General features: G+C 45.7%; 50 protein-coding genes and 5 pseudogenes (2 of these 55 running past the window's edge). 48 read left to right on the top strand and 7 right to left on the bottom strand.

What is annotated here, in order from left to right; all coding sequences use genetic code 11:
* Both CEQ48_RS13560 and CEQ48_RS13555 read left to right on the top strand, forming a co-directional pair.
* On the top strand, window positions 1-1315 hold the 3' portion of the coding sequence (locus tag CEQ48_RS13560) for a TnsB C-terminal domain-containing protein (RefSeq protein ID WP_232477851.1). 599 nt of this gene lie to the left of the window's left edge; only the last 1315 of its 1914 coding nucleotides appear in the window; the start codon falls outside the window, past its left edge; it ends in the stop codon at window positions 1313-1315.
* Window positions 1312-2298 (top strand): TniB family NTP-binding protein, encoded by a 987-nt coding sequence (locus CEQ48_RS13555; protein WP_089071611.1) that lies wholly within the window; start codon window positions 1312-1314, stop codon window positions 2296-2298. The genes CEQ48_RS13560 and CEQ48_RS13555 overlap by 4 nt, the downstream gene beginning before the upstream one ends.
* Window positions 2299-2301: 3 nt before the next feature.
* On the opposite strand, the gene CEQ48_RS13550 is transcribed toward CEQ48_RS13555, so the two are convergent.
* Window positions 2302-2610, bottom strand: coding sequence for a helix-turn-helix domain-containing protein (locus CEQ48_RS13550; RefSeq protein WP_089071610.1), 309 nt, complete (start codon window positions 2608-2610; stop codon window positions 2302-2304).
* 101 nt (window positions 2611-2711) lie between these two features.
* Between CEQ48_RS13550 and CEQ48_RS13545 the strand changes: the two genes are divergently transcribed.
* From CEQ48_RS13545 to cas6f, 13 genes are all read left to right on the top strand, one after another.
* Window positions 2712-3239, top strand: coding sequence for a VspR family transcription factor (locus tag CEQ48_RS13545; protein WP_001080690.1), 528 nt, complete (start codon window positions 2712-2714; stop codon window positions 3237-3239).
* Window positions 3240-3737: 498 nt separating this feature from the next.
* Window positions 3738-6194 (top strand): EcoAI/FtnUII family type I restriction enzme subunit R, encoded by a 2457-nt coding sequence (gene hsdR / locus CEQ48_RS13540; RefSeq protein ID WP_089071609.1) that lies wholly within the window; start codon window positions 3738-3740, stop codon window positions 6192-6194.
* A 77-nt stretch (window positions 6195-6271) separates the two neighbouring features.
* Window positions 6272-7600: an MATE family Na+-driven efflux transporter gene (locus CEQ48_RS13535; protein WP_089071608.1), complete on the top strand. Its 1329-nt coding sequence runs from the start codon at window positions 6272-6274 to the stop codon at window positions 7598-7600.
* Window positions 7601-7753: 153 nt separating this feature from the next.
* A complete protein-coding gene (locus CEQ48_RS13530; RefSeq protein WP_089071607.1) occupies window positions 7754-9259 on the top strand; it encodes an N-6 DNA methylase in 1506 nt (501 codons plus the stop codon).
* Entirely contained in the window at window positions 9259-11028 is a 1770-nt protein-coding gene (locus tag CEQ48_RS13525; protein WP_089071606.1) for a restriction endonuclease subunit S, read from the top strand. Before CEQ48_RS13530 ends, CEQ48_RS13525 begins: the two co-directional genes overlap by 1 nt.
* Window positions 11029-11203: 175 nt before the next feature.
* The gene (locus CEQ48_RS13520) at window positions 11204-11914 is read left to right on the top strand and encodes a DUF3800 domain-containing protein (RefSeq protein ID WP_001290352.1); all 711 of its coding nucleotides are present in this window, start codon (window positions 11204-11206) and stop codon (window positions 11912-11914) included.
* Complete coding sequence (locus CEQ48_RS13515) at window positions 11911-12390, top strand: hypothetical protein (RefSeq protein WP_060779563.1); 480 nt, start codon at window positions 11911-11913, stop codon at window positions 12388-12390. The genes CEQ48_RS13520 and CEQ48_RS13515 overlap by 4 nt, the downstream gene beginning before the upstream one ends.
* 165 nt (window positions 12391-12555) lie before the next feature.
* The gene (locus tag CEQ48_RS13510; protein ID WP_000061145.1) at window positions 12556-13548 is read left to right on the top strand and encodes a PDDEXK family nuclease; all 993 of its coding nucleotides are present in this window, start codon (window positions 12556-12558) and stop codon (window positions 13546-13548) included.
* Window positions 13549-13600: 52 nt separating this feature from the next.
* Complete coding sequence (locus CEQ48_RS13505; protein ID WP_029853851.1) at window positions 13601-14686, top strand: DUF8606 domain-containing protein; 1086 nt, start codon at window positions 13601-13603, stop codon at window positions 14684-14686.
* Between the two features lie 98 nt (window positions 14687-14784).
* Window positions 14785-15996, top strand: coding sequence for a TniQ family protein (locus CEQ48_RS13500; protein WP_089071605.1), 1212 nt, complete (start codon window positions 14785-14787; stop codon window positions 15994-15996).
* A 2-nt stretch (window positions 15997-15998) separates the two neighbouring features.
* Window positions 15999-18086 (top strand): type I-F CRISPR-associated protein Csy2, encoded by a 2088-nt coding sequence (locus tag CEQ48_RS13495; RefSeq protein WP_089071604.1) that lies wholly within the window; start codon window positions 15999-16001, stop codon window positions 18084-18086.
* A gap of 6 nt (window positions 18087-18092) precedes the next feature.
* Window positions 18093-19124: a type I-F CRISPR-associated protein Csy3 gene (csy3, locus tag CEQ48_RS13490; RefSeq protein ID WP_089071603.1), complete on the top strand. Its 1032-nt coding sequence runs from the start codon at window positions 18093-18095 to the stop codon at window positions 19122-19124.
* An 11-nt stretch (window positions 19125-19135) separates the two neighbouring features.
* Window positions 19136-19774 carry a type I-F CRISPR-associated endoribonuclease Cas6/Csy4 gene (gene cas6f / locus CEQ48_RS13485; RefSeq protein ID WP_089071602.1) on the top strand — a complete coding sequence of 213 codons (639 nt, stop codon included), beginning with the start codon at window positions 19136-19138 and terminating at the stop codon, window positions 19772-19774.
* A gap of 622 nt (window positions 19775-20396) precedes the next feature.
* On the opposite strand, the pseudogene CEQ48_RS13480 reads toward cas6f, so the two are convergent.
* Window positions 20397-20696 (bottom strand): annotated as a pseudogene (locus CEQ48_RS13480) (LysR substrate-binding domain-containing protein); the annotation flags it as partial.
* Here CEQ48_RS13480 and CEQ48_RS13475 point away from each other — a divergent pair.
* The 19 genes and pseudogenes from CEQ48_RS13475 to CEQ48_RS13380 form a co-directional block, all read left to right on the top strand.
* Window positions 20691-20876, top strand: a pseudogene (locus CEQ48_RS13475) (hypothetical protein); the annotation flags it as partial. The pseudogenes CEQ48_RS13480 and CEQ48_RS13475 sit on opposite strands and share 6 nt — an antisense overlap.
* Before the next feature lie 701 nt (window positions 20877-21577).
* A pseudogene (locus CEQ48_RS20410) lies at window positions 21578-21859 on the top strand (type VI secretion system PAAR protein); the annotation flags it as partial.
* Window positions 21860-22689: 830 nt separating this feature from the next.
* Window positions 22690-23130, top strand: coding sequence for a DUF1240 domain-containing protein (locus tag CEQ48_RS13460; protein WP_089071599.1), 441 nt, complete (start codon window positions 22690-22692; stop codon window positions 23128-23130).
* A gap of 149 nt (window positions 23131-23279) precedes the next feature.
* The gene (locus tag CEQ48_RS13455; protein ID WP_089071598.1) at window positions 23280-24266 is read left to right on the top strand and encodes a hypothetical protein; all 987 of its coding nucleotides are present in this window, start codon (window positions 23280-23282) and stop codon (window positions 24264-24266) included.
* Window positions 24267-24296: 30 nt separating this feature from the next.
* Complete coding sequence (locus CEQ48_RS13450; RefSeq protein ID WP_198301154.1) at window positions 24297-24941, top strand: SDR family NAD(P)-dependent oxidoreductase; 645 nt, start codon at window positions 24297-24299, stop codon at window positions 24939-24941.
* Between the two features lie 573 nt (window positions 24942-25514).
* Window positions 25515-25856, top strand: coding sequence for a metalloregulator ArsR/SmtB family transcription factor (locus CEQ48_RS13445; RefSeq protein ID WP_000936745.1), 342 nt, complete (start codon window positions 25515-25517; stop codon window positions 25854-25856).
* A 96-nt stretch (window positions 25857-25952) separates the two neighbouring features.
* Entirely contained in the window at window positions 25953-26954 is a 1002-nt protein-coding gene (locus CEQ48_RS13440; RefSeq protein ID WP_089071596.1) for an ArsJ-associated glyceraldehyde-3-phosphate dehydrogenase, read from the top strand.
* A 13-nt stretch (window positions 26955-26967) separates the two neighbouring features.
* The gene (locus CEQ48_RS13435; protein ID WP_000149587.1) at window positions 26968-27465 is read left to right on the top strand and encodes a cyclin-dependent kinase inhibitor 3 family protein; all 498 of its coding nucleotides are present in this window, start codon (window positions 26968-26970) and stop codon (window positions 27463-27465) included.
* 44 nt (window positions 27466-27509) lie between these two features.
* Complete coding sequence (gene arsJ, locus CEQ48_RS13430) at window positions 27510-28721, top strand: organoarsenical effux MFS transporter ArsJ (RefSeq protein WP_198301153.1); 1212 nt, start codon at window positions 27510-27512, stop codon at window positions 28719-28721.
* A 107-nt stretch (window positions 28722-28828) separates the two neighbouring features.
* Window positions 28829-29599: a transcriptional repressor AgaR gene (agaR, locus tag CEQ48_RS13425; RefSeq protein WP_089071594.1), complete on the top strand. Its 771-nt coding sequence runs from the start codon at window positions 28829-28831 to the stop codon at window positions 29597-29599.
* Between the two features lie 376 nt (window positions 29600-29975).
* A complete protein-coding gene (gene agaR / locus CEQ48_RS13420) occupies window positions 29976-30764 on the top strand; it encodes a transcriptional repressor AgaR (RefSeq protein ID WP_055050506.1) in 789 nt (262 codons plus the stop codon).
* An 8-nt stretch (window positions 30765-30772) separates the two neighbouring features.
* Entirely contained in the window at window positions 30773-32080 is a 1308-nt protein-coding gene (locus CEQ48_RS13415; protein WP_089071593.1) for a D-tagatose-bisphosphate aldolase, class II, non-catalytic subunit, read from the top strand.
* A complete protein-coding gene (locus CEQ48_RS13410; RefSeq protein ID WP_089071592.1) occupies window positions 32080-33243 on the top strand; it encodes an SIS domain-containing protein in 1164 nt (387 codons plus the stop codon). The genes CEQ48_RS13415 and CEQ48_RS13410 overlap by 1 nt, the downstream gene beginning before the upstream one ends.
* Before the next feature lie 10 nt (window positions 33244-33253).
* Window positions 33254-33727: a PTS N-acetylgalactosamine transporter subunit IIB gene (gene agaV / locus CEQ48_RS13405; RefSeq protein WP_089071591.1), complete on the top strand. Its 474-nt coding sequence runs from the start codon at window positions 33254-33256 to the stop codon at window positions 33725-33727.
* Window positions 33728-33743: 16 nt separating this feature from the next.
* Window positions 33744-34520 (top strand): PTS N-acetylgalactosamine transporter subunit IIC, encoded by a 777-nt coding sequence (agaW, locus tag CEQ48_RS13400; protein ID WP_000402379.1) that lies wholly within the window; start codon window positions 33744-33746, stop codon window positions 34518-34520.
* The gene (agaE, locus tag CEQ48_RS13395) at window positions 34510-35394 is read left to right on the top strand and encodes a PTS N-acetylgalactosamine transporter subunit IID (RefSeq protein ID WP_000445372.1); all 885 of its coding nucleotides are present in this window, start codon (window positions 34510-34512) and stop codon (window positions 35392-35394) included. Before agaW ends, agaE begins: the two co-directional genes overlap by 11 nt.
* A 61-nt stretch (window positions 35395-35455) precedes the next feature.
* Window positions 35456-35896, top strand: coding sequence for a PTS galactosamine/N-acetylgalactosamine transporter subunit IIA (gene agaF, locus CEQ48_RS13390; RefSeq protein WP_055064462.1), 441 nt, complete (start codon window positions 35456-35458; stop codon window positions 35894-35896).
* The gene (nagA, locus tag CEQ48_RS13385; protein WP_089071590.1) at window positions 35886-37079 is read left to right on the top strand and encodes an N-acetylglucosamine-6-phosphate deacetylase; all 1194 of its coding nucleotides are present in this window, start codon (window positions 35886-35888) and stop codon (window positions 37077-37079) included. The genes agaF and nagA overlap by 11 nt, the downstream gene beginning before the upstream one ends.
* On the top strand, window positions 37070-37924 hold the full coding sequence (locus tag CEQ48_RS13380; RefSeq protein ID WP_000280882.1) for a tagatose bisphosphate family class II aldolase: 855 nt from the start codon (window positions 37070-37072) through the stop codon (window positions 37922-37924). The genes nagA and CEQ48_RS13380 overlap by 10 nt, the downstream gene beginning before the upstream one ends.
* 120 nt (window positions 37925-38044) lie before the next feature.
* On the opposite strand, the gene CEQ48_RS13375 is transcribed toward CEQ48_RS13380, so the two are convergent.
* Window positions 38045-38875, bottom strand: coding sequence for a CPBP family intramembrane glutamic endopeptidase (locus CEQ48_RS13375; protein WP_089071589.1), 831 nt, complete (start codon window positions 38873-38875; stop codon window positions 38045-38047).
* 150 nt (window positions 38876-39025) lie between these two features.
* Between CEQ48_RS13375 and CEQ48_RS13370 the strand changes: the two are divergent.
* Window positions 39026-39585 (top strand): annotated as a pseudogene (locus CEQ48_RS13370) (helix-turn-helix domain-containing protein); the annotation flags it as partial.
* A gap of 48 nt (window positions 39586-39633) precedes the next feature.
* On the opposite strand, the gene CEQ48_RS13365 reads toward CEQ48_RS13370, so the two are convergent.
* Both CEQ48_RS13365 and CEQ48_RS13355 read right to left on the bottom strand, forming a co-directional pair.
* Window positions 39634-40122 carry a hypothetical protein gene (locus CEQ48_RS13365; RefSeq protein WP_001286332.1) on the bottom strand — a complete coding sequence of 163 codons (489 nt, stop codon included), beginning with the start codon at window positions 40120-40122 and terminating at the stop codon, window positions 39634-39636.
* A gap of 263 nt (window positions 40123-40385) precedes the next feature.
* Window positions 40386-41372 (bottom strand): L-threonylcarbamoyladenylate synthase, encoded by a 987-nt coding sequence (locus CEQ48_RS13355; protein ID WP_089071587.1) that lies wholly within the window; start codon window positions 41370-41372, stop codon window positions 40386-40388.
* 245 nt (window positions 41373-41617) lie between these two features.
* On the opposite strand from CEQ48_RS13355, the gene CEQ48_RS13350 reads away from it, so the two are divergent.
* The 8 genes and pseudogenes from CEQ48_RS13350 to nosR all read left to right on the top strand — a co-directional run bounded on the left by CEQ48_RS13350 (window position 41618) and on the right by nosR (window position 49702).
* Window positions 41618-41983, top strand: a complete 366-nt coding sequence (locus CEQ48_RS13350) for an Hpt domain-containing protein (RefSeq protein WP_089071586.1) — start codon at window positions 41618-41620, stop codon at window positions 41981-41983.
* Window positions 41980-43123, top strand: a pseudogene (locus CEQ48_RS13345) (HDOD domain-containing protein). The gene CEQ48_RS13350 and the pseudogene CEQ48_RS13345 overlap by 4 nt, the downstream one beginning before the upstream one ends.
* Window positions 43124-43158: 35 nt before the next feature.
* Window positions 43159-43524: a response regulator gene (locus tag CEQ48_RS13340; protein ID WP_089071585.1), complete on the top strand. Its 366-nt coding sequence runs from the start codon at window positions 43159-43161 to the stop codon at window positions 43522-43524.
* The gene (locus CEQ48_RS13335; RefSeq protein WP_089071584.1) at window positions 43521-44105 is read left to right on the top strand and encodes a chemotaxis protein CheC; all 585 of its coding nucleotides are present in this window, start codon (window positions 43521-43523) and stop codon (window positions 44103-44105) included. Before CEQ48_RS13340 ends, CEQ48_RS13335 begins: the two co-directional genes overlap by 4 nt.
* A gap of 10 nt (window positions 44106-44115) precedes the next feature.
* On the top strand, window positions 44116-45435 hold the full coding sequence (locus CEQ48_RS13330) for a sensor histidine kinase (protein ID WP_089071583.1): 1320 nt from the start codon (window positions 44116-44118) through the stop codon (window positions 45433-45435).
* A gap of 11 nt (window positions 45436-45446) precedes the next feature.
* Window positions 45447-46748 carry a sensor histidine kinase gene (locus CEQ48_RS13325; protein WP_089071582.1) on the top strand — a complete coding sequence of 434 codons (1302 nt, stop codon included), beginning with the start codon at window positions 45447-45449 and terminating at the stop codon, window positions 46746-46748.
* A complete protein-coding gene (locus tag CEQ48_RS13320; protein WP_089071581.1) occupies window positions 46748-48349 on the top strand; it encodes an EAL domain-containing response regulator in 1602 nt (533 codons plus the stop codon). The genes CEQ48_RS13325 and CEQ48_RS13320 overlap by 1 nt, the downstream gene beginning before the upstream one ends.
* 9 nt (window positions 48350-48358) lie before the next feature.
* Window positions 48359-49702: a response regulator c-di-GMP phosphodiesterase, NosR family gene (nosR, locus tag CEQ48_RS13315; protein WP_089071580.1), complete on the top strand. Its 1344-nt coding sequence runs from the start codon at window positions 48359-48361 to the stop codon at window positions 49700-49702.
* 28 nt (window positions 49703-49730) lie between these two features.
* On the opposite strand, the gene CEQ48_RS13310 is transcribed toward nosR, so the two are convergent.
* Both CEQ48_RS13310 and CEQ48_RS13305 read right to left on the bottom strand, forming a co-directional pair.
* A complete protein-coding gene (locus tag CEQ48_RS13310) occupies window positions 49731-51335 on the bottom strand; it encodes a sensor histidine kinase (RefSeq protein WP_089071579.1) in 1605 nt (534 codons plus the stop codon).
* 3 nt (window positions 51336-51338) lie between these two features.
* Window positions 51339-52151, bottom strand: a complete 813-nt coding sequence (locus tag CEQ48_RS13305; RefSeq protein ID WP_089071578.1) for a phosphate/phosphite/phosphonate ABC transporter substrate-binding protein — start codon at window positions 52149-52151, stop codon at window positions 51339-51341.
* A 623-nt stretch (window positions 52152-52774) separates the two neighbouring features.
* On the opposite strand from CEQ48_RS13305, the gene CEQ48_RS13300 reads away from it, so the two are divergent.
* From CEQ48_RS13300 to oppF, 5 genes are all read left to right on the top strand, one after another.
* A complete protein-coding gene (locus CEQ48_RS13300) occupies window positions 52775-54406 on the top strand; it encodes an ABC transporter substrate-binding protein (protein ID WP_089071577.1) in 1632 nt (543 codons plus the stop codon).
* Window positions 54407-54557: 151 nt separating this feature from the next.
* Window positions 54558-55478: an oligopeptide ABC transporter permease OppB gene (oppB, locus tag CEQ48_RS13295; RefSeq protein ID WP_000911062.1), complete on the top strand. Its 921-nt coding sequence runs from the start codon at window positions 54558-54560 to the stop codon at window positions 55476-55478.
* 13 nt (window positions 55479-55491) lie between these two features.
* A complete protein-coding gene (oppC, locus tag CEQ48_RS13290) occupies window positions 55492-56394 on the top strand; it encodes an oligopeptide ABC transporter permease OppC (protein ID WP_000956293.1) in 903 nt (300 codons plus the stop codon).
* Between the two features lie 27 nt (window positions 56395-56421).
* Entirely contained in the window at window positions 56422-57393 is a 972-nt protein-coding gene (locus CEQ48_RS13285; RefSeq protein ID WP_000054402.1) for an ABC transporter ATP-binding protein, read from the top strand.
* Window positions 57390-57671 carry the beginning of a murein tripeptide/oligopeptide ABC transporter ATP binding protein OppF gene (oppF, locus tag CEQ48_RS13280; RefSeq protein ID WP_000110067.1) on the top strand. 711 nt of this gene lie beyond the right edge of the window, so 282 of the gene's 993 nt are visible here — the first part of the coding sequence; it begins with the start codon at window positions 57390-57392; its stop codon lies off the right edge, out of view. Before CEQ48_RS13285 ends, oppF begins: the two co-directional genes overlap by 4 nt.

Here is a 57671-nt window from a genome sequence, read left to right as displayed (position 1 = left end):
ACGATTTGGTCCAAATTATGCGAATAAACTTTTCAACTACTACCAATCATCGGTTCGAACCTCAAGAATATTGGAACGTGTAGAGCTAGACCATACACCACTCGATTTAATCCTTCTTGATGATGATTTACTCATACCATTAGGTAGAGCCTATTTGACGTTACTGGTCGATGTGTTTAGTGGCTGTATTATTGGTTTCCATCTTGGTTTCAATCCCCCTAGCTATGTATCTGTTGCTAAAGCGATCATCCATTCGGTAAAAAGCAAAGATTATGTTCATGATTTGAATATTGAGCTAACTAATGACTGGCTATGCCACGGGAAAATGGAAACACTGGTTGTTGATAATGGCGCTGAGTTTTGGTCAAAAAGCTTAGAGCAAGCCTGTATGGAAGCTGGAATACATGTTGAATATTGTAAAGTGGGGCAACCGTGGGAAAAGCCTCGGGTTGAAAGGAAATTTTTAGAAATCATTCAGGGAATTGTTGGATGGGTTCCGGGGAAAACTTTTTCGAATATATTGGAAAAAGATCGGTATGACCCACAAAAAGACGCTGTAATGCGATTTAGTAGTTTTGTTGAAGAGCTACATCGTTGGATCATTGATGTTCATAATGCCTCCCCTGACTCTCGGAATACGAAGATTCCCAATTACCATTGGAAAAAGAGTGAAGAAGCCTTGCCACCCGCAGCGCTTAGTGACCGAGATGAAAAGCAGTTTCGAATCATTATGGGGGTTACTCATGAAGGCGTTGTGACAACTAAAGGTATAAAATATAAGCACTTAATGTATGACAATGTGGCGTTAGAACAATATCGGAAGCAGTACCCACAAACAAAAGAGTCTCGTAAGAAAACAATAAAAATTGACCCCGATGATCTGTCTAGCATATTCGTTTATCTGGAGGAAATCGGTGGATACATCGAAGTTCCCTGCAAATACGATCCTTTGGGATACACAAAGAATCTGTCACTGAGTGAGCATGTTCGCATTACTAAAATACATCGTGATTTTATAAAAGGCCAAGTGGATGCTTTATCATTAGCGAAAGCTCGGCAGGCACTTCATGAACGTATTAAAACGGAGCAAGAGCACCTTTCTTTAATGTCAGTTGAGAGTCGAGCGAAAAAAGCCAAACATGGTAAGAAAATGGCAGCTCTTTCAGGTATATCAAATGAGCAGCCTATGTCCATACAGAATGCTTTAGAAAACAAAAATAAGCCGTTAGATGACAACCTTGACGAGTCTACTCCTGTAGACAATCTAAAATCGCTCTGGAATAAACGCAAAGCGATGAAAAGGTCTAAAGAATGAATCTATCTGCTAAACAAGAAATTGCTGTCGATGAATTACTAACTCAATACCACAATTCATTCGTTATTTATCCAGATGTGCAACAGATATTCGATGGCCTTGATTGGATTGTACGTCGCAGTCAATTTGGCAATTTTACGCCATCTATGCTTATAACTGGTGGCACAGGTGCGGGCAAAACATCACTTATTAATCATTATGCAAAATATCATTTTAATGACAATGAAGTGTTAATCACTCGCGTCAGACCAAGTTTTATCGAAACACTTATCTGGGCAATTGATAAGTTGGGTATTCCTTATAACACTCGCTCTAAACGTTCAGAAATTGGTTTACAGGATTATTTCATCAATAGTGTTAAGAAATCCAATCTTAAACTGTTGGTCATAGAAGAAGCTCAAGAATTGTTTGAATGTGCATCTCCTAAAGAAAGACAAAAAATACGTGACCGATTAAAGATGATAAGTGATGAGTGCCGGTTACCTATAGTCTTTATTGGGATTCCTACTGCTAAACTTATTTTGGAAGATTCACAGTGGGATAGACGAATTATGGTTAAAAGAGAACTGCCTTATATTCGAATAACATCGGAATCTTCGTTAGATGTATACATCGATTTACTTGAAGAGCTTGAAAAGCAGCTTCCTATTTCTGTTCAACCGGAGCTTTCAGAGATGGATATCGCAATGCGATTATTATCGGCTACCAAAGGGATGCTGGGAGCCATTAAAGAGTTAGTCGGCTATGCATTAGAGCTAGCGCTGCTATCAGGTAAATCAGCAATCACCAACGACGAATTTACATTGGGATTCGAGAGAATCAATGGTCCCGATGTAACGAATCCGTTTACAACAGAGTTGGAAAAGCTATTGGTACCGCAAGTTATTGAGTACGAGGGGTTCATCATTGACCCCGAAAATGGCGAAATCAAATTTACTAAACAAATATTTAAAGACATACCATTAGCAGCTCTATTGGGTTAGTTTTTATTTAGTTGCTTTCAACTTTTCCAACAGCGCTGCTTTCTCTTCATCACTCATTTTGTCAATCACGCAAGCCAGTTCAGCACTTAACTCGTTTCTACAGAAAAAGTAGTTTAGTGGTACGTTTAACTCTTCAGCCATTCGTTCGAGCGTGCCAAGATCGGGTACATGTCTCCCTTTCTCATAGTGGTTCATCCGCCCACTCGCCGAGCTAGGTTCCATACCAATTCTGATACCCAGATCTTTCTGGGTAATGCCAGCTTTTTTGCGGGCTTCTTTAAGCCTCGTTGGGATTGGGTTGTCTTTATGCACTTACACATTTCTTTTCAACCTTTCGATAACTTAGATTGTCTAAGTTTTACCGATTTTTGTATACTTAGCAATCCTAAGTTTTTGATGGGTGAAATAGTGCAATGAATCGAAAAGTACCCCTTAACCAATGGCTATATAAAGCATTGATAGATAAAGAAATGGATGGTTTCACGGTACTGGAACTAAGAAATAGACTATTGTACGCAACAGTGGGCGTATTCAACAAAAATGAACTCAGAAAAATGCTTTATCGCCAGCTTTATCAACTTGCAGAACGGGGATACCTTGAGAAAAGAAACAATCAGGCTAACGAAAAATCACGCTATTTCAAAACCTCTGCGTTCAAATCAGTAGAGTTTATTTCTGCGCATCGCACAAATTTACCATCCGCGAAAACAGGCTTGGCAAATAGCATTCAACAGCCTTTCATTAGGTATATATCCCAAGAAAAAGCGCAGTCCGAAGCTGAGCTTAGAATTCTGTTAGGGGAAGTTGAAGAATATAAGCGTGTGCTTACTCATTTTCCTGCTCAGTCAGCTCTTATTAAGCCGCTTTATGACAAATCAAAAGAATACTCAGCTGAGCTATTGGGAAGAGTGAATGCTCTGAGTAAATTGGAGTCACTATAATGCTAAGAAAGTGACAAAATGTGTTCGTGGATAGTTCGGTGTGGGGATAACGAGGGGCAAAATCACTTTTTGTCTCACTATGCAGTGTGAAGCCATCTCGATGGTGGAGGTCGCTGCCAACCAGCAGACGCAATTGGGGTAGAGCGACGTTGATGTATGGTTTATCCCCCTTGCAGAGTTGAATTTGGATGAGCGGTTAATTTTAATGCTCTTAAACAAAGAGTCGAAGAGGCTACATAACTGCCAATATTTAAAACCATAGATAATCAGAATCAAAGGGACCTAATATTCAATTCTTTGTTATGAAATTAATGCATTTCATATGGAGTAATTATTAATCGCGGGAATTGTTGGCTTTAGGTTACTTCAAACAGAGAGTTTTTCTCATTTTTCTAAATAGATTAGTGAGTTAGTCAATACAACTAACATTATTCGCCTCCTCAAGAATTTAAACTCGGTTATAATGCCAACATCCAGTTAGTTGTACAGTTGGCATTAATGACCTCTAGCATCAACAAATCTAAGCTCACAGAAGCCGATATCATCAGCAAATTTGTTCTCCCTAGCATTGAAGAGGCTGGTTGGGATCGTATGACTCAAATCCGTCAGGAGGTCAAACTCCGAGATGGTAAAGTCGTTGTACGCGGACAGATTGCTGCACGTAAAAAATCGAAAGCGGCAGACATAGTGCTTTATCACAAACCCAACATACCTCTGGCTGTGGTAGAGGCGAAAGCTAATAAGCACGAAGTGGGCAAAGGGATGCAGCAAGGATTGAACTATGCTTCCTTGCTTGATGTGCCATTTGTTTTTGCTACCAATGGTGATGGTTATATCTTTCACGATAAAACAAACTCCGATCAGATCGAGGCTGAAATCCGCCTTGAGGATTTCCCATCTCCAGCCATGCTGTGGGAGAAATACTGCCAGTGGAAAGGATACACAGAAGAACAATTACCGCTGATCACTCAAGATTACTACGATGACGGTAGTGGTAAATCGCCGCGTTACTACCAACTAAATGCTATCAGTAAAACAATTGAAGCAATCTCGCGAGGCCAGAATCGCATCCTCCTTGTTATGGCTACTGGTACTGGAAAAACTTACACCGCTTCTCAGATCATGTGGAAGCTATGGAAAGCCAACGTAAAGAAACGAATTCTATTTCTCGCGGATAGGAACTTTCTTGTTGATGATCCGATGCGAAAGGATTTCCTCCCTTTTAAAGATGTGATGACAAAGATTACCGGAAGGGAAATTGATCCTGCATATGAAGTTCAACTAGCGTTATATCAGTCGACGACTGGTCAAGAAGACCATCAAAAGGTATTTAAACAAGTATCACGTGACTTTTTCGATTTGATTATCGTCGATGAGTGCCATAGGGGGAGTGCCTCTAAAGAAAGTGCTTGGAGAGAAATACTGGAGTATTTTGATTCTGCTACTCAAATTGGATTAACTGCGACTCCAAAAGAAACAAATACAGAATCAAATTCTGAATATTTTGGTGATCCTATTTACACTTACTCGCTCAAACAAGGCATTGAAGATGGCTTCCTTGCGCCCTACAAAGTTGTGCGCGTGGATATCGATATTGATCTTCAAGGCTGGCGGCCAACCAAAGGTCAAGTAGACAAACGTGGCGAGATTATTACTGACCGTATATACAATCAGAGCGATTTCGACCGAACCATGGTGATTGATGAGCGGACGGAACTAGTCGCCCAAACGATTACCAACTATCTGAAACGCACTGACCCGATGGCGAAAACCATCGTTTTTTGTAACGACATCGATCACGCTGAGCGTATGCGTCGAGCCCTTGCCAATTGCAACCCAGAGCAAATGGCTAAGAATGATAAGTATGTTATGAAAATCACTGGTGATGATGAAACTGGCAAAGCCCAATTGGACAACTTCACAAATCCGAAGAAAGCTTATCCAGTGATAGCGACGACCTCTGAGTTGATGACTACAGGCGTAGACTCTAAGACTTGTAAGTTAATCGTTATTGATCAAACTATTAAGTCCATGACCAAGTTTAAGCAGATCATCGGTCGTGGTACCCGCATAGATGACAAGTTCGGCAAACTCTGGTTCTCTATTCTCGACTTCAAAAAGGCCACCGAGCTTTTTGCCGATGAGCGTTTTGATGGCACTCCGGAGCGGGTGAAAGTCACCAAACCGGAAGATTTTGAAAATCCTGAAGACCTCGATGATATTGTCGATGGTATACCGGAAGATGAAAACGGTGAGGCAGTTGTGGATGGTGAGTCACCGTTTGGTGATGACATTGACCCAGATACGATTCTAGAGCCAACGCCACCCTATAAACCTTCAGGTGGCGATACATTCGGTCCTAGCCCAGATGAACCTATCCAAGAAGAAGTCCGAAAATTTTATGTTTCGGGTGTTGAAGTGAAGAAGATTGCAGAGCGTGTTCAGTATTACGACAGCGACGGAAAATTGGTGACGGAATCATTCAAAGACTACACCCGCAAAGCCATGGCAACACAGTTTACCTCGCTAGATGACTTCACCCGCAAATGGAACGATGCTGACCGCAAGCAGGCCATTATCGATGAGTTAGCTGAGATAGGCATTATTTGGGAAGCGTTGGAGCAGGAAGTGGGCAAGGACATGGATCCCTTCGATATGATCTGCCACGTTGTGTATGACCAACCGCCACTGACTCGCAAAGAGCGGGCTGATAACGTTAAGAAGCGCAACTACTTCACCAAATATAGCGATGTCGCGAAGGAAGTCTTGAGCAACCTTCTTGAGAAATATGCCGATGCTGGCGTCAGTGAAATTGAAAGCATCACAGTGCTTAAAGTCGCACCGTTCAACGAAATAGGTCGCCCGACAGAAATCATCAAAAAAGGCTTTGGTGATAAGGAAACCTACCTGAAAGCAGTCAACGAACTGGAATCAGAGATCTACCAAACGGCATAAACACTTACTCATTTCTTCTGGGCTGCTGGAGATAAGTAGCCCTTTGTCATCACAAAGCAAATCAATATGGAGATTGAATGCTTCCACACTCGAAAGCGGTCAACTATAAACTGCTGTTGATACTTCTACTATCTGGGCTCATACCCGCGATTTACTCAACTTTCCGTGTTTTCTTTCTTGGCAGTATTCCTGACCCATGGGCCTTTAGTATCGCAGCTCAGGTGGCATGGCTAAATATCGGTTATGAAGTGATCAACGAAGCTATGCTTATCCCGCTAGCTTACATTCTTGGCCAAGCACTGACTGTCGACAGAATGACATTTACTGAGCGTTTAAATGGTGCAATGGCTGCGGTTGTCGCTGTGTACGCGACGATAACATTCGGTGTGATTATGTTTGCACCTGATTTAATCCAAGCAATGCAGCAAGGTGCTGAGTTGGTGGATAAAACCACGAGTTACATACGCCTTGAATCTATCGCCATTCTCATTTCAAGCCTGTTGGAGCTTTGCTTTCTGGTTCTTGTTTTGCGTGATGAGCGGGGAAGGTTGTATGCATTTATCGCTTTGAAATCTTTGTTGATAATCGGCTTTGACAGTTTGTTTGTAAGCCAGTTGTCGTATTCGCTTCAGTTGGGAGTAAATGGCGTTGCTTACACCAACATCACAGTGAACACTATTTTGTGCATCATCGCGCTTTGTTGGCTCTATCGAGAAGGGTTGTTCAATCCGAAGCTGGCATTCCATTCAGTATCGTGGATGAAAGAATGGATGAAAATAGGTGTTAAGTCAGGATTAGAATCTTTCGTTCGCAATACCGCATTTATCGTGATGATATTGCAGTTGGTTAATCAGGTTCAGCAAGCGGGTGTTTTTTGGGTATCCAACCAATTTATTTGGGGATGGTTACTATTACCTGTCATGGCTCTGGGGCAGTTAATTAAGCGAGATGCCGCTTGCTCGAATGGTCTTTCAGTCGAGAAGGTCAATGTGTATTTCAAACTAACAGGACTCGTTGTCTTGTGCTGGCTGCTCTCCGTACCACTATGGGATGATTTTATCGCCCACATCATGGGTGTCAGTGACCATCAACAAGTGACGAATTTAGTTCTCTTGATGTTAGGTTTTTATGTAGTGTTTGCGTTTAATAACGTTATTGACAGCTACTTCTACGGAATTGGCCGCACGGACTTAATGCTTTATCAGTCTTTAGCCGTTAATACGCTCTTCTATGGTTCTGCCTTTGTGGCCTATCAGTTGGGGTGGTTCGAACCGACATTGGAGGGTATCGCTTTCATGTTTGGTGTGGGCATAACGTTCGATGCGATCATCACTATGGGTTTATACCGCTGGTTGAGGGCAAATCAGAGTTGTGAAAGCGTCACCACCAAACCCGTACTCGGTTAATATGTTCAGGTGATAAATTCAGGCAGCCCTGTTCGTACAGGGTTGCTTATATTCTCGCCACTTAACTCTCGTCAATGCTGACTTCTGCTCAATTAACGGCAGTAAATGCGCTACAATGCGCACAAATTTTCGCATTTCAAAAGCAGTTAAATCATGTCGATCAGTTCCGTAATCAAATCCATTCAAGACATCATGCGTAAAGACGCGGGTGTCGACGGTGATGCACAGCGCCTTGGCCAGCTTTCTTGGTTGTTGTTCCTTAAAGTATTCGATGCACAGGAAGAAGAATTAGAGCTAGAACTGGATGATTACAAAGCGCCAATTAACGAAAGGTACCTGTGGCGTAATTGGGCGGCTGATGCCCAGGGCATTACCGGTGACAAGTTACTGGAGTTTGTGAACGACGACTTATTCTACAACCTGAAAAACATGGCAGCGCCAGTGGACACCAACCCACGCGGCTATGTGGTGAAAGAAGCGTTCAGCGATGCCTACAACTACATGAAAAACGGTACCTTGCTGCGTCAGGTGATCAACAAGCTGAATGAAATCGACTTTACCGATACTGATGAACGCCATCTGTTTGGTGATATCTACGAGCAAATCCTGCGTGACCTGCAAAGCGCGGGTAATGCTGGTGAGTTCTACACGCCGCGTGCGGTGACCCGTTTTATTGTTGACCGTCTTGACCCAAAACTGGGCGAGAACGTGTTTGACCCTTCATGTGGTACGGGCGGTTTCTTAACTTGCGCTATCAATCACATCAACGCACATTACAAACCAAAAACCAGCGAGCAGTACGAGACGTTCCAGAAGCAATTCCACGGCGTTGAGAAAAAACAGCTGCCGCACCTGCTGTGTATCACCAACATGATGCTGCATGGCATTGAAGTGCCATCGCAAATCAAACACGACAACACGCTGAATAAGCCACTTTCCAACTGGGACAGCAACATTAACGTGATTGCGACCAACCCACCGTTTGGCGGTACCGAAGAAGACGGGATTGAAAAGAACTTTCCAGCGGAAATGCAAACTCGTGAAACGGCGGATTTGTTCCTACAACTGATTATTGAAGTACTGGAGCCAGGCTCTGATACCAAGAGCGGCGGCCGTGCGGGTGTGGTATTGCCGGATGGCACTTTGTTTGGTGAAGGCGTAAAAACCAAAATTAAAAAGTTGCTGACCGAAGAATGTAACCTGCACACCATTGTGCGCCTGCCAAACGGCGTGTTTAACCCGTACACGGGCATTAAAACCAACATTCTGTTCTTCACCAAAGGCAAGCCAACCAAAGAAGTGTGGTTTTATGAGCACCCATACCCAGAGGGCGTGAAGAACTACAGCAAAACCAAGCCGATGAAGTTTGAAGAGTTTCAGGCTGAAATCGACTGGTGGGGCAAGGAAGAAGATGGCTTTGCCAGCCGCGTAGAGAATAACCATGCATGGAAAGTCTCGATTGATGAGATCATCGCCCGAAACTTCAACCTCGATATTAAAAACCCGTATCAAGGCGAAGTGGTCAGCCATGACCCAGATGAACTGCTTGAAAGCTACAAGACTCAACAGCAAGAAATCAACGAACTCCGCAACCAACTGAAAGATATCTTAGGGAACGCTCTCTCTTCATCAGCTCAAGCTGCGGATGAGGTGAAGTGATGTCTGCGGAAAAACTGATCACCGACCATATCGATATCTGGACTTCGGCAGTACAGGCGAAATCATCTTCAGGTCGTGGTAGTGGCAAAAAGCGCGAGATTTACGGTATTAAAAAACTGCGTGAGCTGATTTTAGAATTGGCGGTGCGCGGTAAATTGGTGCCGCAAGATCCGAGTGATGAACCTGCTTCTGTGTTGCTTGAGCGAATTGCAGCTGAAAAAGCGCAGTTGGTGAAAGATGGAAGGCTAAAAAAGCAAAAGCCTTTGCCCAACGTAGAAGGCGATGAATTTCTGTTCGAACTGCCAAATGGTTGGGATTGGACCCGTTTGGGCAACATATCTGAAATAGCCCCTAAAAACCCTCATTTTGATGACAATGAGTTAGTGTCTTTTGTTCCGATGCCTTTGATTTCTAACAGTTACAAGGGAACTCATTCATTTGAAGAAAGAAAGTGGGGTGAAGTTAAAAAAGGTTATACGCATTTCGCAGATGGCGATATTGCCATAGCAAAAATTACACCTTGTTTTGAAAATAGCAAAGCAGCTGTGTTTTCAGGTCTTATTAACGGTGTAGGGACCGGAACAACAGAATTACATGTAGCAAGACCAATTGAAGGAACCTCAGACCCACTTTTCATTTTGTTGTATCTGAAGTCACCAATGTTCTTGAAAGTAGGTGAAACCAAAATGACGGGTTCTGCGGGTCAAAAAAGGGTGCCGAAAGACTTTTTCGCTGGTAATCCGTTACCTCTTCCCCCACTTCAAGAACAACACCGCATCGTCGCCAAAGTCGACGAGCTGATGGCGCTGTGCGACCAACTCGAGCAGCAAACCGAAGCCAGCCTTGATGCACATCAGGTATTGGTAGAAACCTTGCTGGCAACGCTCACCAACAGCCAAGACGCCACCGAGCTGATGGCGAACTGGGCACGCATTAGTGAACACTTCGACACCTTGTTCACCACAGAGCAAAGCATCGACCAGCTAAAACAAACCATTCTGCAATTGGCGGTGATGGGTAAGCTGGTACCGCAAGACCCAACAGATGAACCTGCTGCAAAACTGCTTGAGCGAATCGCGGAAGAAAAAGCGCAGTTGGTGAAAGAGAAGAAAATCAAAAAGCAAAAAGCCCTGCCGCCGATTGCTGAGGATGAAAAGCCATTTGAACTGCCGAAGGGATGGGAGTGGGTAAAGTTTGGCGAGTTATCGGAATTTATTAATGGCGATAGAAGTAAAAACTATCCAAACAAAGATGAATATGTAGATCAAGGTATACCGTGGATAAATACTGGTCACATAGAGCCTGATGGCACTTTAACAACTAAAGATATGAATTTCATTACCAAGGAAAAGTTCGACACTCTCAGGAGTGGCAAAATTATTCATACAGATTTAGTTTATTGCCTCCGTGGAGCAACTTTCGGAAAAACTGCTTTTGTTTCCCCATATGTGGAAGGGGCGATTGCATCATCTTTGATGATAATTAGGCCATACAATGTTTCGCTTAGAGAGTTTTTCTACACTTATCTGATAAGCCCTTTTGGTCGCTCACAAATCTTCCGATTTGACAATGGTTCGGCGCAACCTAATTTATCCGCAAATAGTGTCATGTTGTATGCATTTCCTTGCCCTCCAATAGAGGAGCAAATTCGTATCACTACGAAAGTGCGAGAATTGTTTTTGATGTGCGACCAACTAAAACAACGCCTTCGCGATAGCCAACAAACACAACTTCAGCTTACTGACGCGATTGTTGAGCAGGCGTTGTAGTACTTCCTTCGTATCACCAAAGCGGCAGCCTCAAGGCTGCCGTTTTAGCTTCCGAATAAAAACATTTCAACGCTTTGATATTAAGAAAGTTAGGTACTTTTGATGAAGATGCATTGCCCATTTTGTGGTACCTTATATGCATTCAAAGGCACACATTTTATTCTCTGGAAAAACGATGAGCGAAATCTACAACGTCTACTGCGACGAATCATGTCATCTTGAAAATGACGGAATTGGTGTCATGGCATTGGGCGCACTTTGGTGCCCGCTTTCCAAACGCGCTGAAATCGCCAAGCGAATTCGGGAAATTAAAGTCCGGCATGGATTAAAAGCAGAGTTTGAGATCAAATGGACAAAAGTCAGCAACAGCAAGCTGGCTTTTTATCTGGATATCATCGACTACTTTTTCGACGACGATGATTGCCACTTCCGCGGATTAGTTGTGCCCGACAAAACGGTTTTAGATCACCCTCGATTCGGCCAAGATCATGATGACTGGTACTACAAGATGTACTTTTTCATGCTTAAAACCATCTTCGACCCCCAATCAAAATATCGCGTATACATTGATATAAAAGACACGCTAGGCCACGAGAAAATTGAAAGGCTTCATGATGTTATGTGTAACAGTCATTATGATTTTTCAAAGTCAATTATCGAGCGGATGCAACGAATTCACTCCCATGAGGCCGAGCAGCTTCAAATGGCGGACTTGCTGATTGGCGCGTTAGGTTACTTGCATCGTGGACTTGACGGCAACAAGGCTAAATTAGCACTTATTGAACGAATCAAGGATCGCAGCGGCTATAAGCTGACGCAAAACACCTTGTTAAGAGAGAACAAGTTCAACCTGTTTGTCTGGACTGGACAAGGAGGCTTTGCATGACAACAGCGTGGCTCCCAGATTTGGTCATGATGGAAGATTACAACCACAATTGGGAACAGTACTTAGCAGCCATATACTCTTTCTTCGAAGCTGATTTTGTTCACTCTAAACCCGAATTTCAGGGGCGACGATTGGGCCTGAAGAGGTACCCAGAATACGACGGGAAATCGGCAACATTCTGGCATATGACCAGTACTGGCGATGATGAAACAGAAAGGGTGCCAGATTTTAGGCGCTGTGAGCGCATTCGTTGGCCAAGACCCATCATAGAGAATGATCAACATGAAAGCCTGAAAGTATGGACAGAACCCAAAGGCAAGAATCAACGGGTACACATTTGGTGTGAGGAAGAAGGTTATCTGGTGGTATTGGACGATCGCGGAGAGTACATTTTACCTTGGACGGCATTCTATATAGAAAGAGAACATCAGCGTAAGAAATACAATAAGCGCTGGGAAAAGTATAAAGATAAGTAACGATTTGAGAGGCTGGCCTCGCCCTCTTATGAGGACGGAGCCGTAACTCCTTCTACTCTTACACTCGCAAAGAGTTGGTAGATGAGATACGCGAAGTATAGGTACCAGCCCCTCCACAGTCAATCATATTCGTGCTAATTGGTGCGAACTCTCGAAGAAAAAACGATGAGCCTCTATAACATCTCAAACAAAAACTTAACCGCTTTAACCCAAACCACCTTTGCAGCCGAAGGGCTGCAAGAGCGGCAGGATTTACAAGAAGCCCTTAAAGGTTGCATTGATGCAATCGCCCCAGATTGTCTAGTGATCTCTGAGGAGTTTTCCGACTGGGAAGACAGCCGTCGCCGTATTGACTTATTAGCAATTGACCGTAACGCCAACTTGGTGGTGATTGAGCTAAAGCGCGACGAAATAGGCGCACACATGGAGCTTCAAGCGCTTCGCTATGCGGCCATGATCTCTACCATGACGTTCGACAAAGCCTGCGAATATTTTGAGCGTTACATCGCCAAGGAAGGGCTGGAAATCAATGCACGCGAAACCATTCTTGAGTTCGTTGATTTAGATGAAAACAGCCTTGATGATTTCGGTAACGATGTGCGAATCGTGCTCGCATCTGCTGACTTTGGCAAAGAGCTGACAACATCTGTCCTTTGGCTGCGAGACAAAGGCATTGATATCAGTTGTGTTCGTCTTACGCCATATCGCTACAAAGACGATGTGTTGATTAATGCAGAGCAGATCATCCCTGTTCCAGAGGTTGAAGCTTATCAAGTCAAATTCCGCGAGAAACAGGCAGAGCAACGCACCAGTAAAAATGGGCAGCGCGATTACTCGAAATATCGATTTAATGGCCAAGTTTATAACAAACGTAAGTTGGCTTTAGCGGTGATTACTCATTGGATCAACGATAAACAGCCAATGAGCCTTGCTGAGGTTCAGCGTTATCTGAACAGTTTTAATTTGCCAAGGGCCGTGTCGCTGTTTGAACACATTGCTGATAAGCACTTAAACCGATACCACTCTTCAGAAAGTGATCGGTTGATGTTGGTCTCTGGTGAGCAAATTGCGATTTCAAACCAATGGGGTGACAACATTCCAAATTTACTCCAGGCAATGGAACCATATGGCTATGAAATTGTTAAGGTAGAAAATTAGTTCAATTTCGCATCACAGAGCAACAGTCATACTTTTTATAAAGGAAGAACTTATGGCGATCGAACAAGGTATTTGGAAAATCGGTGATAAGCCACAGCGTTTGAAGCCGATATCAATGGCAACGGAAGAGCTTTTAGAGAAGCAGATCCTTCACGATATTAGTCTATTAAATAAGGACTGGTTGCTGATTGGGCATCAAGTCCGCACCGGCTTTGACAAACGAATTGATTTGTTAGCGTTGGACAGCAATGGCTCAACCATAGTGATAGAACTCAAACGTGATAAAACCCCAAGAGATGTTGTTGCTCAAGCGATGGATTACGCCTCTTGGGTTGTCGGTTTATCACCTGATGATATCGAAGAACTGTATTTCAGTTTTGCTAAAAGCAATGGCTTAACACAGAGTTTGGAAGTCGCGTTTAATCAAAAGTTTGGGGTTGGATTGGCAGATGTTGAGCTAAATGAATCACATCATCTGGTTATCGTTGCATCTGAGCTGGATGCTAGTACCGAGCGAATCATTAACTACCTCAACGAGTATTCGAGACTTTCCATTAATGCCGTGTTTTTCAGTGCATTTGAGGATATGGGTAATCTGTACCTAAGCCGAGCTTGGTTTATTGATCCAGATGAAACGAAAGACTTGGCGATTTCTAAACAAAAGAAAGAGCAATGGAATCAAGAGTTTTATGTTTCATTCGGGCATGATCAATATCGCCATTGGGAAGATGCTAGAAAATATGGTTTTGTCGCCGGAGGTCATGGGCTGTGGTACTCAAAAACGCTGTCTATGCTTGCCGAGGGCGACCGTATTTGGGTCAATATTCCGAAAACGGGGTATGTAGGCGTGGGAATTGTTACTGGTGAAAAAGTTCGGTTGGAGCATCATCAGTTTGAAGATTTTTCCGGAAAAACGCTACCTGAACTCGAGACTGCGGGTGACTATGCTTGTTGTTCATCATTAAGTGATGATGATGCACAGTATCTTGTTCCAGTTAAATGGATAAAAACACTGCCACAGCAGTCTGCTTTTTCTGAAATTGGCTTGTTTGGCAACCAAAATACGGTTTGTAAACCAAGGGCAGCCAAATGGGTACATACGGTTGAGCGGCTAAAAGAGACGTGGTCAATTGATTGATAACGCCATCTTTATTCGATATGAATTTGTGAATTTTTGGCAATTGCTTGGAACTACGCCATACTAAAACTTAGAAATTCTAAGTTTGGCGGTGGCGTGTGAAAATGGACATTCAACTTTACCCTGACGAATCGCTTGAAAGCTTCTTGTTGCGTTTATCGCAAGAGCAAGGTTACGAGCGATTTTCTCATTTCGCCGAAGACATTTGGTTCGACACTATGGAGCAGCATGAAGCGATTGCTGGTGCTTTCCCCTTAGAGCTCAACCGAATCAATATTTATCACGCCCAAACCACAAGCCAAATGCGGGTGCGAGTGCTTATCCATCTTGAGAACCAATTAAAACTCAATAACTTTGGAACACTTCGCCTTGCGTTGTCACATTCAAAAGCTCAATTTTCTCCCGAATACAAAGCCGTTCATCGGTTTGGTTCTGATTATCCTTTCGTTTTTCTTGGTCAACGCTTCACACCTATTTGCCCCTTATGCATTAGTGAAGCTCCATACATTCGCCAGCAGTGGCAATTTCTTTCTCAGCAAGCTTGTGAGCGTCATGGCTGTAAATTGCTTCATCACTGCCCAGAGTGCCAATCGAGATTGGAATACCAAACCACTGAGAGTATTAGCCAATGCGAATGCGGTTTTGAACTCCGCAACTCACCGATAGAAGATGCGCCAGTTGCTGCGCTACTGGTTGCAAGATGGCTGTCAGGAAATGACTCAAAACCTTTGGGATTACTGAAGGCTGAAATGACGCTCTCTGAGCGCTATGGTTTTTTACTATGGTACGTTAATCGTTACGGTGATATTGAGAACATCAGTTTTGAGTCATTTGTTGAGTATTGCTCTTGTTGGCCAAGAGTGCTGAAGGAAGAACTTGATGAGTTGGTAAACAAAGCCGATCTCATTCGAATCAAAGATTGGAAAAAGACGTTTTTCAATGAAGTTTTTGGCGCTTTGCTTAAAGATTGCCGCCAGTTACCAAGTAGGCAGTTAGAGCGTAATAGCGTGCTCACTCAAGTGTTAGCCTACTTTACAAAGTTAATGGCAGCAATACCTTCAAGCAGCAAAGGGAATGTAGGCGATGTGCTGTTAAGCCCCTTAGAAGCTTCTACATTACTTTCTTGCACAACGGATGAGGTGTATCGGTTGTATGAGTTTGGTGAGATTAAAGCAGCGATTAGGCCGCGGATGCATACCAAAATTGCCAGTCATGAATCGGCGTTCACCCTAAGAAGTGTCATCGAAACAAAGCTGACTCGCATGTGCTCTGAAAATGACGGTTTAAGCGTATACCTACCTGAGTGGTAATTATGACGAAATTAAGTGATTTACTAGCAATTGAAGACGAAGCAATAAAACAAACTGCTCTAAAAAAGATGTTCATGCCCTATACAGAAGACGTTTGTGTTGATGGGTATGAACAAGAAACGTTGACGATTTTGCTCAATCTCAGTTCTAGTCATCAAGCTGATAGGTGCTCGGATTGGTTGGATGTAGCTCGGGCTCAAAGGTATTTAAAAGACCGCGAAAACTTAGATGCCTCTCTTGCTGAAATCCAGTGGTTCCACACACATAACCTAAAGTTTCCAGATTGCCGTGTTAAGGACCAGCGGATAATTGCGCGACCTCTTTCTACAGCCGAGGAGTTTATTTCAAGTGCAGTATTGGATCAGCGATTGGGCTGGGCTCATAACTCTGCTGTCTATCGTCACACATTGTGGTTACTGAATCCTTTTAAATGGCAATCACAGCCAGTGTGTATCCTTTCGCTTATTCAGCAGAAAAATCCAGTGTGGCTTGATCTACTTAAAGAATTTGGCTTGGATGTGAAGTCACTTGCTCACTTACAAAGTGCAATTGAAGAACAGCTTCCTGAGAATAGTTTTCCCGACAGTGTTAGTACTTACAGTAAGCAATTACGGTTTCCATGGGGTGATGATTATGTTTCGATCCCCCCCGTTGTGAGTCATGCTCTTCAGTGCGAATTAGAAATAAGAGCGCGAAGTCCAGAAAATAAACTCAGTTTTGTCTCTTCGTCACTGCCTAATTCTGCCAGTATTGGGAACCTGTGTGGCAGTTTGGGTGGGTATATGAGAGTCCTAAATTACCCGCTAGGTGTTAAGCAGGCCAAGGGTGGGACGTTAACGGAAAACCGTCAAAAGAGTGGTCATTACTTTGATGACTATCAGGTAACTAACGCCAAAATTTGTCAGGTACTAAATCGCCTAATTGGGTCTGAGCCATCCAAAACACAGCGGCAAAGAGAAAGAGCTCGTAAGGTTAGAAGTAAGATTTTACGAAAGCAAATAGCCTTATGGATGCTGCCACTCATTGAGTTAAGAGATATCGCCGAATCTGAACCCAATCAGCAACAACTAGAGCATGACGACACTTTAGCTCAAGCCTTTTTGTCGTTGCCAGAATGGGAGCTTGGCTCTTTGGCTAGTGAGTTTAACCGACGCTTACATCTCACGTTTCAAAATAATATGTATTCAGCCAAGTTTGCTTATCATCCCAAACTGATGCAGGTAGCTAAAGCACAAGTGACATGGGTGCTTGAGCAACTAAGTAAGCCAATTAACAATCAAGATACGGTGACGGGGGAGCAATATATCTACCTGTCGTCAATGAGAGTGCAAGATGCGGTAGCGATGAGTAACCCTTGTTTGTGTGGTGTGCCGTCTTTGACGGCCATTTGGGGATTCATGCACGATTATCAAAGGCAATTTAATCAATTGGTTAACAATGATTCCCCAGTTGAGTTTTCGAGTTTCGCTTTTTATGTTCGAAACGAGAATATTCAATCAACAGCGAAGCTGACAGAACCGAACTCAGTCGCCAAAGCTAGAACGGTTTCTAATGCGAAACGACCAACCATTCGCAGTGAACGATTGTCGGATTTAGAAATAGACTTAGTTATCAGAGTTCATAGTGAAAGCCGAATTTCAGATTTTAGATCAGCGCTTAAAACGGCCCTTCCCGTTGCTTTCGCCGGAGGGGCATTATACCAACCACAGCTATCGACGCAGATTGAGTGGCTTAGAACATTTACAGGCAGGAGTGAACTTTTCCATGTTTTAAAAGGATTACCTGCATACGGGCGATGGTTATACCCAAGTGAAAAGCAACCTACTAATTTTGATGAGTTAGAGCGGTTGCTCACTCAAGATGATGATAATTTGCCCGTTTCTCTTGGTTACCATTTGTTAGAGCATCCAACTAAGCGGGATAACGTAATCACAGGTTGTCATGCTTATGCGGAGAATGCGATAGGGCTAGCTAAGCGAATAAACCCGATAGAGGTCCGTTTTAGTGGACTAGATCACTTTTTAAACCACGCCTTTTGGTCGATAGAATGCAGTAGCGAAACTATTCTTATAAAAAACCATAGGGATTAATCGTTTATGGAACTTTGCACTCAATTGAACTATGTTCGATCACTTTCTGCTGGCAAAGCTTATTTCTACTATCTATCCGAAAGTGGTGAGATGTGTCCCCTTAATGTAGATAGAACCCGATTGCGCGCACCAAAAGGGAGTTATTCAGAAGCATATAAGGGGAACAAGTTCGTCGAGAAGAATATTGCCCCCCAAGACTTGGCATATTCAAACCCTCAGTTCATCGAAGAGTGCTATGTAAAGCCCGGCGTTGATGAAATCTATTGCGCATTTTCACTTCGAATTCGGGCCAATTCGTTAACCCCAGATATCTGTAGTGATGATGAAGTGCGCAGTAAACTGTCTATGTTTGCTAAGATTTATAAAGAGCTTAACGGATACAAAGAGTTAGCTAATCGTTATGCGAAGAACATCTTGCTTGGTACTTGGTTATGGCGAAATCGTGAGTGCAGAAATATCACTATTGAAGTGACGACCAGTGAATTGGATACCTTTGTTGTCGAACATGCTCAAAAACTCTCTTGGTATGGTCATTGGGATGGTGATTCAACAGAATGCTTAGAAAGGCTTACTGCCTATCTGGAGCGAGCACTGTCTGACCCAACTGAATACTTCTACATGGACGTGAAAGCAAAACTGCGGGTTGGCTGGGGAGATGAGGTTTATCCAAGCCAAGAGTTTTTGGATAGTCGAGAAGATGGAATCCCTACTAAGCAGCTAGCCACAGTAGAGCTTTTGAGAGGAAAAGAAACCGTCGCGTTTCACGGACAAAAAGTTGGTGCGGCGTTGCAATCGATTGACGATTGGTGGCATGAAGAGGCTGATAAGCCTTTAAGAGTGAATGAATATGGCGCTGACCGAGAGTACGTTATAGCAAGAAGACATGTAACATATGGAAATGACTTCTATCAATTACTCAGAAATACAGAGAACTGGATTGAAAGTATGACTGCTTCTGAATCCATTCCGAATGACGTGCACTTTATTATGTCTGTTTTGATCAAGGGCGGATTGTTTAATTGCGCCAAGGCCAATTAAGAGGTTCTATCATGTCTCAACGGTACTACTTCTTGATACGTTACACGAATGCTAATGCCGACTATGGCTTGCTAGCAGGGCGTTGTATCTCACAAATGCATTTGTTTATGGTTAATCACCACCAAGCAATGAATAGAGTAGGTGTGAGTTTTCCTGATTGGAATGAATCTTCAGTTGGTCAAACCATTGCCTTTGTTTCCGAGGACAAAGAGATGATGATTGGCCTCTCTTTTCAGCCCTATTTTTCATTGATGGTTAATGAAGGTTTGTTTGAGATCTCCAGTGTTTATGAGGTGCCAGATACTTCCGAAGAAGTAAGGTTTGTTCGTAATCAGACGATTGGGAAAAACTTTTTGGGTTCCAAAAAGCGTCGAATCAAACGCAGTATGGCTAGGGCCGAGTTATTTGGTATTCAACAATCATTACCAGTAACGAATGAAGACCGTGCCATCGATAGTTTTCATCAAATCCCTATTTCTAGCTGCTCTTCACGGCAGGATTATATTCTGTTTATTCAAAAGGAACTCGCAGATGAGCGTGCTGAATCTGGCTTTAATAGCTATGGTTTTGCAACCAATCAAGAAAAAAGAGCGACGGTACCTGACTTACGTTTTAACCCTTTTGACGAAGACTCTTTTTTAGTTAAGTAGAAACAAAGAGTTACAGTTGTGAAAATAAAAATGGTGTTTTTACCAAGTTGTGACTTTAAGCAAGAATGATCAGATGCTTAGTGATTATATTTTATAGTGTTCTGCCGAATAGGCAGCCAAGAAAAATGACCCAAACATCGACCTGCCGAATAAAATGTGTTCTGCCGAATAGGCAGCCAAGAAATCGCCACTCTATTCCTGCTGCATCGACTGCATGTGTTCTGCCGAATAGGCAGCCAAGAATAGGTCAGGAAGAAAGCAACCTACCTGCTGAACAAGCAGTTAATAATCAAAACCATCAAGTTTAAGTTTTTGGCTTGGTGGTTTTTTGTTTTACAGCTTGTGTTGTGACGGCGGATTGGTTGTGGCCATTTAAGAACTGCAACGCACTTTTGCCCCTTTCCTGCTTAGTGCGATGACTCAGCAATAGATTACTCTGCTGAGTTTGCTATACGAGAGGTTATGGCAGATACCAGAACGCTGTTACATGGAATCTCCCATTTTCGAACATCACACCGTCTATGCTTAGTAGCCTTACTTTTGCATAACAATTCGCTTAGCTAATCACCTACTCTAAAAGAAGTGGTTCAGACAAAGCCTTTCATAGAAATTGTTCTTCAGCTTATGTGCTTTTATCTAAATTTGCTTGGCACTGTAAGTGTTTAATAAACATCGGAATCTTTTTCGCCAAGTGCTTTCGGGAAGAATAAAAAGCATACAGTACTAAATCATCAGGCTCATACTCCATTTCTACCACCTCCAAAACGCCTAGATCTAATTCGGATTGGCAAAATTCAACAGGTAGTATCGCAAAACCTAGGCCAGAAACTGCGCCAGTTTTAGCAAGAAGCCCGCTGTTCACTTTGAATGAAGAATGCACTTTTTGAGTAATCCGCTCACCTTTGCCATTGCTGAATACCCACCAGAAGGCGGTTTTGGTGGTGATAGGGCAGAGAGTGTAGCGGGTTCAATGGTGGATAGCTCGGTGGCTAATGAAATTGATAGTGAGCGTTTTTCATCAAACACGATGCTTTGTATCAAACTTTTTGTTTCAGGGTTACCTGCATTTCTAGCATGCATAATAGTTAGCACCGCAACATAACAAACGCCTCAAGAGGGACTGTCAACGCGTGGCGTTTCCAGTCCCATTGAGCCGCGGTGGTTACGGCTGTTGTGTTTGAGTCTGGTTGTAATGCGTTGTCAGCCCCTTAGGCGGGCGTTATGTTTAATCACGTAAATTCAGAGGTTTATGATTTTTCTTTGCCCCATCGGCTTGTTAGTTTTGTTCTCGTCGGCAAATTGGCTCATTTGGCGCTGTTTTCTGGACATTTATTCTTTGGCGCTGGAAATTCAGAGAATTGCCTCAGTTGATTTTCGTGTAAGTGCGAGGTTGGTTCGGCTGGCTCAATTAGCATTTTGAACACAGGTTTTTGTGCTTAAATTGCCGAAATTCGAAGTCTGTTTTTCAAATCTATGAGTCGTTTCAGTTTTTAGGTCTTGGCTTTTGTTTGTGAATCAAAGCTGAGTTAATCTTGGTTTTGGTAAAACGTAAGTCATTGAAGCTTAAACATAACAAACGGTTCGAGAGGGACAGCCAACGCGCGGCATTTTTACTATGCGTTGGTTTTTGTGGTTACGGTGTTATGCGGAAGCTTGGTAATTGCGTTGGCTGCCCCTTAGGCGGGCGTTAGCCCTATTCCGTAATCTTTGAATCAGACTCACACTTACCATGCTCTTTAAACGATTTTTCGTCATTCATGCCTGTATAATTTCCAGTCAAAAGAAAAACATAGGATAAACGTTATGTCTAAAGGCGTTAAAGTTGGCGATATTGGTACAGATCATGATGGGTTTCCACCCACCCCAGTAACTGCAGGTTCACCAGATGTAAAATTTGATGGTCAACCTGCCGCTAGAGTTGGCGACCCATTAGCCCCTCACGATAAACCTAAACACCCGCCTCACGGCAGAACGATAGCAGCAGGTTCTTCAACTGTGATGATAAATGGTAAACCCGCAGCAATTACCGGTGGGGCTGTTAGTTGTGGAGGTGTAACAATTGGCAGTGGTACGGTTAATATCGGTGATACACACCAACCTGCATCAATGTCTATGTTGTCAGCTAGTCCCCGATCTGTGAATCAAGCACAAGAAACTGCGTCATCAACAGTTGCGAAAAATGTTTCACCCCAAACACTACAAATTCCTCAAGGTTCGGGTTATTGGCCACCATACGATTTCACTAAAAGTAAACCACTTGACGTTGAGTATACTCAAAAGGTTGTTGACCTTGCCGTTATGTCATTAGAAGAAGCGGAGGAATTCGCAAATAACCTATGGTTGGAATACAACGGTAAAGATACATTAGATAATTCTAAAAAAATCTGGGACGGCGCCTCGAATGCTAAAGATGCATATCAACTTGCAAAAGGACTCGGAGGTATGGGGGTTGTGGCCTATGTCAAGCCTGCAAATGGGCAGGATTACATAGTAATCAAGGGGTATAAAAAACACCTTAAAACATTAGTCAAAGGTAATCGTTGGCGAGCCAATAACCCTCAAGTCATTCAACTTGGGCTTGGCACAAAAAACATGGCTCGTAACATGCTTAAGGTTGGGATAGTTGTCGATATCGCTTTTGCTATTGCAATTAATGCCGTTGATGTTTATGTGCATGACGAAAAGACAATGGAAGACTTCGTTGGTCGTTCGGGTGTCGATATCGTTAAAGGTGTTGTAGCAACAGGAGCCGGGACTATTGCTGCTGTTGTAATGGCAACCGCTGGTGCACCTATATTAGTAAGTGGATTATTATTTGCTGGTATTTCTGTCGGCGTTGGTTTTGCACTGGATTGGGCTGACAATGAATTTGGTATATCTGACTCTTTAGTTGACCAGTTAAAAAAGGGTGAATAATGAAAAAAATACAAATTATGGGTATCGTTTTTTTCACACTCTTGCTAGCTGGTTATCTAATTATTGGAGCTCCATCGGAATTGGCTCTTCCCTTTAAGCCATTGGAGGTTAGAGTTAGATTACTTGGTTATATATCTTATATAGCTCTAGCAATCATCCCTCCTCTATTGTTGGGAGGGGTTTGTATAATGGTTCATCAAATATGTAATCCTCAACGAGATGTGACATCTTATGGCAGGGCATGGAGTAAAATTGTTTATTTAGTGTTGGTTATTGGGATATGTGCATTGTTTGCGAGAGGATATCTTGGTTATCAAACAGCTAATGCTGGATATGTTCAGTGCATTAATGAATCACGCACTTCCTCTAAGAACAGTTGGAGAGTGTATGCGAAAGATCTTAGTTTGTGTAAGCCACCATCAGATATTATCGGCGATTGAAACATCGGGCTAACAAACGCCTCAAGAGGGACTGTCAACGCTTGGCGTTTCCAGTCCTAATGAGCTGAGGTGGTTACGGTGGTTGTGATTGAGTTTGGTTGTTATGCGTTGTCAGCCCCTTAGGCGGGCGTTAGCTAAAAGGAGAGAGTGTGTTCCAAGGAATCATGAATGGTGCCGGGCTAATCAAGGAAGCAATTCGGGCTCTAGGGAAGTATCCGAGAATGCTGATCCCTCTTCTTCTGTGTTGGCTTGTATATGCCCCTTTGTTGGTAGTTTTTAAGTTTCATATCCCTTGGGATAATTTTGATATTATCACTCTGCTCCTTGTTGTGTTCGCTGCAATCTTGCTCCTTTCGGTGATTTTTTCTTGGTCTGCTTTTATGCTCCTTGAGCTAATACGGCAGATTGAAACAGATGAAGAACGGAGTATCTCAAAAGCTATTAGAACGAGTTCTATCAATTTAGTAATTGGTCTTCCTGTTGTAATGGGTTGGGCTGTAATCTGGTTCTCTCTGACGCTTATAGAAATTATTCTTAGCAGACGATCTGGCGGTTCTGACGAAGAATACAATGCTAAGAATGTGGCTAAAACGTTGGCGGGATTTCAAGAGTTCTCTCTGTCTGGGGCGTTCTTTGAAGCCCTAAAAAAAGGCGTGCGCATGACCTCTTTTCTTATCTATCCTGCGATAGCATGGGAAAAACTCGGAACTGCTAAGTCTGTAAAAAAGGGTTTGGGTATTGCGAGAACACATAAATCTGAATTTGGTGCTGGGTTTATTCTGACTGAGTTTGCCGCCACGATCGTTTTTCTTCCCCCGGCAGTACTTTTTAACGTGTCAGATAAGTTTGATATAAGCTTCTCTGATCCAGTATGGTTCGGAGTGATGGTCTACTGTGCATTCGCGTGGAGCTTTTCCCTTTTCCTGGAGCAAATGTTTGTCGCTGAACTATATCTTTGGCATCTGATCTGGGAGAAAGAAGTGGATAAGGCTAGGAGTAAAGGTAAGCCAGAACCAAAACTTGAGGATGTAAAGCGTCCATCTGTCATGGATTCCGTCGCGGATCTCTATTTAACCAATGTGCCAAAAGCAGCTAACAATACGTTGAATTCGCAGACGCCTGACGGCGCTGCTTAGCTTGTCGTTAGACATTAAGAGGACTGCATTTTGAGATTCGAAAGAAAAATTGCTCTAGTCACTGGTGCTGCTAAAGGTATTGGTGAGTCGATTGCTCGGCATTTTGCAGCGGAAGGTGCTTTTGTTTATGTCACAGATATTGATCAGGATAATGGGCAGCAAGTAGCGTCATCTCTTGGTCAAGCAGCTCGATTTGCTTTATTGGATGTACGCGATGAAGCTGCTTGGCAAAAGCTTACTAAGGAGATAATCGACGCACACGGTCGACTTGATATCGTCGTTAACAATGCTGGTATTACTGGCTTTGAAGAAGACTTCGTTCCGCATGATCCAGAAAATGCAACCTTAGACGCTTGGCGCAAGGTCCATGAGACAAACCTAAATGGTGTCTTTCTTGGATGTAAATACGCGATTAAAGCCATGCGCTCCACGGGTAAGGGTTCCATTATCAATATATCATCGCGTTCTGGCATCGTCGGTATCCCAACTGCCGCAGCCTATGCTTCTAGCAAAGCAGGCGTGCGGAATCATACTAAAAGTGTAGCCTTGTACTGCGCGCAGCAGAATTTGAATGTACGGTGTAACTCGATTCACCCTGCCGCAATTCTGACACCTATGTGGGAACCGGTGCTGGGGGATATCGGATATAAAGCTAACGACTTTCTATACCTGTAGTTATCCATTAGTTGCTAAATTAGGAAAGTCACTGACACGGTTCTGTCCAAAAAATTGTTACACGTAAGATGCCAGTATTTGTTCAATGTTAATGCTGAAAACACTCATTTTTCGTAAGTAAGTTTCTTTCGTACCCTGATATCGCTTGTTATAACGAACAATTAATGGGACACCTTATGCTTTCAGTTTAGGACGCTTTATGGTTTTAGATTGATTTTAACCATTTGATTTTCTGTGAGCGCATAGGACATCTTATGCTTTCAGCGACACTGACGTTCTAAAAATCCAATTCCTTCCCAATAATTTTGTGAGCTTCCTTGTTCAAAGGATAAGTTGACCTAACTTCAACTATTGCTATTTCCTACCCTCGGTTCTACCCATTTTTCTAGCCTTAGTGATTTTTTATTCAAGCTTAACTTTTCTTATATCATTGTTTATTAATGGTTTTATTTGTTTTGATGACAGATGTTGCAGTCATCGTTGATTTATTTTTATCCAATATACCAAACACTGATTGACATCGATTTTTCCTTGGATAATATATTCACATATCCATATGTATTGGAGTTGGTTATGTTGCCTCACCAGTTTTTCAAATTACTCGCCGATGAAACGCGGGTGCGCTGCTTACTGATGATTGCTCGGGAAGAGAAGGTTTGTGTTGCAGAACTCACCGAAGCCTTGAATGAGAGTCAGCCGAAAATTTCTCGCCATTTGGCGTTGCTGCGTGCCAGCGGCGTGGTGGTCGATATCCGTCAGGGGCAGTGGGTGTTTTATCGTATTTCCGATCAACTGCCGGGATGGATGCGCAAGCAGATCCAAGGGTTGGTGGAATCCAACTGTCTTAAACAAGAATACCAGCAAGATATTCAGCGCCTCGCCGAGATGACCTCTCGTCCTCAGTGCTGTGTGTAAAGAACCAAGTTGAGTTATCCCTCAACGGCTTAGCGTTGTAGCCAAAATGGCTGCTTAGTTGGGAAGGGATAAAAACAAGTTTAAAGGAAAAGGAATATGGCAATTAAAGTCGGAATTAATGGATTTGGTCGTATTGGACGTTTGGCTTTAAGAGCTTCGTTTGATTGGCCTGAGATTGAATTTGTACAGATCAACGATGTGGCGGGTGATGCTGCAACATTAGCGCACCTTTTGGAGTTCGATTCGGTACAAGGTCGTTGGCACCATGCTGTGAGCATTGAAGCGGATGCTATCCTGATCAACGGCAAACGCATTCGCGCAACACAAGAAAAAGCGATTGATGCAGTGGATTGGTCGGGCTGCGATGTGGTGATTGAGGCTACGGGTAAGCACCGTAAAGGCGAATTCTTGAACCAGTATTTGGCACAAGGAGTAAAACGTGTCGTCGTTTCAGCGCCTGTCAAAGAAGAGGGGATTGCCAATATCGTGGTGGGGGTGAACGATCACATCTTCAACCCTGAACAACATCGTATTGTCACTGCCGCTTCTTGTACCACTAACTGTATTGCTCCAGTGGTGAAAGTGATCCACGAAAAATTGGGTATCGCGCAAGCCTCTTTTACCACCATCCATAACCTAACCAATACGCAAACCATTTTGGATGCACCGCATAAAGATTTACGCCGTGCGCGTGCTTGCGGTATGAGCCTTATCCCGACGACCACCGGCTCTGCCAAAGCGATTATCGAAATTTTCCCGGATCTGAAAGGCAAGATTGATGGACACGCCGTGCGTGTACCGCTGGCGAATGCCTCGTTAACCGACATCATTTTTGATGTGCAGCGTGATACGACGGTGGAAGAGATCAATCAGCTTTTAAAACAGGCTTCAGAAAACGAGCTTAAAGGCATTCTGGGTTTTGAAGAGCGTCCACTGGTGTCGATTGATTACCAAGGCGATCAACGTTCAACGATTGTTGATGCGCTCTCCACCATGGTGGTTGGTAAGCGAATGGTGAAAATCTACGCTTGGTATGACAACGAAATGGGTTACGCCACGCGCACCGCGGAATTAGTTCGTAAAGTCGGTTTGGCATAAGGAGTAGTAAAAAATGACGCATCCAACTTGGGAATTACCGGTAGCCGACAATCAGGCGAGCTTAGTGCTCACACCTTGTCCGGGAACCAAAGGCACACCTCTGTCGGAAAGCATTGCCCAACTCAAAGCGCAAGGGGTGTCGGCAGTAGTCACGGCGCTAAGCCATGAGGAAATGGAGCAGCATGGCGTGGGTGAGCTACCAGCGGAAGTCGAAAAAGCCGGATTACAGTGGTTTCATGCGCCGATCGAAGATGATTGCGCGCCGGATGCTGCTTTTGCGCAAGATTGGCAACAGTGCTCACCGGCTTTGCATCAGGCACTCAGCCGCGGTGAAAAAGTCGCTTTGCATTGCATGGGCGGTTCGGGTCGTACTGGCCTACTGGCCGCGCATCTGCTGCTAGAAAAAGGCTGGCCGCTGGAAAGCATCATTACTCAGGTGCAAGCATTAAGGCCGGGTGCATTTACCAAAGAAGTGCAAGTGCAGTACGTGCATCAAATCGTCAAACCATAACCCGATCAAGGGCCGCATAAGCGGCTCTTTTTAAGAGAGTGTTTATGCTGTCCCAACTGAATGCCCATGTTCGTCAGTACATGCTTGTGACGTTCAACTACTGGAACTTTACCCTGACTGATGGGGCGCTGCGTATGTTGGTGGTGCTCTATTTCTATGATTTGGGCTATTCCAGCTTAGCGATTGCCTCGCTGTTTCTGTTCTATGAATTTTTTGGTGTGGTGACCAACTTAATTGGCGGGTGGCTTGGGGCTCGGCTTGGGCTGAATCGCACCATGAACATCGGGCTTGGTTTGCAAATCATCGCGCTTTTGATGTTGGCAGTGCCGGCAAGCTGGTTGACCATTCCTTGGGTAATGGCCGCGCAAGCCCTGTCGGGCATCGCGAAAGATCTCAATAAGATGAGTGCCAAAAGCGCTATCAAAACCTTAGTGCCAGAAAATGCACAAGGCGCGTTGTTTAAGTGGATTGCGATCCTGACGGGGTCAAAGAATGCCTTAAAAGGCGCTGGATTTTTCTTGGGCGGCGCGTTGTTGTCCTTGATCGGTTTCCAGTATGCGGTCGCTACCATGGCGGCTGTGTTGGCATTGGTTTTCATTGGCAGCGTAATGAGTTTGAAATCCGATCTCGGCAAGGCCAAGAACAAGCCGAAGTTTTCCGATATTTTCTCTAAATCGGCGAGTGTGAACATCCTGTCGGCGGCACGGCTATTTCTGTTTGGCGCGCGCGATGTGTGGTTTGTCATCGCACTGCCTATCTATTTAGGCAGCGTGTTTGGTTGGGATCACAGTGCTGTGGGGGGCTTTCTGGCGCTTTGGGTGATTGGCTACGGCGTCATTCAAGGATTCGCGCCCAAAATCACAGGCAGCAAATCGGAGCATCCACCAGCAGGGCGAGCCGCTATTGGCTGGGCATTAGCACTGTCCTTGGTCACGGGGCTGATTGCTTATGGTGTGCAGCTACAGTGGCACCCAGAAGTGGTGATCATCGGAGGACTCATGCTGTTTGGTGCGGTATTTGCGGTGAACTCTTCACTGCATTCATACCTGATTGTCAGCTACGCCAAAGATGATGGCGTGTCGCTCGATGTCGGCTTTTACTACATGGCGAATGCGATGGGGCGCTTAATCGGCACGATATTATCCGGCTGGGTCTTCCAGCTTTGGGGGCTGGCAGCTTGTTTGTGGGTCTCTTTCGGATTTTTAGTGCTGACGACGCTGATCTCATTTTGGTTGCCGAATCGCACTCAGGAATAACGTTGGGAAAGTGTGGCACAACCTCGCTGAATGAGGCGCAGAGCGTAGTGCCACTCTTATTCAACTGGTAAACTTATTGCACCTCAATCTTATCTAAAATCAATACTATGACCTCGACCCAGCGTAGAGATGCGATTCTGAAATACATTCAGCACCACCAAAGTGGTTCGGTGAATTATTTTGCTGAGCAATTTCAGGTGTCGGAAGTTACGATTCGCCATGATTTGAATATTCTTGAGAAAAAAGGCTGTGTCACCCGCTGCTACGGTGGTGCGCTGATCAATGCACAATTTGCGTTTGACCAACCGCTGCAAGATAAAAAGCAGCTCAATCAGGATATCAAAAGCCAGTTGGGGGCGTATGCGGCTTCTTTGGTTGAAGATGGTGACACGCTGATCCTTGATTCTGGCTCAACTACCGAGCAAATCGCTTTTCATCTCACCGATAAAAAACAGCTCAAAGTCATGACCAACGCCATCAACATTGCCTATCACTTGGCGAATCACGACAACATTGAGGTGATTGTGACTGGGGGGCTAATGCGCAAAAACTCGTATTCGCTACACGGTGAATCAGGTAAGGCGCTGCTCGGGCAGTTTCGTTTTAATAAACTGTTTCTGGGTGTTGATGGTTTCGATAAGCTGGCGGGCGTGACGACACCCCATGCGGGTGAGGCGAGTATTAACCGTAGAATGGTGGAAGCGGCACAAATGGTGATTGCGGTGAGCGATTCTTCAAAATTTAATCGGCAAAGTTTCTGTTTGATTGCACGCCCAGAGCAGCTCGACATGTTGATCACCGATAGTGGGATGCCTGAAGATTATCGACGTGAGTTGACCGCGATGGGAGTGGATGTTCGCATTGTTGATGCATGTTAAAGGCGTTCTGATGACGACATCATCTCTGCATTTTGCCTCGGTTAGCGAGGATGTTTTTTAGCCCTCTTTCCTAAAGTGTGATCTCGCGCAGGTCACCATCTGAAATTTCGCTGCTTTTTTGATCAGCGCTTTGCCTTTCACTTTCGTTTCCCTGCTTTCCTTTAATTTCCACCGATTAAGCCGTTTTTCTCATTCAATTATTGAAAGCTATTTCTTTCACTTTCTGCAAAGTGAAAGGGTTTTTACACCCAAATCGAAAGGTTTTTGGCTGTGATCTGGCTTTCATTTTTCTCAATCTGCCCCTGATTAAATAAAAACACAAGGAAGCGAAAGCTTTAGCAGGCTAACCGAAAGGTAGCGAAAGGGGAGAGAAATGATGACCAGCGCAGAACGTCGACAACGAATTATGTCCCATATCGTGCAACACGGTACGGGGAAAGTGGATGAATTCGCTCTGACCTTCAATGTTTCTGCGGTCACCATCCGTCATGACCTTAATCTTTTGGAAAAAGAAGGCTGCGTTTTTCGTTGTTACGGAGGCGCGAACCTGAACCCTAATTTCGCGTTTGACCAGCCGCTATACCGAAAAGATCAGTTAAATCGCGACATCAAACAGATGATTGCTTTCGCGGCAGCGCAACTGATTGGTGATGGTGAAGCGATTATTCTCGACTCGGGTTCCACCATTGCTTTGATGCCGCAGCATCTGACCCAGAAAAAATTGGTGGTGATGACTAACGCGCTCAACACCGCATACCAACTTAGCCACAACGACAATGTGGAACTGCATGTGATTGGCGGCAGTTTACGCCGTGCTTCTTGCTCGCTGACGGGGCATCACGGTGAGCAGCAAATTCGCTCCTACCTGTTTGATAAGTTGTTTTTAGGCGTGGATGGGTTTGACCTGCAAGCGGGCATCACCACACCAGATAACCACGAAGCCCAAGTAAATCGAGCGATGTGCGATGTGGCGCGACAGGTAATTGCCGTGACCGATTCCAGTAAGTTTGGTCGCAAAAGCTTTTGCATGATCCGTGCGGCAAGCCAGATCGATGTGCTGGTGACCGACAGCCATATTCCGCCAGCGACTCATCAGGCACTGCTTGATATGGGGGTGCACGTCATCCTCGCTGACCAAACTTCCCCACACCGTAAGTTGAACTAGGACCGCTCATGAAAACGCTACTCTCTTTAATTCAGCAACATAAACAAGGCCAAGCTAAGGGCATCTACTCGGTATGTTCGGCGCATCCACTGGTGTTGGAAGCGGCGATCAAACAAGCGGCTCGCGATGGTCAGTTGGTGTTGATTGAAGCAACCTCCAACCAAGTGAATCAGTTTGGCGGTTACACAGGGATGACGCCCCAAGCGTTTGCGGATTATGTCTTCACCTTAGCAGCGCGTTTGGATTTTCCGCGAGAACGGATGATTTTGGGCGGTGACCATCTTGGCCCCAACTGCTGGCAGCATCTGCCAGCGAGACAGGCAATGGAATATTCTGCACAACTGATTCATGACTACGTGAGTGCTGGGTTTAGCAAAATTCACCTCGACTGCTCTATGGCTTGTGAAGGCGATGAGTTGCCGTTGAGCGAAGCGATGATGGCTGAGCGTGCCGCGCAGTTGTGCATGGTGGCTGAACAAGCATGGAAAAACCGTGGCGGTGAAGCACCTGTGTATGTGATTGGTACCGAAGTGCCGACGCCGGGTGGGGCTTTGGAATCTTTGCAAGACCATGAGCTGCAAGTCACTCAGCCAGAGCAAGCGCTGGCAACCTTAGGTGCGCATCACCAAGCCTTTAGTTATTCGGGGTTAGGTTATGTGTGGCCTCGGGTGATTGGTTTAGTGGTACAGCCGGGTGTGGAGTTTGATCATCACCAAGTACATCACTACCAAAGTGCTCAAGCCCAAGTGCTGAGCAAGATGATTGAAAGCCAGCCGCATCTGGTGTTTGAAGCGCACTCGACCGATTACCAAAACCCGCAGGCATACCATGAGCTTATTCGCGATCACTTCGCGATTTTGAAAGTCGGTCCCGCGCTGACTTTCGTGGTACGTGAAGCGTTGTTTGCCTTAGATGCCGCTGAAAAAGAGTGGATAGGCGTACATCAAGCCTCCCATCTGCGTGACACCATTGAGCAAGTGATGCATGAGCAGCCGAATTATTGGCGCTCCCACTATCAAAGCAAAGGACACCAGCAATTTCTGGATTGTAACTACAGCCTGAGTGACCGTATTCGTTACTACTGGACGCACCCCGAAGTGCAAACGGCGCAGCATGCACTGTTTGAGCATCTGATTGAAAAACCATTACCGACCACTTTGTTAAGCCAATACCTGCCGAATCAGGCTCGGGCGATTGCGCAGCAGCACATCGCTAATCATCCCGCTGAGATCATCGTTCACAAAATTATGGAAGTCACTCAGCTCTATTCCGATGCCTGTTACCGCAATGCAGCTGTTTGTAAGGAGACGATTTAATGACAACTTTTTTAGGTTATTCATCCGCTTGGCTTGCCGAGCATAACGCGACCCATACGGCAAAAGAGATTTCTCATCAGCCCGTATTGTGGCGCGCTTTAGCCGAGAATTTGCAGCAACAGGCGGCAAGCATTGAGGCTTTTCTGGCTCCGTTATTAAAGCGTGATGATTTGCGCATTATTTTGACCGGTGCTGGCACTTCTGCCTTTGTCGGCGATGCGGCCGTGCCGTTTTTACAACCTGAATTGAATTTTCAAATGGAATCAATCCCGACGACGGATTTGGTTTCTAACCCTGAGCTGTATCTGGATGCGGATCGTCCGACCTTGCTGATTTCCTACGCACGCTCCGGCAATAGCCCAGAGAGTGTGGCCGCGGTGGCCTTGGCGGATCAACGGGTCAAAGAGTGCTATCACCTGTTTTTAACCTGCAACGGTGAAGGGGCGTTATCGCGTTACGCTCAGCAAGCCAAGCGTGCCTTATGTGTGCTGATGCCAGAAGGATCAAATGACAAAAGTTTTGCCATGACTTCCAGCTTTAGCTGCATGTTGATGGCGACACTGACGCTGCTGGGGAAATCTGCTCAAAACGCGATTCAAGCCACGGCGGAATTGTGCGAAAGCAAACTCGTGCAGTGGCCTGAAGCGATTAAACAGTTGGCGGCACTGCCTTATGAACGCCTGATTGTGCTTGGCAGTGGTGGCTTTGCTGGATTGGCACGCGAGGCGTCACTCAAATCGTTAGAACTGAGCGCCGGCAAAGTGATGACGGCTTTTGATTCCTCACTCGGTTTTCGTCACGGGCCTAAATTTGCCATCAATCACAAGGCGCTGGTTATTCAACTGCTGTCGAGTGATGACTACACCCGTCAATATGATCTGGATTTACTGCGCGAAATTCGCCGCGATAACCAAGCGCTGCGCCATATCGCCTTGACCGAAACCCCACTCAACGAAGACGACGTATTTGAGCTCGGACATTTAGGCCTTGGCGATCGTTGGCTCTGTTTCCCTTACATCCTGTTTTGCCAAATGTTGGCGTTTGAAAAATCGCTCCAGCTTGGCTTGGGTCCTGATAACCCATGCCCAACCGGCGAAGTTAACCGTGTCGTACAAGGCGTCACGATTTATCCCTACCCACAGCAACCTGTTTTGAATCAATAAGGAAATGATCATGCCGAATATTGTACTCAGTCGAATTGATGAACGTTTAGTGCATGGCCAAGTGGGTGTGCAGTGGGTGGGATTTGCCGATGCCAATATCGTGGTGGTCGCCAATGATGAAGTGGCGGAAGACACGATTCAGCAAAACCTGATGGAAATGGTACTGGCCGATGGGATCGCCATCCGTTTTTGGACGGTGCAAAAGACCATCGACACCATTCACAAAGCCTCGGACCGTCAGCGCATCCTTTTGGTGTGCCGCACTCCGCGCGATTTTCGCCGTCTAGTTGAAGGGGGCGTACCCATTCAAGCCATTAACGTTGGCAACATGCATTACGCCGACGGCAAAAAGCAGATTTCTAAAACGGTTTCGGTTGATGCCGAAGACGTGGCGGATTTTCAACAACTTAAAGCACTCGGGGTTCGCTGCACGATTCAAGGCGTTCCAACAGAAAGTGCAACCGATCTCTTCACTCTACTCTGATAAAAGGACATCTATCATGGAAATAGGACTCTTTCAGGCGTTGATGTTGGGCATACTGGCCTTTCTGGCTGGTCTTGACCTGTTCAATGGCCTTACACACTTCCACCGGCCTGTCGTACTCGGGCCAATCGTGGGTCTGATCTTAGGCGATCTGCAAACCGGTATTTTGGTCGGCGGTACCTTAGAACTGATCTGGATGGGTTTAGCCCCGTTGGCGGGTGCACAGCCACCTAACGTTATCATCGGCACTATCGTCGGCACGACATTCGCGATCACCACGGGGGTTGAGCCCAATGTGGCGGTTGGGGTTGCCGTACCATTTGCGGTTGCGGTTCAAATGGGCATTACCTTGCTGTTCTCTGCCATGTCTGCGGTGATGTCGAAGTGCGATGAGTACGCTCAAAATGCAGATACCGATGGCATTGAACGCGTCAACTATTTTGCGCTGGCGGTGCTCGGCACGTTCTATTTCCTCTGTGCTTTCTTACCAATTTACCTTGGCGCTGAACATGCGGGAACCATGGTTTCCACTTTGCCGAAAGAGCTGATTGATGGCTTAGGCGTTGCGGGCGGCATCATGCCTGCGATTGGTTTCGCGGTACTGATGAAGATCATGATGAAAAACGCTTACATCCCGTATTTCATTTTGGGCTTTGTCGCCGCTGCATGGCTACAACTGCCGATTTTGGCGATTGCCTCTGCTGCGACAGCGATGGCGATTATCGACTTTATGCGCAAATCCGAACCGACGGCAGTGGCTGCGAAAACTGAGGATCTTGAAGATGGAATCTAATGCAATCAAATCAATGGATATGGGTAATGTGAATCCAGATGTCAGACCGGCTCCCGGTGTAGCAGCCGATGAGTATGAGAATAAAGCGATTGGCGCGGAGCTAACCAAAGCCGACATCAACACCATGGCGTGGCGCTCACTTTTATTGCAAGCCTCATTCAACTTTGAACGTATGCAGGCTTCTGGCTGGCTCTATGGGTTATTGCCTGCGCTGAAAAAAATCCACACCAACAAAGCGGATCTTTCCAAAGCCATGCAAGGGCATATGGGCTTCTTCAATACCCACCCATTCTTGGTCACCTTCGTGATGGGCATTGTTCTGGCGATGGAGCGTTCCAAGCAGAACATCAACAGTATTCAAAGTACCAAAATTGCGGTGGGTGCACCGATGGGCGGGATTGGTGATGCCATGTTCTGGCTCACACTGCTGCCGATTTGTGGCGGTATTGGTGCGGACCTTGCGCTGCAAGGCTCCATCATGGGGGCGGTGTTCTTCTTCGTGCTGTTTAACGTAGTGCACTTTGGTCTGCGTTTTGGGTTGGCGCACTACGCCTACCGCATGGGGGTTGCCGCAATTCCAATGATCAAAGCCAACACCAAGAAAGTCGGCCATGCCGCTTCCGTAGTGGGGATGACGGTGATTGGTGCTTTGGTCGCGACGTATGTTCGCCTCTCCACCACGGCAGAAATTACCGCGGGGGATGCGGTAGTGAAACTGCAAGCCGATGTGATTGATAAATTGATGCCTGCTTTCCTACCACTGGTTTACACCCTAGCCATGTATGCCTTGGTGAAACGAGGCTGGAGCCCTCTGAAACTTATCGCGATCACGGTGACATTAGGGGTAGCCGGACGTTTTATGGGCTTCCTCTAACCTAACGAGATATAGCCGTAATCACGGGGTTGGTACGCCAACCCCTATCAAGGAGACCAATATGCTAGCGGTAATTTTATCTGGTCACGGAGCATTTGCTTCTGGAATGGCGCAGGCAGTACATCAAGTGATCGGTGAGCAGCCACAGTTTCGCTTCATCGATTTTCCTGAGCAGATGACCACACCACAGCTTGATGTGGCGATGCGTCAAGCCATGGACGAAATCGATACGGGGGATGGCATTGTGTTTCTCACCGATTTACTCGGGGGGACTCCGTTTCGCACCGCTTCGCTGCTTAGCCAAGAGCGTGCAGATATTGAAGTGGTAACCGGAACTAACATGCAGATGGCAGCAGAAATGTTGCTTGAGCGAGATGAACTGTCGTTGGTGGAGTTTCGTAATCTCGCGTTGGAGTGCGGACACCGAGGCATTACCTGTTTAGCGACAGAAATGGCAGAAAAGACACCGAGCAACACAATGGTGGAAGATGATGGTATCTAACCTGCAACGTTTTCGTGCTCAGCGTGTTCTGCATGGTGATAAGTGGCAACCCGATGCGGTGGTCACGGTCGATGACACAGGAGTGATCACGGCCATCGAAGCCTATGATGCACAGCGTCATGGTGATGCGCTGAATTTAGGCCAAGTCGACCTGCTGCCCGGCCTGCTTGATAGCCATGTGCATGGCAGTAAAGGTTGCGATGTGATGGATGCGACGCACGAAAGCCTCAATACCCTGTCACTCTATTTTGCCAGTTTAGGTGTAACAGCGTTTGTCGCTACTACAGTCACCGCGCCGGTGGCCAAAATTCGCGCCGCCTTAACTCAAGTGGCGAAAAGTAAGCAAGAGGGCGTGGCAGGTGCGGAAATTCTAGGAGCGTATTTGGAAGGGCCTTATTTCACCGAAAAGAATAAAGGCGCGCACCCAACGCAATGGTTTCGTGAATTGGCTCTCGAAGAGCTGGATGACTGGATCTCGTACAGCGATAACCAACTGCTCAAAGTGGCGTTAGCTCCGGAAAAATCTGGTGCGCTTGAAACCATTCGTTATCTCGATGCGCACGGCGTTAAAGTCATGCTCGGCCATAGCGATGCCAGTTACGAGCAGGTACAACTCGCCCTAGACGCGGGCGCAAAAGGCATAGTGCATTGCTACAACGGTATGCATGGGCTGCATCATCGTGATCCCGGCGTGGTTGGGGCAGGGCTGTTACATCCAGAATGTTATGTGGAGATGATTGCTGATGGTCACCATGTACATCCTGCGGCAATTGAGGTAGCGCACCGCTGCTGCGGCTCACGCATGACACTCATTACCGATGCGATGTGCGCGACTGGCATGCCCGATGGGCAATACACCTTAGGCGAATACCAAGTCGAAATGCAACAAGGCGTTGTCACTACTCAGTCCGGTGGACTGGCGGGCAGCACCTTAACCCTGCTTGATGGGGTAAAGAATATTCAACGTTGGCTCAATCTGCCGGTTGAGCAAGCGTGGCTGATGGCGTCACTCACTCCAGCCACATCGTTAGGCATTCAACATCAACTCGGCACCTTAGAAGTGGGCAAATACGCCTCTATGGTCGCCATCAGTTCCGATTTCTCAATTGAAAAAACGTGGGTGAAAGGTCGTCTGGTATTTGACGCCGTGGTTTCCCCTCGTCAGGAGGTTTTATGTATCTAATTTCTTCTCGTGAAATGTTAAAACGCGCTCAACTGGGTGGTTATGCGGTTCCCGCATTCAATATTCATAACCTCGAAACCGTACAAGTGGTGGTGGAAACCGCTTCCGAAATGGGCTCCCCCGTCATTTTGGCTGGTACGCCCGGAACCTACGATTACGCAGGTACCGACTATTTGATCAGCATCTGCAAAGAAGCGGCGCACAAACACTCGATTCCGCTCGTGCTGCATCTGGATCACCATGAAGATCTGCAAGACATCCGTAACAAAGTCGAACACGGCATTCGTTCAGTGATGATTGATGGTTCGCATTATGCCTTTGAGCAAAACATCGAGATCGTGCGCTCTGTTGTGCAGCTCTGCCATCGGTTTGATGCCAGTGTTGAAGCGGAATTGGGGCGTTTGGGTGGGCAAGAAGACGATCTGATTGTGGATAGTGCCGATGCCTTGCTGACTGACCCCGCCTCTGCCGCTGAATTTGTACGCCGCACGGGGATTGATTCGTTAGCGGTGGCGATCGGGACGGCGCATGGGCTGTATAAAGCGGAGCCGAGACTCGATTTTGCCCGCTTAGAAAAAATTCGCGCCGTAGTGGATATTCCTTTAGTGCTGCATGGTGCTTCTGGGGTGCCAGATGAGATGGTACGCCGCTGTATTGGGCTGGGTGTGTGCAAAGTCAATGTCGCGACGGAGCTGAAAATCGCTTTTGCGGATGCGGTAAAAGGTCATTTTGCAGAGCACCCCGATGCGAATGATCCACGCAAGTACATCACGCCCGGCAAAGCAGCGATGAAACGAGTTGTGATGGATAAAATCCGTCTGTGTGGTAGCGAAGGCAAGCTGTAAAAATCGGTTAAATTTACTAATACTTCCCCCTCATTGAGTATTAGTCAGGCACTGGAAACAGTGCCTTTTTTACCCCCAACCCCTACTTCAGAGCCGGGTGCTATCATAGAGAACAGTACCTTAACGCGCTAAAGCGGGATAAGTAAAAAACAGCAAATGGACAAAGTTAAATAGGAAGTGCACCCCCACGCTGACCCAAAGACGCCCCGTAAAATGGAACACCAAACCATAGCCAAGTCCCGCAAGAGCGGCGAAGATCATCAGTAATGGGCCTCCTGCAAAATGGGCCATACCAAACAGCGCACTGGCGATCAAAAGTCCGGCAATGGTGCCGAACTGCTGCTGAGCTTTTTGCTGAATCAAACCACGAAATAGCGCTTCTTCTGCCACACAAGTAAATAGCAAATTGTTGAGTGCAAAAATCCACCACCACTCCGGTAGTGACCATTCAAACGCCAATGCACCTAACCAAACCGCGATAGGCAAGAGAGCAAATAAAGGCACTAAGGTCAGCAGTGTGGCCTTGATGTTCGCAGTTTTAGACTGACCCAGTAGCGCCGGAAACGCGAGTAACAGTGCAAAAAACACCAGCGGTTTATCTAAATTCAGATAAAGGCTGAAAGGGGTACTGTGCGCACTGGCGATCACTTTATCCAGCACTTTGAGGTTAGAAAAACCGGGTAGCCAATGGAGGAACAGCGCTAAACACCACAGCAGCAAAGCAACCCAAGCGGTCGATCGCCAGTGTGATTTACCATTCGCAGCCAGATAGGCCAGAGCAAAGCCAACACCGACGACTCCAGCGCCAACGAAGGTGAGGTGACCACTTCCCAATGCACTGAGCAGAGTGATGATCAACAGCCCCCAACTAACGCGGTGATAACGAGCTAAGCCCGCAATGATCGCTAAGGCCAGCGGTAGCCAAAGCAAAGCGGATGCAGAAAGTAACATATTGATATCCTATTTATTTCCTCTTGCATCAAGAGCTTGAGGTATTTAAGGCAGTGATAATGACGTGCTAAGCGAGCAAGGACAAGCCACGAAGTCAGGCTTTCTCACTGGTTAAACCTGTTGCTCAGTTATGCCGTGAGCTTTTTCCTCACGTTAACCTTACATGAAGAACCACCTGCGGAATGAATAGCGCAGTTAAGTCAACCTGAGCGAAATGAAGAACCTAGAGTGAGAGTGACTGCTGCGCTGGCCTACTGTTTGATCTTCTTTATGAGATGAGCCAACAATCGCTCAGTGAAGACACAGAGCGACAATTTGTGCTGGTTTTTTACGCGCAGCTGCGTGATGCCAAAGCGCTGCATCTGCTGTTTCCGAGCGAAAATGCCTCAATGCGAGAGCGTTTAGCACGTTACTTAAGTGTTAATCCCAGTGATGAACACTGTATTGAAACGGTGGCGGCGCATTTTGCGATGAGTCGAGAGACCTTGGCTCGCCATTTGGCTGCGGAAGGTACGGGTTTTCGAGAAGTGCTCAGTGAAGTGCTGATGAACTATGCGCTAGCCTTGTTGCAAGAGCTGCATCCTTTGATGGAGGTCGCGGTTGCTTGTGGGTATCAATCATTGACTCGATTTTCGGCGCGCTTTAAGCAGCAGTATCGGCTTACGCCTTATCAGTATTTACAAACCATTACGGATAAGCCGGAAAAATAAAAAGAGCCACCTTAGGTGGCTCTTGAACTATGGATTGGATTACCGAGATTAAATGCCCGCGCGCTTTAGAAGGCCAGCCATCAAAGCTGAGCTGGATTTCACTTGCTTAGATTTGTTGAGCAAATTCTTGGCTAACGCTTGGTTATCAATGCTTTTAGCGATGAATGACATCGCATGGTAGAAATCGCTGGCTGATTTGATCTTGTTCGCGTCATTGAGTGGTGCAAGCAGCTTCACCATTTCAGTGCCTTTCATTTTTTTCTCAGTGGCGTAGGCTTCAACAGCATCCAGCACTAGGTCGAGATCGCCCATGGCTTCCGCACTTTCCACGCCGTGCTTTTTCATCTCTTTTTGGTTGCGTTTACGCAGTTGCTTGATCATAAAAGCAGGTTTGTTGATTTTTCTAAAACCAAAATAACCTGCAGCAATCACGATGACGATCCCGCCGACCACATAACCCCAAATGGAGCCGCTTGACTCAACTACAGGTTGTACGGTTTGGGTGGCAAAATCGACGGTGGTAGAAACATCAGACATCTTACAAATCCTATCGGTGGCGCTTCAAAACTGAAGCTATTAATTAATCTGGCTGCCGAGTTGGCGCATTGCGATGCATCAATCTTTATTGAAAGGACGATTGAAAAGCACGTTTTTTTCACCAGCTTTGTGAACATCAATGGGGATGTACATCCACAAAACCAAGTCGATATCTGCTGACATTTCAGCTTGGTTATCTAGTTTGCTGCGTGAGCTCACAAAAATTGTGGCAATTTATCTCTGCACTCGGAGCTGGCATTGGTTTAACTGGCTGCGCGACGGAGACGGTCATGTACAGCGAGCCACGCTTCACCTTGTGGTGGACGCTCTAACCAAATTTCATCCACGCCCCATTTGTCCACTTCGGCCAGAGATCGATATAACGCTTGCCCATAGGCTTTGGCATCCTGCGGCATCGGTTTAAGTAAACGCTGTTCACTGGCTTGTAGTTCAGACAGGTGCAATAGAGCGATTTTGATATTGCTCGCCGTCGCCAGTTCATTGTCAATGGCATCAATCACGCGCAGACGTGTTTTGGGTTGGTAATGGCTATCGACATTTCCCGGCACCGCCACTTGGTGAACTTGTGGCTGCAGTACTTCTTGACCCAATACCGCGCTAAGTTCACTGGCCGTTATCGGGCCAGCGCGCAGTACGCGAAAAGGTTTGCTGGTTAAATCGACAATCGTGGATTCCAAACCGTGTTGACATTCACCGCCATCTAAGACTGCGGCGAGTTTGCCATTCAAACCATCAAGCACTTGCTGGGCTGAAGTTGGGCTGAGTTTTTTATAGGGGTTGGCCGAAGGTGCGGCAACCGCTAAGCGATGCGTCTTTAAAATGTCCAGTAGTACAGGATGAGCGGGAACACGAATTCCGACCGACTCTAAACCGCCAGTCACTACAGGAGAAACTTGTTTGGCTTTGGGGAGCAATAGAGTCAATGGTCCCGGCCAAAATGCTTCGGCAAGTTGATACGCTTCAGGAGCAATATCGGTTGCCCATTCAGAGAGTTGTTCTGCCGACCCGAGATGGACGATCAACGGATGATTCGCTGGGCGACCTTTGGCACTAAAAATCTGCTTCACCGCTTCAGGTTGGGTGGCATCGGCCGCCAGTCCATAAACGGTTTCGGTCGGTATCGCAACCAGTTGGCCTTGCTTAAGTAACTGCGCTGCGCATTCAATATCAGCAGGTGTCATCGCTGAAAGCTGTTGGGTATTCAACAAAAAATCTCCGTGGTTCGGCATAACTTACTCGCATCATCCATTCACCAATAAAATGGCGTCCGGTGTTTTGAAGGGCGGCATTCTAACAAAATTTGACCCAGATCCCTACTCAAGAATGTTTTTGAGTGGTGAACCTTGGTATGAGTTTTATCGATAACTTTAAAACTAAAAGTGTGCACCTCTAACGTTTACATATCCGATAATGGACTACACTGAGGTTAAGGTATTGGTTTATATCGCAACCCTAACATTGGAATGAAAAAGAGATGGATCAGAGCGCGGCATTCAACATTTCGACAATTGCCAAAATGGTTGGCAGCGATCTGGTAGAGCCTATGTTGGTGAGTTATCAAGAGACCATGCAGGCTCAGTTGCCCAAATTAATCACGATTACAGTGATGCAATCTGTGGGCGAACTGCATCGTTTGGCACACAGTATGAAATCCTCTGCACGCTTTATTGGTAGTGACGCGCTATCCGAATTCTGTTTTCAACTCGAGATGAAAACGGCCACTGACTCAGAGTGGCATAGCGACTATGCGCGGCAAGTTGAGGAGTTATGTCAGAGAAGTCGCGATGTCCTCGAACAGATCGCCATCTATTTAGAACAGCAAAAAGTGAGTAATCGATGACAGCAGAAGTGATGAAGGTTGTTTGCGTCGATGACGACGATTTTATGCTCAAAGCGTTAGGGCGCATGATCCGAAGAATGCGACCTGATTGGGAGATAGAGTTAGTTGAAGATGCCAACCATTGGGTGGCAGATATCAATAACGTGCCAAGCGTGGTGATTTCCGATCTGCTGATGCCGGGAAAAAAATGGTGAAACATTACTGACGGAATTACGTTCGCGTTGCCCTGAAACTATGCGGGTACTGTTAACTGGAGATACCACGCAAGAATTGCCTCGCAAAGCTCACACCTACGCACAATTTGTGCTCCCCAAACCCTTTACCCACGAAGACTTTGAACATCTTTTCTTATGTGTCGAACGGCTTTATCAAATGCCGTTCAATATTGAATGCCGCAAGCGACTGGGGGCGTTAGAGGAGATTCCGATACTGCCCAATTCCGTCCGTAAACTACAACAAGTGATTGTTTCGCCAAATTGCAGCATGGACGCGATTGCGGAAACTATAGTTCATGAGCCTGTATTAGTGGCTAAGATCATTCAAATCGCCAACTCATCCTACTTTGGTTTTCGCCGTAATACCGATTCGCTGCATGAAGCGGTTGCGCGTTTGGGCGCGGTTTTGGTGGAGTCCATCGCTATCTCTTTGCTCGCGATTCATCCCAGTAATGTCAACTCAGCGGAAGACCATCAATGGGTGGCGGACTGCGCATTCAAATCCAGCTCCATTGCCAGAGCTTTGGTGAGAGAGCTGGGTTATTCACGTCAGGATCAAGATCGGATTTTTGTGGCGAATTTGCTGACCTCGATTGGCAAAATTCTGCTGTTGGAAGATGGTGCAAGTAAAAAAGAGTTTTTGGATTACTACCACTTACAGCCTGGGTATGCCGATTGTGATGTGATATCGGCATACATACTGATTATGTGGGGCTACGATATTGATATAGGGGATATCATTCTCAACCAAAGATTGACCACGTTTAGCGGCGAGCATTTAGAGCAGCTTGGTAGCCTTTCATGTTTGGCAAATAGAATTGAAAATTGCAAGCAAATCAATGAATACCGACAGCTTGTACAAAAAGCACCAGACTCAATACAAGGTGCGCTCAAGGAACTGGAAGCTCAATTTTTTCCAGCTTAGTCAGTGAAAATACTGAATTTTAAGGGAGTGAGTTTATGGCGATACGACTAACGGTAGCCGATGATTCAAAGATGTCACGCAAGTCCGTGATCAGAGCGATTCCAGCCGGTTGGGATGTAGAAATAAGCGAGGCTCAAAATGGAAAAGAAGCGGTAGAAAACTACAATAATGGTCTTGCTGATGTGATGTTTCTGGATCTCACCATGCCCGAAATGGATGGGATACAGGTCTTGGAACACTTTCACCGTATTGATGCAAAATGCTTAGTTATCGTGATTAGTGCAGATATTCAACCCTTGGTTCAGCAACGAGTTCGAGAGTTGGGTGCGCTGAACTTTTTGCAAAAGCCACTCGATCCAGCGCAACTGGAACAAACACTTCATGAGGCAGGGTTGTTATGAGCATCATACTTTCCGCAGATCACAAAGACGCATTGCAGGAATTCATGAACATCTCCATGGGTCGAGCTGCTAGTAAGCTTGCAACCTTGCTCAATTTGCACGTTACCATCTCCGTGCCCAATATTCGGGTTGCAACGGAGGAAGACATGCGTGCGCTACAGTCCTATGCCGCCGATTACTATTACACCCGACAATCCTTCTACGGCGGGATGGATGGTGAACTGATCACCCTAATGAGCCGCTGCGGTTGTGAGCAAGTGGTCAATGATCTTAACCATTCGAAAGGCATGGTGGATGGATTAGTCAGTATTGAAGAGAGTATTTTGGATATCTCCAACATCCTTTCTGGGGCGAGCTTAAAAGGTCTATGTCAACAGATTGAATTGAAAACCAAAATTCAACCGCCGGTGATCTTTGATCCGACCCATCAGCCTTTGCCAATTTTACAATGGCGTTTGTCCTTGATTATGGAAATCAATTTTCTGGTTGAGAAGGCCTCTTTTTCTGCCAAAACCATCATCTGTTTTGCCGATAAAGAGTTGGATAAGGTGTTTGCCCATCTCGACGAACTTTTGATGTAAGGATACGAGTATGGCAAAGAGTCGTTTATTGCTCTCTGAACTACTGGATCAGCTCTCTTTTGCGCTCTGTATCGTGCGTAATGATTATGTGATCGTCAAAGTGAATGAATATTTTGAATCACGAGTCATTTTTGATGGGGAAACCATGCAAGGGAAGAACATCCTAGAGCTGTTTCCTGAATCCGCCGATTATTTAAAGCGCAAAATTGATACGGCGCTGGTGATTGAGTCCTCCAGTTTCAGCAGTTGGGAGCAGAAACCCCATCTTTTGCCTTTCAAAAGTTCTCGCCCAGTGTCGGGCGAGGAAGAGCAGATGTACCAAAACCTCGAAGTTATTCCCATCCATAGTGAAGATGGCGCGATAGAGCATGTTTGCCTGTGTGTGTATGACGTCACCATTCAAGCCAGCCAGCAACTGGAGCTCAAGCGAGTGTCGCAAAAGCTTGAAGAAGAACATCAATCTCAAAAAGTGTTAATCAAAAAACTGGAAGATGCACAAGGTCAGTTAATCCAATCGGAAAAAATGGCCTCGATTGGCCAGCTTTCCGCAGGGATCGCTCATGAAATCAATAACCCAGTAGGCTTTATTACTTCGAACCTGCAAACGTTAAGCGACTACTTTAATAGCTTAGAGAAAGTGCTGAAAAGCATTACCCAGACGATTGGCCAGAGTAAAGACACAGTGCTCAATGACGCTTGCCAGAAGATCCTCAAGCAAGGGCAAGTGGATTTTATTCTGGAAGACACGGCGGAGTTGATTACCGAATCTTTAGAAGGCTCTTCACGCGTGATGTCGATTGTTAAAAACCTCAAAGAGTTCTCACACGTTGACCGTTCAGAGTGGAGTTACGCCAATTTAGAAAACTGCATCGAATCGACGTTGAAAATCATCAATAACGAGATTAAGTACAACATTACGCTTGAGAAACACTACGCCGCCAATGTGCCCGATGTTTTTTGCCAACCGATGCAGATTAATCAGGTATTACTCAATATATTGGTGAATGCCAGCCACGCTATCAAAGGTGAAGGAGCGATCTCCATTACCTTACAACCGGCGGGTGACGACTTTGTTGAGATACACATTCGAGACACGGGATGTGGCATTCCAGAAGAGATCCGCGAGCGTATCTTTGAACCCTTTTTTACCACAAAACCTGTCGGTTCGGGCACTGGATTAGGTTTATCTGTCTCTTACGGGATTATCAATAAGCACAATGGTACGATCAGCGTCACCAGTGAAGTCGGCAAGGGTAGCGAATTCACCATTCGTTTGCCGGTAAATCCGAGTGTAGAAGCGGTAGACAATACCGATGCCAAAGCGATGTAAATGGAGGCGGCATGGTAGAGAAACTACGTACTTCTGGCGCAGCAATGCGAGAACAAGGGAATGGTGGCCATATCCCTTTTGCTCTGTTGGCCTTTATTAAGGTGCTGTTTTCCAATGTAAAACCCAAGCGTAAGTTCAATAGTTTGATGACCACCATCAACGATTTAGTGCCCGAGTGTCAGATTGCGTTACTTGAGCATCAATCAGACGATCACTGGCATATCATTCAAACCAGTGGTTTAACTGGTATTCCCCAAAAAATGCCATTACCTCAATTTATTGAGGATGAGTGGTATTGCATGCCGAATGTGCAGGAGGAACCAGTGTGGCGCGAGCATTACGCGCACTGTTTTCCTGAATGCCTGAGCGCGTTAGCGGCGAAGTTCCACACTGCAGAGAATCATTATCTACTGCTTATTATGCAGCCGACGTTGGATGGTTTTACTCGCCCACAACGCGATGAGTTATATGCGCTATTTGATGTCACCAAAAGTGCGCTTTACTCCATGTTGCAATTTCGCAAAACCGTTATTGATAAGCATCAGGCTCAGCAAGAAGAAAAATTGGCGTCTTTAGGTAAGTTAGCCGCTGGCGTCGCCCATGAAATCAATAACCCGCTTGGGTTTGTAATGAGTAACTTCACTTTCCTGACGGAATACGTTACTCAGATAAGACAACATCCACAAATTCAGCCCATAGAAGACCCAAGGCTTCACGAAATGATCGCCGATAGCGAAGCCATCTTGATGGAGAGTTTAGAAGGACTATCGCGGATCAAAAATATCGTTTCGAGCCTCAATGTGTATTCGCATACCCATGAAAATATGGCGGAAATTGATATGCGTGATGTACTGAGTTCGGCACTGGCTTTGATTATTGGTGATCTGAAACACCGTGCCCAGTTTGTGTATCCCACACCCGAAAAACCGTATTACATTCGCGGTAGTTACAACAAACTACAACAAGTGTTTATCAATTTGATTATTAATGCGGTGCAATCGGTCTCTGCAACCCAAGAAGGGGTCGTGCGTATTGAACTTTGTGACGTACGTTGGCCGGGGGAAGGTATTCCGCGTGTGCAAGTGTCGATTGAAGACAACGGCAAAGGGATCAGCGCTGAACACCTTGAAAAAGTGTTTGAACCCTTCTTTACCACCAAAAAAGTGGGTGACGGAGCGGGTTTGGGACTCTCCGTGGCACGTGAAATTATTGAAGAACATCATGGCAAAATAAAACTCTGTTCGACGGTAGGCGTCGGAACTCGAGTCTTTGTGACACTGCCGCAAGCAGTGCGCTCGCAAGGAGTTTCCTGATGCAAGCCCATCGCGAAATTCTGTTGGTAGATGATGAGCCCGCGGTGTTGAATGCTTTAAAACGCGAGTTGCGTCCTTATTTTCCCCATCTGCACACCGCCACTTGCGCGCAAGAAGCGTTAGAACTTTTGCAGCAACATCCGGTACAGATGGTGATTTCCGACTATCGGATGCCGGGTATGAATGGTGCCGATTTGGTGATAGAGATTAATCGTCGCTACCCACATGTTATGTCGTTGATTCTTTCTGGGCAGGCCGATATGGATGGATTATCGCGAGCCTTGAATGAAGGAGAACTGTACAAGTTCTTACTCAAACCTTGGGAGCGAAACTATCTGCTGCAAACTATCTTGCAGTGTTTTAGTGAAAAAGAACGCCGTGAAGAGTTCGATACCGTTTCCGGGCTGAAAACACTGCAAGCACTCAACAAACAGATTTCATTGCTGCAGTCACTGGCTGACCACCCCTATCTCGTGTTGATCATGGAGTGGCAAACGCCGGTTAATGATGTACAGCGGCAGGCAATTTCACAGCACTTTATTCAACAACGGCTAGAAACAGAGCATGTCTATCATGACGGCTCTCATTGGTTTTGGGTCACACACCGCTTAACGCCTTGGTATCAAACATTATTTAAGTTAATTGATAGTTTTCATATTGCTTCAACCACGGATGCGGCAGCCTTTGAGGTCACACAGATTCCGCATTGGTGGATTGCCGATATTGAGTCGTGGTCTGACGTTGAGCACAGGTTAGCCACTCGGCTACTTGAGTCTGCGCCTTTAGTCGATAACTTACCGATTTATTGGCAAGGAAATGCGGATGAAACGCTTGAAATTAAACAGTTATTGAATATTTATCGCGATCTCCAGCGCGGCCATTTTTGCGCTTTTTATCAGCCTCAAAAGCAAATGGATTCGGGGGCTGTGGTGGCATTTGAAGCCTTAGCCAGACGAGTGATTGGCAAAGGATTGTATGAAATGCCCGATCGGTTTTTTCCGATTTTGGAAAAATACCATTTGATCCCGACGCTAACCGAAGTCATGGTGCGCGACATTTTGACCTTTTTAACCACGGAAGATACGGTCTTACAAGACATCACCATAGGGGTAAATATTCCGGGGAAAATGCTCACTGACGGCAGTTTTTATCGTTTGTTACTGAGCGTAGCTGAGGAGACGCAAGCGCAACATGCATTGCCTCGACTCTCGGTTGAGATCACGGAACACGATTTGATTGCCGATTTTGATGCCGCTAAACATGAGATCTATAAGCTAAAATCATTAGGAATACGCTGCGCATTAGATGATTTTGGTACGGGGTATTCCGGTTATGAGTACTTGTGTGAAATTCCGTTTGATGTGGTGAAGATTGATGGCCGATACATTCAAAGTTTGGGCAAGGCGGAATCAAGTACCGTCATTTTACAATCGATGATTTCTAGCATTAAGTCTTTATCTATGCAGGCGATTGCGGAATGGGTTGACTCTGAGCAGCAGTATCAAATTTTACAAGAGATGGGATGCGACATGGTACAAGGCTATTTAGTTAGCCCGGCAATTTCGCCACAACAAGTCCTGAACTATCTCCATAAAAAATAGGGGAGCGCGATGCAAATGGATAACATGCACGATGAGAAGTTAAACGTTCTGTTGCTTGATGATGAAAACGATATTTTGAAAGCGCTTAACCGTGTGTTGCGGATGGATTACAACGTAGTGACCTTCGATAACGGCGCTGATGCGTTGGAATATCTGCAGGAAAACCCAATCCACATCATCATCTCGGATATGCGTATGCCAGAGATGGATGGGGCTGATTTTCTTGCTAAAGCGCGAGAAATGCAGCCAGAAACCGTGCGTTTGTTGCTCACTGGGTATGCGGATATTCAATCGACAGTGCGTGCGGTTAACGCGGGAGGAATTCATACCTACATTAGCAAACCGTGGGACAACGAAAACCTAAAGCTTATTGTAGGTAAAGCCGCTGAATTCTATCGCTTAAGTCGGGATAAAGAGCGCCTGACCCTTGAGTTGGAGGAACGTAATAAGGATCTTGAAGTAGCCAATCAGGCGTTAGCCGCGAACAATCTTAAACTCTCGCAATTTAATCAAGAGTTGGAAGCGAAAGTACAAGAGCGAACGGTTGCGTTGCAAGAAAGCAATAAGCGGCTAGAAGCCTCGCTCGCTTCACGTAATAAAACGTTCAAAGATATTCTGGCCATGGTCACGGCGATTATTCAACACCGCACCGGTTATCCTGCTGATCATGCTGAGCGGATCGCTAATCAGGCAAAATCGGTGGCTCTCAAGTTGAAATTACCCGAAGCGGTCGCCAGCCATGTCTATTTATGTGGGCTCATGCATCAAATTGGCCTGATTGCTGAAACCAGCAATGACTGGAAAGTCGTTAAGGTTCATCAGGATTCGGAGATCCCCATTACCCCCAACGTGAATCCCATTTTGGGTGCAGAAATTGTGGGCCGAATTAAGCGCTTTGAACCGTTGATGGAAATTATACGCCATCAAGATGAACTGTATGATGGGACGGGGAAGCCGGATCATTTACGTGGCGAGCAAATCCCCATAGGCGCGCGGATCATAAAAGTCGTCAAGGATTATGATTTCTTCGTCGCTGGGGCGAATAACCCAAGACGCATGCACACCAAAAGTGCGCAAGGCTATCTGCGTCAGCAAGCCGAAGTGTATTACGACTCTAAAGTGGTGGAAGCCTTTATTACGATTGTGAGTACGGTGACTCGAATTGAAGAGGGTATGGAGCTCTGTGTCAGCCTAAGCGAAGTGCGCCCAGGTATGGTTATCAAACGTGATATCTATCTGCCTAACGGCAATTTAATGCTGACGGCTGGCAACGCAATGAGTGAGCCTTTATTGCGTAAGCTAAAAGAGTTAGAGCAAGAGATGAATATGCCGATCCCCGTTTACATAGGATAAGGGCATAGGATAAGGATTAGTCAGGTCGTTACGGTTTGTTGGGTGCTAAAGGCAGAGTAATTAACACGCGAGTGCCTTGTCCCAGTTCACTAAAGAGCTGTATATCACCATCGTATTTTTTGATACTACTGTAGGCTTCGGTTAAGCCGAGGCCTACGCCTTTGCCTACATCATGAGTGGTGAAAAAGGGGTCAAAAGCGTGCTGTTTTTCTTCGATACTCATACCGCGGCCAAAATCGCGAATCTCAATTTCTAGCTGTTGATGATCATGACGCAGCGAAAGTTCGATACGGATCATGGGGTCATCGGAGGCGTAAGCTTGATAGGCATTATTTAAAATAGCGCTCAACGCCGTCACAAAATCGTTGCTGTAGCAATATATCAATGGTGGGTAGAGAGTTTGCTCTTTCCAGACGATCCATTCTCGCAAACCACAAACTTGAATCGTTTGTTCCACTAAGCTTAGTGGCGAGACCCAACTGCTGTCATGGGGAGCCGGTTCGGCTTGGCAACGCTGAACTTTATCGACAATCGATTTTATCCGGTCGACACAGTGCAGGGCATCTCTAATACTTTCCGCAATACCTGAAAAACTCTCTTCGAGATAAAGCGCATTTTTGGTTTGGGTTAACTTATCGTAGTAATCGCTTCCGCTAAGCAGTAAATCAATCTGTTCAAAGCCTACTTTAAGCTGGTTAAAGTCTTGTTGAAGTAACTGTAAATGGCTTTTCAGTGCGCCGTTTGGGTTGTTAATTTCATGAGCAAATCCAGCGGCCAGCGTACCAATCGAGATCATTTTCTCGGTTTCGACCAGCTTATCCTTCATCAAGGTTAGCTTGGTATTCATCTCTTCAAGTTGTTGATTTTTTGCGAGTAGGTTTTCCGTACGCTGGTTAATCTTATCTTCGAGTTCTAAATTCCACTGTTCAAGCTGATGTTGATAATCACGCATGGTTGCTTCTGAATGGCGCAACGATTGCACCATTTGTTGAAAAGAGTGGGCGACGCGACTGATTTCATCATGACCTTGAATATCAAGTTGCACTTCACGATTGCCGAAGGTGATTTGATCGGTCGCGGTTTTGAGCTTTGTTAAACGCCGGGTCAATGCATTGCCCAAGAGATAAGAAAACAGCGCGACTAAGCCCATTTCCCCCAGCACAATCAGCAGTGTCCATTTGCGGGCGTGGGCGAGTTGTTGCTCAAGATAGGATAGGTCAAAACCGATATACACAGTGCCAAACAGAGTGCCACTCACTTCAATCACATCCGTTGCGGTGTAGATGGGTTGGAGTTTAGAAAAATCCTGATCATTAATCGTGTGATAAGTTTCAAATAAATCGCGGGCGCCTTTAAAGGTTAAGAGTTTTCGATGAGGATTTTCGACCGCCACATAGACAATATCTTGATTCGACATCATTAACGTGGCGGCAGAATCGATACTGGCTAGATCGTAAGCCAGTACTGGATTCTTCACCATAGTGGCAAACAGAGCAATCGTAGTTTGGGCGCGCTTTTGTAATCCATCGTAGTTGGTGGATTCAAGATAGCTTAGGGTGAAGGTGATCAAAATCGTCAGTAATAAAGCTTCGATCAACGCCACGCCAAGCATCGTCTTTAAGCGTATCGACATCGCTTATTCCTTAAGCAGATGAGAGAGGGTTTGGATGTCTAATTCACGGATGTCGTCCCAATCGCTGTCTTGAGCGGTTTCAATGCCCGAAAAACCAATCGCTTGAAGCTGCAAACGCCCTTTCTCGGTCTGATCAAGGTTAACTAATGCATTTTGCACCGCGGATACCTGATCTGGGTTCAGTCTTGGATGATAGGCGAAAGCGTGCGGCGTAAAACTGGGGCTTTCCCACAATATTCTGAGTTGGCTAGTGATGGCCTTAGGGGCATTGTTAAATGTGCGTTTGATACCACCACCAGCAGCAAAAAAGCCATTCGCTACGTTCAAGTAAACAGAATCGTGCGAGGAGACATATTGAGACTCAATATTTATCCCTTCTTTTCTTAACAGCGCTTGAGGAATGATGGTAGCGGCAAAGGCAGCAGGAGAGGGAAAGGCGAGACTTTTTCCATCGAGATCTTGTATGGATCTTATCGGGCTCTCTTTCGCAACCACTATGATGCCTTGTAGCCTCTGTTCTTTCTGTTTAGCAAATGCCACATATCCAGGTTGTTGATGGAAGAGTGTGTAGTGATAAGGATTCATGTACACCAAATCATAATCACCTTTGAGTACCCGCTGTTCAAATTCCGGAATAGTGGCCGCGGTGTGAAATTCAATCGAGGAGCCTGTTGTTTCGGAAAGGTTTTCCAAAATCGGTACCCAACGTTTAGCCAATTCTTCAGGGGATTGCTGTGGCACGACACCAAAAGAGAGGGTGGAAGCCCAAGTGAGAGATGACATACACCAGACGAACACAAGCCAACCGTAGCGCATAAAGTTACCTTTGAGTTTCTAATACTAATGGGGTAAGTATAGAAAATGGTTGATCAGCTAGGTGATTATTTTCTGGTAAAGAAAAGTGATGAATTGGGTTTATTCGACCTGTTCAGCAAAATTTACGTTTTCACGTGATTCGTATTCATAAGTTTGAATTAGGCTCACAACTTACTTATTTGTACCAAACGATTGCTTAAAATAGAGGTTTGATGTGGCTCACATTTCAGCTCTGCGAGATAGTGCATTGTCATTAAGAGTTGGCGTGTATGTGTACAAAATGTTAAATAGATCTGAGTTATCTAGCATAATGCGCTGTACATTGAGGGTGCACTAGATAATTTAGCAAATTGTCTGTTTATGCCAGCTTCTTTGCTCTAATCAACTAGAGATAACTAAGATTCGTGAAGTTTTTTACTAGTGTCTGAGAAAACCAGAGAGGATAGTCGGTTTTTAAGACATTTTTATGGCAAATTAATTCAATGATTGCTAATGTGTGCCGCAATCCCTGTCAGGTGTAAGTTGTCTTTGTTTAAAACTTATACGACAAACGACAACAATCAGCCGTTCTGAATACCTGACATGGAAGTCATGGATGCAATACTAAAACTTGGAGTTTATGCATGTATAAGAACAAAATCACCCAAGCACTGCTTCTCGGTGCTGGTCTAGCGGTGGCTACCACGTCATTTACCTCTTTTGCAGCGAATGTTCCTGCTGGTACCAAACTTGCTCCTGTTCAAGAGCTGGTTCGTGGTAACGGTACTGAAGTCGCGTCTCTCGATCCGCACAAAACCGAAGGTGTTCCTGAGTCCAACGTGATTCGTGACCTGTTAGAAGGTCTGGTAAACCAAGACGCTAACGGTAACGTGGTTCCGGGTGTTGCGGAAAGTTGGGAAACCACAGACAACAAAACCTTTACTTTCCACATTCGCAAAGAAGCGAAATGGTCTAACGGCGACCCTGTTACTGCACACGATTTCGTGTACAGTTTCCAACGTGCTGTCGATCCAGCAACCGCATCTCCTTATTCTTGGTATATGGAATACACCAAGATGAAGAATGCTAAAGAGATCATCGCTGGGGAGAAAGACAAATCTACTTTGGGTGTAAAAGCGCTTGATGACAAAACCCTCGTGTTTGAGTTGGAAAGTGCAGTGCCTTACTTCGTGATGATGATGGGTCACACAACAGTGAAACCCGTTCATAAAGCGACAGTGGAAAAGTTTGGTGAGCAATGGACAAAGCCTGAAAACTATGTTGGAAACGGTGCTTTTGTTCTTGAAAAATGGGTGGTTAACGAGCGTTTAGAACTGAAGCGCAACCCACAATACTGGGATGACAAGAATACGGTTCTGAATAAAGTGACTTATCTGCCAATCGAAAACCAAGTGGCAGAGATGAACCGCTTCCTATCGGGCGAAATTCAGATCACGAATGAACTGCCTCTTGAGCATTTCAAGCGTCTGAAAAAAGAGCATCCAGAGTCAGTTCAAGTACAAGGTCAACTCTGTACTTATTACTATGGCTTCAACAACAAAAAGCCACCATTTGATGATGTTCGTGTACGTCAAGCGCTCTCCTATGCGATTGATCGCGATGTGGTTTCGGATGCCATTTTAGGTCAAGGCCAAAAACCGGCTTACTTCCTAACGCCAGAAATCACCGCGGGATTCAGCCCAGAAATGCCAGCTTACGGCAAAATGACTCAGAAAGAGCGCATTGCTGAAGCGAAGAAATTGCTGGAAGAAGCGGGTTATAACAAATCTAACCCTCTGAAATTTACTCTGCTGTACAACACTTCAGAAAACCACAAGAAGATTGCAACTGCTGTTCAATCTATGTGGAAAACCTCTCTGGGTGTTGATATCGCATTGGAAAACCAAGAGTGGAAAACCTACCTAGATACTCGTCGCCAAGGCAACTTCGATGTGACTCGTGCGGGATGGTGTGGTGACTACAACGAAGCGTCTTCTTTCTTGACTCTGATGCTGTCAAGCAACACCTCAAACGATCCTCAGTACCACAATGCTGAGTACGACGCCGTGATTGAAAAAGCCATGACGTCAACATCAGAAGAAGAGCGTCAAAAACTCTATGCTGATGCAGAGAAGTTACTGGCTCGCGATATGCCAATCGCACCAATCTATCAATACGTAAGATCACGCCTTGTTTCTCCAACGGTTGGTGGTTATCCATCAAACAACGCGGAAGACAAGATCTATATGAAAGATCTTTACATCAAAGCTCAATAATAGAGCCGTAACCCAACGACTTGGAGTGACTGCGTAGTATTGCGGCAACTCCAGTTAAGCGGGATAAAACTATAAGTAACGTAGACGCTGCATGTGAAATTCACATGCAGGGTCTTTGCATTTCCTTGTCACAGATTGAAAGAGTGAGCATATGCTTAAATTCATCGCTAAAAGGATATTTGAAGCGATACCAACCATGTTGGTGTTGATTACGATATCTTTCTTTCTTATGCGCTACGCGCCAGGCAATCCATTTTCTTCTGAGCGTCCTCTGCCGCCGGAAGTGATGGCTAACATCAACGCCAAATACGGCTTAGATAAACCGGTTTCTGAACAGTATCTAACCTATTTGACGAATATCGTTCAGGGTGATTTTGGTCCATCGTTTAAGTACAAAGACTATACGGTGAATGAACTGATCGCCAGCGCGCTGCCTGTATCGGTCAAAATCGGTCTTGCCGCGTTTTTCTTCACTGTCATTATGGGGGTAACGGTCGGAACCATAGCTGCCTTGAAGCAGAATACTTGGGTCGACTACACCATAATGTCCACCGCCATGTTAGGGGTGGTCATGCCTTCCTTCGTGTTGGCACCTGTGTTGATTTATATCTTTGCGATTAATTTTAATATTTTCCCGGCAGGCGGATGGCAAGACGGAGGGTTCCAGTACATGGCTCTGCCAGTCTTGGGGATGTCACTGCTTTATGTCGCGACTTTTGCCCGTATTACTCGTGGCTCAATGATTGAAACCCTGAACAGTAACTTTATCCGCACCGCTCGTGCAAAAGGGCTGAGTTACGGTTATATCGTGGTCAAGCACGCGCTGAAGCCAGCCATGCTGCCTGTTGTGTCATACATGGGCCCAGCTTTCGTCGGCATCATCACGGGTTCAGTAGTTATTGAGACCATTTTTGGTTTGCCAGGCATTGGTAAGCTCTTCGTTAACGCCGCCTTCAACCGAGATTATTCTTTGGTTATGGGGGTAACGATCCTGATCGGTTTCCTATTTATTTTGTTTAACGCGATTGTCGATATTCTTCTCGCTTACATCGATCCGAAGATTCGCTACTAATAGGACTTAGATAATGTTGACGAAAAAAGAAAACTTAGCGGCGATTGAAAACTTTTCGCAAAATCTTGAGATTCAAGGCCGCAGCTTATGGCAAGACGCGCGTATTCGTTTTATGCGTAACAAAGCAGCGATGGTCAGCCTGTTTGTTCTACTGTTGATCACTCTCGCCGTGATCATTTTACCTATGCTTTCTTCATACAGTTATGAAGATACAGATTGGTATGCAATGCATGCAGCACCTTCGGCTGAACACTGGTTTGGTACCGATGCTCTTGGACGTGACCTGTTTGTGCGTACGCTGGTTGGTGGCCGTATCTCCCTGATGGTAGGTATCATGGGCGCTTTGGTTGCGGTATTGATCGGCACTCTATATGGTGCAGCGTCTGGTTTTATTGGTGGCCGTACTGACCGTGTGATGATGCGTATTCTGGAAATCCTCTACGCAATCCCATTCATGTTCTTGGTTATCGTATTGGTCACTTTCTTTGGCCGTAACATCGTGCTGATCTTCGTCGCGATCGGTGCGATCGCATGGCTGGATATGGCGCGTATTGTGCGCGGCCAAACCTTGAGCCTACGTAGCAAAGAGTTTATCGAAGCGGCGCATGTGTGTGGTGTGAGCAAGTGGAACATTATTACGCGCCATATCGTGCCAAACGTACTGGGCATTGTAGCGGTTTACTCCACCCTACTGATCCCAAGTATGATTTTGACCGAATCTTTCCTTTCTTTCCTTGGTCTTGGGGTACAAGAGCCGATGACAAGCTGGGGCGCGCTGTTACAAGAGGGCGCGAACACAATGGAAGTGGCTATTTGGCAACTCTTGTTCCCTGCCGCATTCATGGTGTTGACCTTGTTCTGCTTTAACTATGTCGGCGATGGTCTACGTGACGCGCTCGATCCAAAAGACAGATAAACCAAGAAGAATAAAAAGGAAGCAATGATGAGTTTATTAGATGTCAAAGATCTGCGCGTAGAATTCTCTACCCAAGACGGTATTGTCACCGCAGTGAACGATCTCAATTTCTCTCTTAAGCAGGGAGAAACTTTAGGTATTGTGGGCGAATCTGGCTCAGGCAAATCACAAACCGTATTTGCCATCATGGGGCTACTCGCTAAAAACGGTAAAATCAGCGGTAGCGCGAAATTTGAAGGTAAAGAAATCCTTAATTTGCCGGAGCGTGAACTGAATAAAGTGCGCGCTGAGCAAATCGCGATGATTTTCCAAGACCCAATGACTTCACTTAATCCATACATGAAAGTGAGCGATCAGCTGATGGAAGTGCTGATGTTGCATAAAGGTATGGGGAAAGCGGAGGCGTTTGAAGAGTCAGTACGCATGCTGGAAGCGGTAAAGATCCCAGAAGCGCGTAAGCGTATCACCATGTATCCGCATGAGTTTTCAGGCGGTATGCGTCAACGGGTGATGATTGCGATGGCTTTGCTGTGTCGCCCGAAACTGCTGATTGCGGATGAACCGACCACCGCACTTGACGTTACCGTTCAAGCGCAAATCATGGAGCTGCTTAACGAACTGAAACGTGAGTTCAATACCGCAATCATCATGATCACCCACGATCTGGGGGTGGTTGCTGGCTCTTGCGATAAAGTGCTGGTGATGTATGCCGGCCGTACTATGGAGTACGGTTCAGTAAACGATATTTTCTATAACCCAAGCCACCCTTACGCAGAAGGTTTGCTGAGCGCGATCCCGCGCTTGGATACCGAAGGGGAAGTGTTGCCGACGATTCCGGGCAACCCACCTAACTTGCTGCGTTTGCCTGTCGGCTGTCCTTATCAAGAACGCTGCCATCGCGTGACGGATCGCTGCAAGCGAGAAGCACCGATCCTGCTGCCGTTTGGTAACGGCCGTCAACGTGCGTGTTTTTCTGATTGGGAGGCTTGGACAAAATGAGCGTAGAGAAAAAATTATTATTGGACGTTAAAGATCTTAAAGTCCATTTCAACATTACCCCAAAATCGGCATGGCCATGGACCAAGCCCGTTACCTTGAAAGCGGTAGATGGGGTTAACGTGCGTCTGTATGAAGGCGAAACCTTAGGGGTAGTGGGCGAATCTGGCTGTGGTAAATCGACTTTCGCACGCGCCATTATTGGTCTGGTGCAAGCGACTCACGGTGAAGTAGTGTGGTTAGGTCAGGATTTAACACGTATGCAGGAAGTGAAACGCCGT

It is taken from the genome of Vibrio tarriae, assembly GCF_002216685.1.
Lineage (GTDB): Bacteria > Pseudomonadota > Gammaproteobacteria > Enterobacterales > Vibrionaceae > Vibrio > Vibrio tarriae.
The sequence above is the reverse complement of the archived record's forward strand: the minus strand, read 5'-3'. Positions and strand labels throughout refer to the sequence as shown.

Excerpts from the sequence above, each read along its gene's own strand:
- CEQ48_RS13555 (WP_089071611.1), top strand. The coding sequence starts at position 1,312 with ATGAATCTATCTGCTAAACAAGAAATTGCTGTCGATGAATTACTAACT.
- CEQ48_RS13545 (WP_001080690.1), top strand. The coding sequence starts at position 2,712 with ATGAATCGAAAAGTACCCCTTAACCAATGGCTATATAAAGCATTGATA.
- hsdR (WP_089071609.1), top strand. The coding sequence starts at position 3,738 with ATGACCTCTAGCATCAACAAATCTAAGCTCACAGAAGCCGATATCATC.
- CEQ48_RS13535 (WP_089071608.1), top strand. The coding sequence starts at position 6,272 with ATGCTTCCACACTCGAAAGCGGTCAACTATAAACTGCTGTTGATACTT.
- CEQ48_RS13530 (WP_089071607.1), top strand. The coding sequence starts at position 7,754 with ATGTCGATCAGTTCCGTAATCAAATCCATTCAAGACATCATGCGTAAA.
- CEQ48_RS13525 (WP_089071606.1), top strand. The coding sequence starts at position 9,259 with ATGTCTGCGGAAAAACTGATCACCGACCATATCGATATCTGGACTTCG.
- CEQ48_RS13520 (WP_001290352.1), top strand. The coding sequence starts at position 11,204 with ATGAGCGAAATCTACAACGTCTACTGCGACGAATCATGTCATCTTGAA.
- CEQ48_RS13515 (WP_060779563.1), top strand. The coding sequence starts at position 11,911 with ATGACAACAGCGTGGCTCCCAGATTTGGTCATGATGGAAGATTACAAC.
- CEQ48_RS13510 (WP_000061145.1), top strand. The coding sequence starts at position 12,556 with ATGAGCCTCTATAACATCTCAAACAAAAACTTAACCGCTTTAACCCAA.
- CEQ48_RS13505 (WP_029853851.1), top strand. The coding sequence starts at position 13,601 with ATGGCGATCGAACAAGGTATTTGGAAAATCGGTGATAAGCCACAGCGT.
- CEQ48_RS13495 (WP_089071604.1), top strand. The coding sequence starts at position 15,999 with ATGACGAAATTAAGTGATTTACTAGCAATTGAAGACGAAGCAATAAAA.
- csy3 (WP_089071603.1), top strand. The coding sequence starts at position 18,093 with ATGGAACTTTGCACTCAATTGAACTATGTTCGATCACTTTCTGCTGGC.
- cas6f (WP_089071602.1), top strand. The coding sequence starts at position 19,136 with ATGTCTCAACGGTACTACTTCTTGATACGTTACACGAATGCTAATGCC.
- CEQ48_RS13460 (WP_089071599.1), top strand. The coding sequence starts at position 22,690 with ATGAAAAAAATACAAATTATGGGTATCGTTTTTTTCACACTCTTGCTA.
- CEQ48_RS13445 (WP_000936745.1), top strand. The coding sequence starts at position 25,515 with ATGTTGCCTCACCAGTTTTTCAAATTACTCGCCGATGAAACGCGGGTG.
- CEQ48_RS13440 (WP_089071596.1), top strand. The coding sequence starts at position 25,953 with ATGGCAATTAAAGTCGGAATTAATGGATTTGGTCGTATTGGACGTTTG.
- CEQ48_RS13435 (WP_000149587.1), top strand. The coding sequence starts at position 26,968 with ATGACGCATCCAACTTGGGAATTACCGGTAGCCGACAATCAGGCGAGC.
- arsJ (WP_198301153.1), top strand. The coding sequence starts at position 27,510 with ATGCTGTCCCAACTGAATGCCCATGTTCGTCAGTACATGCTTGTGACG.
- agaR (WP_089071594.1), top strand. The coding sequence starts at position 28,829 with ATGACCTCGACCCAGCGTAGAGATGCGATTCTGAAATACATTCAGCAC.
- agaR (WP_055050506.1), top strand. The coding sequence starts at position 29,976 with ATGACCAGCGCAGAACGTCGACAACGAATTATGTCCCATATCGTGCAA.
- CEQ48_RS13415 (WP_089071593.1), top strand. The coding sequence starts at position 30,773 with ATGAAAACGCTACTCTCTTTAATTCAGCAACATAAACAAGGCCAAGCT.
- CEQ48_RS13410 (WP_089071592.1), top strand. The coding sequence starts at position 32,080 with ATGACAACTTTTTTAGGTTATTCATCCGCTTGGCTTGCCGAGCATAAC.
- agaV (WP_089071591.1), top strand. The coding sequence starts at position 33,254 with ATGCCGAATATTGTACTCAGTCGAATTGATGAACGTTTAGTGCATGGC.
- agaW (WP_000402379.1), top strand. The coding sequence starts at position 33,744 with ATGGAAATAGGACTCTTTCAGGCGTTGATGTTGGGCATACTGGCCTTT.
- agaE (WP_000445372.1), top strand. The coding sequence starts at position 34,510 with ATGGAATCTAATGCAATCAAATCAATGGATATGGGTAATGTGAATCCA.
- agaF (WP_055064462.1), top strand. The coding sequence starts at position 35,456 with ATGCTAGCGGTAATTTTATCTGGTCACGGAGCATTTGCTTCTGGAATG.
- nagA (WP_089071590.1), top strand. The coding sequence starts at position 35,886 with ATGGTATCTAACCTGCAACGTTTTCGTGCTCAGCGTGTTCTGCATGGT.
- CEQ48_RS13380 (WP_000280882.1), top strand. The coding sequence starts at position 37,070 with ATGTATCTAATTTCTTCTCGTGAAATGTTAAAACGCGCTCAACTGGGT.
- CEQ48_RS13375 (WP_089071589.1), bottom strand. The coding sequence starts at position 38,875 with ATGTTACTTTCTGCATCCGCTTTGCTTTGGCTACCGCTGGCCTTAGCG.
- CEQ48_RS13365 (WP_001286332.1), bottom strand. The coding sequence starts at position 40,122 with ATGTCTGATGTTTCTACCACCGTCGATTTTGCCACCCAAACCGTACAA.
- CEQ48_RS13355 (WP_089071587.1), bottom strand. The coding sequence starts at position 41,372 with ATGCCGAACCACGGAGATTTTTTGTTGAATACCCAACAGCTTTCAGCG.
- CEQ48_RS13350 (WP_089071586.1), top strand. The coding sequence starts at position 41,618 with ATGGATCAGAGCGCGGCATTCAACATTTCGACAATTGCCAAAATGGTT.
- CEQ48_RS13340 (WP_089071585.1), top strand. The coding sequence starts at position 43,159 with ATGGCGATACGACTAACGGTAGCCGATGATTCAAAGATGTCACGCAAG.
- CEQ48_RS13335 (WP_089071584.1), top strand. The coding sequence starts at position 43,521 with ATGAGCATCATACTTTCCGCAGATCACAAAGACGCATTGCAGGAATTC.
- CEQ48_RS13330 (WP_089071583.1), top strand. The coding sequence starts at position 44,116 with ATGGCAAAGAGTCGTTTATTGCTCTCTGAACTACTGGATCAGCTCTCT.
- CEQ48_RS13325 (WP_089071582.1), top strand. The coding sequence starts at position 45,447 with ATGGTAGAGAAACTACGTACTTCTGGCGCAGCAATGCGAGAACAAGGG.
- CEQ48_RS13320 (WP_089071581.1), top strand. The coding sequence starts at position 46,748 with ATGCAAGCCCATCGCGAAATTCTGTTGGTAGATGATGAGCCCGCGGTG.
- nosR (WP_089071580.1), top strand. The coding sequence starts at position 48,359 with ATGCAAATGGATAACATGCACGATGAGAAGTTAAACGTTCTGTTGCTT.
- CEQ48_RS13310 (WP_089071579.1), bottom strand. The coding sequence starts at position 51,335 with ATGTCGATACGCTTAAAGACGATGCTTGGCGTGGCGTTGATCGAAGCT.
- CEQ48_RS13305 (WP_089071578.1), bottom strand. The coding sequence starts at position 52,151 with ATGCGCTACGGTTGGCTTGTGTTCGTCTGGTGTATGTCATCTCTCACT.
- CEQ48_RS13300 (WP_089071577.1), top strand. The coding sequence starts at position 52,775 with ATGTATAAGAACAAAATCACCCAAGCACTGCTTCTCGGTGCTGGTCTA.
- oppB (WP_000911062.1), top strand. The coding sequence starts at position 54,558 with ATGCTTAAATTCATCGCTAAAAGGATATTTGAAGCGATACCAACCATG.
- oppC (WP_000956293.1), top strand. The coding sequence starts at position 55,492 with ATGTTGACGAAAAAAGAAAACTTAGCGGCGATTGAAAACTTTTCGCAA.
- CEQ48_RS13285 (WP_000054402.1), top strand. The coding sequence starts at position 56,422 with ATGAGTTTATTAGATGTCAAAGATCTGCGCGTAGAATTCTCTACCCAA.